The 54,800-nt window shown below is 72.0% G+C and carries 55 protein-coding genes and 2 pseudogenes (2 of these 57 only partly in view); 28 read left to right on the plus strand and 29 right to left on the minus strand.

The annotated features are described in order from the left end of the window. The 3 genes from ACZ4WH_RS19495 to ACZ4WH_RS19505 all read left to right on the plus strand — a co-directional run. On the plus strand, window positions 1-358 hold the final stretch of the coding sequence (locus ACZ4WH_RS19495) for an FUSC family protein (RefSeq protein WP_468181965.1). 893 nt of this gene lie to the left of the window's left edge; the window shows 358 of its 1,251 coding nt (coding positions 894-1,251); its start codon lies off the left edge, out of view; the stop codon is at window positions 356-358. A gap of 357 nt (window positions 359-715) precedes the next feature. Then, a complete protein-coding gene (locus tag ACZ4WH_RS19500) occupies window positions 716-1,795 on the plus strand; it encodes a hypothetical protein (RefSeq protein WP_468181967.1) in 1,080 nt (359 codons plus the stop codon). Window positions 1,796-2,016: 221 nt separating this feature from the next. Further along, window positions 2,017-3,156 carry a lactonase family protein gene (locus tag ACZ4WH_RS19505; protein ID WP_468182071.1) on the plus strand — a complete coding sequence of 380 codons (1,140 nt, stop codon included), beginning with the start codon at window positions 2,017-2,019 and terminating at the stop codon, window positions 3,154-3,156. On the opposite strand, the gene ACZ4WH_RS19510 is transcribed toward ACZ4WH_RS19505, so the two are convergent. Beyond that, window positions 3,124-3,849: a DUF2470 domain-containing protein gene (locus ACZ4WH_RS19510; RefSeq protein ID WP_468181968.1), complete on the minus strand. Its 726-nt coding sequence runs from the start codon at window positions 3,847-3,849 to the stop codon at window positions 3,124-3,126. The two genes, ACZ4WH_RS19505 and ACZ4WH_RS19510, sit on opposite strands and share 33 nt — an antisense overlap. 90 nt (window positions 3,850-3,939) lie before the next feature. Next, on the minus strand, window positions 3,940-4,548 hold the full coding sequence (locus tag ACZ4WH_RS19515; RefSeq protein WP_468181970.1) for a TetR/AcrR family transcriptional regulator: 609 nt from the start codon (window positions 4,546-4,548) through the stop codon (window positions 3,940-3,942). A 121-nt stretch (window positions 4,549-4,669) separates the two neighbouring features. Between ACZ4WH_RS19515 and ACZ4WH_RS19520 the strand changes: the two genes are divergently transcribed. After that, entirely contained in the window at window positions 4,670-6,238 is a 1,569-nt protein-coding gene (locus tag ACZ4WH_RS19520; RefSeq protein ID WP_468181972.1) for a cytochrome P450, read from the plus strand. Window positions 6,239-6,391: 153 nt separating this feature from the next. On the opposite strand, the gene ACZ4WH_RS19525 is transcribed toward ACZ4WH_RS19520, so the two are convergent. The 10 genes from ACZ4WH_RS19525 to ACZ4WH_RS19570 all read right to left on the minus strand — a co-directional run bounded on the left by ACZ4WH_RS19525 (window position 6,392) and on the right by ACZ4WH_RS19570 (window position 17,322). Next, window positions 6,392-7,243 (minus strand): pentapeptide repeat-containing protein, encoded by an 852-nt coding sequence (locus ACZ4WH_RS19525; RefSeq protein WP_468181974.1) that lies wholly within the window; start codon window positions 7,241-7,243, stop codon window positions 6,392-6,394. Window positions 7,244-7,312: 69 nt separating this feature from the next. Continuing rightward, window positions 7,313-8,056 carry a PIG-L deacetylase family protein gene (locus ACZ4WH_RS19530; RefSeq protein ID WP_468181976.1) on the minus strand — a complete coding sequence of 248 codons (744 nt, stop codon included), beginning with the start codon at window positions 8,054-8,056 and terminating at the stop codon, window positions 7,313-7,315. 74 nt (window positions 8,057-8,130) lie between these two features. Next, window positions 8,131-9,432, minus strand: a complete 1,302-nt coding sequence (locus ACZ4WH_RS19535) for an alpha/beta fold hydrolase (protein WP_468181978.1) — start codon at window positions 9,430-9,432, stop codon at window positions 8,131-8,133. Window positions 9,433-9,828: 396 nt separating this feature from the next. Continuing rightward, a complete protein-coding gene (locus tag ACZ4WH_RS19540; protein WP_468181980.1) occupies window positions 9,829-10,866 on the minus strand; it encodes a LacI family DNA-binding transcriptional regulator in 1,038 nt (345 codons plus the stop codon). 55 nt (window positions 10,867-10,921) lie between these two features. Continuing rightward, a complete protein-coding gene (locus tag ACZ4WH_RS19545; RefSeq protein WP_468181982.1) occupies window positions 10,922-12,256 on the minus strand; it encodes a BNR repeat-containing protein in 1,335 nt (444 codons plus the stop codon). Window positions 12,257-12,272: 16 nt separating this feature from the next. Continuing rightward, window positions 12,273-12,593: an L-rhamnose mutarotase gene (locus tag ACZ4WH_RS19550; protein WP_468181983.1), complete on the minus strand. Its 321-nt coding sequence runs from the start codon at window positions 12,591-12,593 to the stop codon at window positions 12,273-12,275. Between the two features lie 17 nt (window positions 12,594-12,610). Continuing rightward, a complete protein-coding gene (gene rhaS, locus ACZ4WH_RS19555; protein WP_468181985.1) occupies window positions 12,611-13,690 on the minus strand; it encodes a rhamnose ABC transporter substrate-binding protein in 1,080 nt (359 codons plus the stop codon). An 89-nt stretch (window positions 13,691-13,779) separates the two neighbouring features. After that, complete coding sequence (locus ACZ4WH_RS19560) at window positions 13,780-14,745, minus strand: ABC transporter permease (protein ID WP_468181987.1); 966 nt, start codon at window positions 14,743-14,745, stop codon at window positions 13,780-13,782. Continuing rightward, a complete protein-coding gene (locus ACZ4WH_RS19565; RefSeq protein ID WP_468181989.1) occupies window positions 14,738-15,808 on the minus strand; it encodes an ABC transporter permease in 1,071 nt (356 codons plus the stop codon). The genes ACZ4WH_RS19560 and ACZ4WH_RS19565 overlap by 8 nt, the downstream gene beginning before the upstream one ends. Next, complete coding sequence (locus ACZ4WH_RS19570; protein WP_468181991.1) at window positions 15,805-17,322, minus strand: sugar ABC transporter ATP-binding protein; 1,518 nt, start codon at window positions 17,320-17,322, stop codon at window positions 15,805-15,807. Before ACZ4WH_RS19570 ends, ACZ4WH_RS19565 begins: the two co-directional genes overlap by 4 nt. Before the next feature lie 307 nt (window positions 17,323-17,629). On the opposite strand from ACZ4WH_RS19570, the gene rhaI reads away from it, so the two are divergent. The 7 genes from rhaI (at window position 17,630) to ACZ4WH_RS19605 (ending at window position 26,555) form a co-directional block, all read left to right on the plus strand. Then, complete coding sequence (gene rhaI / locus ACZ4WH_RS19575; protein WP_468181993.1) at window positions 17,630-18,790, plus strand: L-rhamnose isomerase; 1,161 nt, start codon at window positions 17,630-17,632, stop codon at window positions 18,788-18,790. 110 nt (window positions 18,791-18,900) lie between these two features. Next, window positions 18,901-20,940, plus strand: a complete 2,040-nt coding sequence (locus tag ACZ4WH_RS19580; protein WP_468181995.1) for a bifunctional aldolase/short-chain dehydrogenase — start codon at window positions 18,901-18,903, stop codon at window positions 20,938-20,940. Continuing rightward, a complete protein-coding gene (locus ACZ4WH_RS19585) occupies window positions 20,937-22,385 on the plus strand; it encodes a rhamnulokinase (protein ID WP_468181997.1) in 1,449 nt (482 codons plus the stop codon). Before ACZ4WH_RS19580 ends, ACZ4WH_RS19585 begins: the two co-directional genes overlap by 4 nt. Window positions 22,386-22,457: 72 nt before the next feature. Further along, entirely contained in the window at window positions 22,458-23,213 is a 756-nt protein-coding gene (locus ACZ4WH_RS19590; protein WP_468181999.1) for a (Fe-S)-binding protein, read from the plus strand. Beyond that, complete coding sequence (locus ACZ4WH_RS19595) at window positions 23,210-24,688, plus strand: LutB/LldF family L-lactate oxidation iron-sulfur protein (protein ID WP_468182001.1); 1,479 nt, start codon at window positions 23,210-23,212, stop codon at window positions 24,686-24,688. Before ACZ4WH_RS19590 ends, ACZ4WH_RS19595 begins: the two co-directional genes overlap by 4 nt. After that, window positions 24,685-25,326 (plus strand): LutC/YkgG family protein, encoded by a 642-nt coding sequence (locus tag ACZ4WH_RS19600; RefSeq protein ID WP_468182003.1) that lies wholly within the window; start codon window positions 24,685-24,687, stop codon window positions 25,324-25,326. The genes ACZ4WH_RS19595 and ACZ4WH_RS19600 overlap by 4 nt, the downstream gene beginning before the upstream one ends. Before the next feature lie 74 nt (window positions 25,327-25,400). After that, on the plus strand, window positions 25,401-26,555 hold the full coding sequence (locus ACZ4WH_RS19605) for an ABC transporter ATP-binding protein (protein ID WP_468182005.1): 1,155 nt from the start codon (window positions 25,401-25,403) through the stop codon (window positions 26,553-26,555). Between the two features lie 6 nt (window positions 26,556-26,561). On the opposite strand, the gene ACZ4WH_RS19610 is transcribed toward ACZ4WH_RS19605, so the two are convergent. From ACZ4WH_RS19610 to ACZ4WH_RS19630, 5 genes are all read right to left on the minus strand, one after another. Further along, window positions 26,562-27,593, minus strand: coding sequence for an ABC transporter substrate-binding protein (locus ACZ4WH_RS19610; protein ID WP_468182007.1), 1,032 nt, complete (start codon window positions 27,591-27,593; stop codon window positions 26,562-26,564). Further along, on the minus strand, window positions 27,590-28,261 hold the full coding sequence (locus ACZ4WH_RS19615) for an ABC transporter permease (RefSeq protein ID WP_468182009.1): 672 nt from the start codon (window positions 28,259-28,261) through the stop codon (window positions 27,590-27,592). Before ACZ4WH_RS19615 ends, ACZ4WH_RS19610 begins: the two co-directional genes overlap by 4 nt. After that, entirely contained in the window at window positions 28,258-28,938 is a 681-nt protein-coding gene (locus ACZ4WH_RS19620; RefSeq protein WP_468182011.1) for an ABC transporter permease, read from the minus strand. Before ACZ4WH_RS19620 ends, ACZ4WH_RS19615 begins: the two co-directional genes overlap by 4 nt. A gap of 141 nt (window positions 28,939-29,079) precedes the next feature. Then, window positions 29,080-29,481 (minus strand): MarR family winged helix-turn-helix transcriptional regulator, encoded by a 402-nt coding sequence (locus tag ACZ4WH_RS19625; RefSeq protein WP_468182072.1) that lies wholly within the window; start codon window positions 29,479-29,481, stop codon window positions 29,080-29,082. A 310-nt stretch (window positions 29,482-29,791) separates the two neighbouring features. After that, window positions 29,792-30,364 carry a TetR/AcrR family transcriptional regulator gene (locus ACZ4WH_RS19630; protein WP_468182013.1) on the minus strand — a complete coding sequence of 191 codons (573 nt, stop codon included), beginning with the start codon at window positions 30,362-30,364 and terminating at the stop codon, window positions 29,792-29,794. A gap of 135 nt (window positions 30,365-30,499) precedes the next feature. Here ACZ4WH_RS19630 and ACZ4WH_RS19635 point away from each other — a divergent pair, with 135 nt between their 5' ends. From ACZ4WH_RS19635 to ACZ4WH_RS19645, 3 genes are all read left to right on the plus strand, one after another. Then, a complete protein-coding gene (locus ACZ4WH_RS19635) occupies window positions 30,500-31,357 on the plus strand; it encodes an AAA family ATPase (RefSeq protein WP_468182015.1) in 858 nt (285 codons plus the stop codon). After that, window positions 31,354-32,709, plus strand: a complete 1,356-nt coding sequence (locus tag ACZ4WH_RS19640) for a vWA domain-containing protein (protein ID WP_468182017.1) — start codon at window positions 31,354-31,356, stop codon at window positions 32,707-32,709. Before ACZ4WH_RS19635 ends, ACZ4WH_RS19640 begins: the two co-directional genes overlap by 4 nt. 175 nt (window positions 32,710-32,884) lie before the next feature. Then, entirely contained in the window at window positions 32,885-33,859 is a 975-nt protein-coding gene (locus ACZ4WH_RS19645) for a D-cysteine desulfhydrase family protein (RefSeq protein WP_468182019.1), read from the plus strand. A gap of 70 nt (window positions 33,860-33,929) precedes the next feature. Here ACZ4WH_RS19645 and ACZ4WH_RS19650 read toward each other — a convergent pair whose 3' ends face one another. Then, on the minus strand, window positions 33,930-34,286 hold the full coding sequence (locus ACZ4WH_RS19650) for a cupin domain-containing protein (protein ID WP_468182021.1): 357 nt from the start codon (window positions 34,284-34,286) through the stop codon (window positions 33,930-33,932). 210 nt (window positions 34,287-34,496) lie between these two features. On the opposite strand from ACZ4WH_RS19650, the gene ACZ4WH_RS19655 reads away from it, so the two are divergent. Together ACZ4WH_RS19655 and ACZ4WH_RS19660 are read left to right on the plus strand one after the other, a co-directional pair. Beyond that, complete coding sequence (locus tag ACZ4WH_RS19655) at window positions 34,497-35,096, plus strand: HD domain-containing protein (protein WP_468182023.1); 600 nt, start codon at window positions 34,497-34,499, stop codon at window positions 35,094-35,096. 2 nt (window positions 35,097-35,098) lie between these two features. Beyond that, window positions 35,099-35,665 (plus strand): GNAT family N-acetyltransferase, encoded by a 567-nt coding sequence (locus ACZ4WH_RS19660; RefSeq protein WP_468182025.1) that lies wholly within the window; start codon window positions 35,099-35,101, stop codon window positions 35,663-35,665. A gap of 18 nt (window positions 35,666-35,683) precedes the next feature. On the opposite strand, the pseudogene ACZ4WH_RS19665 reads toward ACZ4WH_RS19660, so the two are convergent. Together ACZ4WH_RS19665 and ACZ4WH_RS19670 are read right to left on the minus strand one after the other, a co-directional pair. Beyond that, window positions 35,684-36,028: pseudogene (locus ACZ4WH_RS19665) on the minus strand (LysR substrate-binding domain-containing protein); the annotation flags it as partial. Window positions 36,029-36,595: 567 nt separating this feature from the next. Beyond that, window positions 36,596-37,198: pseudogene (locus ACZ4WH_RS19670) on the minus strand (LysR family transcriptional regulator); the annotation flags it as partial. 139 nt (window positions 37,199-37,337) lie between these two features. On the opposite strand from ACZ4WH_RS19670, the gene ACZ4WH_RS19675 reads away from it, so the two are divergent. The 5 genes from ACZ4WH_RS19675 (at window position 37,338) to ACZ4WH_RS19695 (ending at window position 40,859) form a co-directional block, all read left to right on the plus strand. Beyond that, window positions 37,338-38,033, plus strand: coding sequence for a type 1 glutamine amidotransferase domain-containing protein (locus ACZ4WH_RS19675; protein WP_468182027.1), 696 nt, complete (start codon window positions 37,338-37,340; stop codon window positions 38,031-38,033). Window positions 38,034-38,239: 206 nt separating this feature from the next. Further along, window positions 38,240-38,752: a hypothetical protein gene (locus ACZ4WH_RS19680; RefSeq protein ID WP_468182029.1), complete on the plus strand. Its 513-nt coding sequence runs from the start codon at window positions 38,240-38,242 to the stop codon at window positions 38,750-38,752. A 63-nt stretch (window positions 38,753-38,815) separates the two neighbouring features. Then, on the plus strand, window positions 38,816-39,502 hold the full coding sequence (locus tag ACZ4WH_RS19685) for an RNA polymerase sigma factor (RefSeq protein ID WP_468182031.1): 687 nt from the start codon (window positions 38,816-38,818) through the stop codon (window positions 39,500-39,502). Continuing rightward, the gene (locus ACZ4WH_RS19690) at window positions 39,499-39,840 is read left to right on the plus strand and encodes a hypothetical protein (protein WP_468182033.1); all 342 of its coding nucleotides are present in this window, start codon (window positions 39,499-39,501) and stop codon (window positions 39,838-39,840) included. Before ACZ4WH_RS19685 ends, ACZ4WH_RS19690 begins: the two co-directional genes overlap by 4 nt. 53 nt (window positions 39,841-39,893) lie before the next feature. Beyond that, the gene (locus tag ACZ4WH_RS19695) at window positions 39,894-40,859 is read left to right on the plus strand and encodes a pirin family protein (RefSeq protein ID WP_468182035.1); all 966 of its coding nucleotides are present in this window, start codon (window positions 39,894-39,896) and stop codon (window positions 40,857-40,859) included. On the opposite strand, the gene ACZ4WH_RS19700 is transcribed toward ACZ4WH_RS19695, so the two are convergent. Genes ACZ4WH_RS19700 through rpmG form a run of 4 tightly spaced genes read right to left on the minus strand, consistent with a single transcriptional unit; the run spans window position 40,834 to window position 42,613 of the window. Further along, window positions 40,834-40,995, minus strand: a complete 162-nt coding sequence (locus ACZ4WH_RS19700; RefSeq protein ID WP_468182074.1) for a hypothetical protein — start codon at window positions 40,993-40,995, stop codon at window positions 40,834-40,836. The two genes, ACZ4WH_RS19695 and ACZ4WH_RS19700, sit on opposite strands and share 26 nt — an antisense overlap. Window positions 40,996-41,013: 18 nt before the next feature. Further along, window positions 41,014-42,189 (minus strand): GTP-binding protein, encoded by a 1,176-nt coding sequence (locus tag ACZ4WH_RS19705; protein WP_468182037.1) that lies wholly within the window; start codon window positions 42,187-42,189, stop codon window positions 41,014-41,016. Beyond that, window positions 42,186-42,443, minus strand: coding sequence for a type B 50S ribosomal protein L31 (locus ACZ4WH_RS19710; RefSeq protein WP_468182039.1), 258 nt, complete (start codon window positions 42,441-42,443; stop codon window positions 42,186-42,188). The genes ACZ4WH_RS19705 and ACZ4WH_RS19710 overlap by 4 nt, the downstream gene beginning before the upstream one ends. 5 nt (window positions 42,444-42,448) lie before the next feature. Further along, the gene (gene rpmG, locus ACZ4WH_RS19715; RefSeq protein ID WP_468182041.1) at window positions 42,449-42,613 is read right to left on the minus strand and encodes a 50S ribosomal protein L33; all 165 of its coding nucleotides are present in this window, start codon (window positions 42,611-42,613) and stop codon (window positions 42,449-42,451) included. Window positions 42,614-42,685: 72 nt separating this feature from the next. On the opposite strand from rpmG, the gene rpmB reads away from it, so the two are divergent. The 3 genes from rpmB (at window position 42,686) to ACZ4WH_RS19730 (ending at window position 44,196) form a co-directional block, all read left to right on the plus strand. Then, on the plus strand, window positions 42,686-42,922 hold the full coding sequence (gene rpmB / locus ACZ4WH_RS19720) for a 50S ribosomal protein L28 (protein WP_468182043.1): 237 nt from the start codon (window positions 42,686-42,688) through the stop codon (window positions 42,920-42,922). Continuing rightward, window positions 42,922-43,227, plus strand: a complete 306-nt coding sequence (rpsN, locus tag ACZ4WH_RS19725; protein ID WP_468182045.1) for a 30S ribosomal protein S14 — start codon at window positions 42,922-42,924, stop codon at window positions 43,225-43,227. Before rpmB ends, rpsN begins: the two co-directional genes overlap by 1 nt. A 558-nt stretch (window positions 43,228-43,785) precedes the next feature. Beyond that, window positions 43,786-44,196, plus strand: coding sequence for a cupin domain-containing protein (locus tag ACZ4WH_RS19730; RefSeq protein ID WP_468182047.1), 411 nt, complete (start codon window positions 43,786-43,788; stop codon window positions 44,194-44,196). A 428-nt stretch (window positions 44,197-44,624) separates the two neighbouring features. On the opposite strand, the gene ACZ4WH_RS19735 is transcribed toward ACZ4WH_RS19730, so the two are convergent. Continuing rightward, window positions 44,625-45,098, minus strand: coding sequence for a carboxymuconolactone decarboxylase family protein (locus tag ACZ4WH_RS19735; protein ID WP_468182049.1), 474 nt, complete (start codon window positions 45,096-45,098; stop codon window positions 44,625-44,627). Between the two features lie 268 nt (window positions 45,099-45,366). Here ACZ4WH_RS19735 and ACZ4WH_RS19740 point away from each other — a divergent pair, with 268 nt between their 5' ends. Beyond that, complete coding sequence (locus ACZ4WH_RS19740) at window positions 45,367-45,972, plus strand: flavin reductase family protein (protein ID WP_468182052.1); 606 nt, start codon at window positions 45,367-45,369, stop codon at window positions 45,970-45,972. 29 nt (window positions 45,973-46,001) lie between these two features. Here the strand turns inward: ACZ4WH_RS19740 and ACZ4WH_RS19745 are convergent, their stop codons facing one another. From ACZ4WH_RS19745 to ACZ4WH_RS19760, 4 genes are all read right to left on the minus strand, one after another. After that, a complete protein-coding gene (locus ACZ4WH_RS19745; RefSeq protein WP_468182054.1) occupies window positions 46,002-46,481 on the minus strand; it encodes a hypothetical protein in 480 nt (159 codons plus the stop codon). Window positions 46,482-46,484: 3 nt separating this feature from the next. Next, window positions 46,485-46,841 carry a hypothetical protein gene (locus ACZ4WH_RS19750; protein ID WP_468182056.1) on the minus strand — a complete coding sequence of 119 codons (357 nt, stop codon included), beginning with the start codon at window positions 46,839-46,841 and terminating at the stop codon, window positions 46,485-46,487. A 76-nt stretch (window positions 46,842-46,917) separates the two neighbouring features. Next, window positions 46,918-47,844: a sigma-70 family RNA polymerase sigma factor gene (locus ACZ4WH_RS19755; protein ID WP_468182076.1), complete on the minus strand. Its 927-nt coding sequence runs from the start codon at window positions 47,842-47,844 to the stop codon at window positions 46,918-46,920. 94 nt (window positions 47,845-47,938) lie between these two features. After that, window positions 47,939-50,452 (minus strand): SpoIIE family protein phosphatase, encoded by a 2,514-nt coding sequence (locus ACZ4WH_RS19760; protein ID WP_468182058.1) that lies wholly within the window; start codon window positions 50,450-50,452, stop codon window positions 47,939-47,941. A gap of 543 nt (window positions 50,453-50,995) precedes the next feature. Between ACZ4WH_RS19760 and ACZ4WH_RS19765 the strand changes: the two genes are divergently transcribed. The 3 genes from ACZ4WH_RS19765 to ACZ4WH_RS19775 form a co-directional block, all read left to right on the plus strand. Continuing rightward, window positions 50,996-51,892 carry an RNA polymerase sigma-70 factor gene (locus ACZ4WH_RS19765; protein ID WP_468182060.1) on the plus strand — a complete coding sequence of 299 codons (897 nt, stop codon included), beginning with the start codon at window positions 50,996-50,998 and terminating at the stop codon, window positions 51,890-51,892. 1,040 nt (window positions 51,893-52,932) lie between these two features. Continuing rightward, window positions 52,933-53,994 carry a maleylacetate reductase gene (locus ACZ4WH_RS19770; protein ID WP_468182063.1) on the plus strand — a complete coding sequence of 354 codons (1,062 nt, stop codon included), beginning with the start codon at window positions 52,933-52,935 and terminating at the stop codon, window positions 53,992-53,994. A 48-nt stretch (window positions 53,995-54,042) separates the two neighbouring features. Continuing rightward, window positions 54,043-54,800 carry the 5' portion of a dioxygenase family protein gene (locus ACZ4WH_RS19775; protein ID WP_468182065.1) on the plus strand. It continues 112 nt past the right edge of the window, so the window shows 758 of its 870 coding nt (coding positions 1-758); its start codon is at window positions 54,043-54,045; the stop codon falls past the right edge of the window.

Below are 54,800 nucleotides of genomic sequence, written 5' to 3' on the forward strand. Positions count from 1 at the left end.
CTTCGCGGTGCTGGTGACCACCCATCTGAGCGAGAACGCCGAGTCGGCGGAGGCACGGCTGACGACCGAGCTGCACACGGCGGCCGGCACCCGGGACCGGCTGGCCGAGCTGCTCCAGGAGGAGGTCCGCAAGGACTGGGCGCACTGGCAACTGCTGGGGGCCGTCCTGACCGAGACGACTCGGATCATCGACGAGCTGAACACCGAGCACCGCACTCGCCGCCTGCTGGAGGAACTGGACCGGGTCTCGCGCGGGCAGCGGACCAAGCTGCCCCGGCTGGCCTGGCTGCGCGACCGCCTCGGGGTCCAGGAGGAACTGTGGCGGAACCGCGCGGGGTTCGGCGAGCGTTATCGGTGAGGGAGCCGCCAGGCCGGTCCGGCGCCGGAGGCGGTGGCGCACACGGCTGACCGGCGCCGGCACCGGGAGGGCGAGGGAGCGTACGCATGACCGCAGACGGCGCGAACGCAAAGCGCGCACACCGCACGACCGCAGACAGCCCCGAACGCGGAAGGCGCACACGCATGACCACACACAGCGCCGAACGCAGAAGGCGCACAGGCATCACCACACACAGCGCCCAACGCAGAAGGCGCACACAGATCACCGCACACAGCGCCCAACACAGAACGCGCACACGCATCACCGCACACAGCGCCCAACACAAAAGGCGCACCCCTATGACCGCACAGGCGCCGAAGGCGAAGGAGCATACGGATGGCCGGTGACGGAGTCCGGATCGACGGGAACACGCTGTGGCTGCCCGGCGGGGCGGCGGTGCGGTTCATCCGCACGCTGCGCCTGCCCGAGAACGGTACGCATCCGCTGCCGCCGGGGCTGGGCGAGTTCCCGGTCCGGCGGGTGGCCGACCACGCCGACCGGGTGCCGGAGCGGATGCGGGCGCGCGGCGGCGTCATGCTGCCGGTGTATCTGCGCGAGGCGATGTGGCTGAGCTTCGCCGCGACGGAGCCGGCCGCGCTCCAGGTCGGTGTGGGCAAGGTGTGCGCGGTGTCCGGCGAGCCCTGGCGCGACCGGCTGTCCCGGCGCCCGCAGAACTATGTGGTGCTGCCCCGCCAGCCCTGGCTGGACGGCATCAACTCCGGCAAGGGGACGGTCCGCCAGTTCGTCGCCGTACCGCTGGGGCTGGGCGCGACCGTGGAGGGGCAGGTCACCGGTGAAGAGGTGTGGGGCGGCATCCAACTCCAGTCGTTCCCGCTGAAGGAGGGCGCCCTGGCCGAGTGGCGGCGCCGGGAGAGGGAGCGGCAGCGGCGCGAGGCCGACGCGCGAGGCGGTTACGGCGCGGCCCTGCCCATGTCCGCCCCGGCCCCCGGCGGACCCCCCGGACCGCCGCCGCCCGCGCCCACCGCGGCCTTCGGCGGTCCGCCCTCCCCGCCCGCCGCTTCCCCGCGTCGCGCCACGGCCATGGGGCTCGGCGTCGGCGGCTCGATGCGGCAGGAGGTGTACCAGGACGACCGGCCGCTGGGCGACTGGTCGGAGGAGCCCGCCGGGCGGGTGTTCGTGCACCTGGTCACGCCCCCGGAGTGGCGCCGGATCACCGGCGAGGCACCGCCGCCGTCACCGGTGGACCGGGCGGCGTACACCCGGGCGGGCCTGCCCTGGTACGACTACTACGACGCGGACGCCGAGGATCTCGCCCCGACGGACGCCCTGGAGGCGGTCGAACCGGTCGGCGAGTGGCTCGGGGACGACCTCGAGCCGTGGCAGGCGCCGTCCGGCGACCAGGTGACACCGCTGAAGGACGCGCCGGGCAAGCCGGTCGACGACGGGGACTGGTAGCACCGCCGGTGTCGCGTGTCGCGCGACGCCTGTTGCCCGGCTTGCCCTTGGCGACGAGCGCAGGCCAAGGTGGCTGTCACGAGTGGGGCGACCGACGACCTGAGGTGCGTATGGACACGGAGGCAGGGACGGCGGGAGAAGGGTCTTCCCTCCCCCGGCGGGACCGGGACCCGGACCGGGAGCGCGGCGGCGGCTGGACCAGACGACGGTTCGTCGGGGCCATGGCCGGTGCGGCGGCGGTCGTCGCGGTGCCGTCCCCGGCTGCCCCGCCGGCGGACGCGCCGGCCACGCACGACAAGCCGGCGGCGGCCGCACCGCCCCGGAAGCCGTCCGGACCGCGCCCGCTGTACGTGGGCACCTACACCTCCGTCGAGGGCGGCGGCACCGGGATCGGTCTGGCGTCGTACGACCCGGAGTCGGGCCGGATCACCGGGGCGGGCACGCTCACCGGGGTCCCCGACCCCTCGTATCTCGCCGTGCACCCGGACGGGCGCACGCTGTACGCGGTGGACGAGCGGGAGGACGGCGGGGTGACGGCCGTACGCCTCGCGAACCGGCGCGTCCTCGGCACCCGGAGCACGGGCGGCGCGGGCCCCTGCCATCTGTCGGTGCATCCCTCCGGGCGCTGGCTGCTGAGCGCCGCCTATGGTTCGGGCAGTGTCGCCGTGCATCCGATCGACGCCTCGGGCGCCCTGGGCGAGCGCACCGATCTGGTGACGCACACCTCTCCGCCGCCCGGTCCCGGTCAACAGGGCCCGCACGCCCACCAGTTCGTCACGAGTCCGGACGGCGGGCACGTCCTCGCCGTGGACCTCGGCACCGACACCGTCTACACCTACCGCCTCGACCGGGCGAAGGGCACGCTCACGGAGGTGGCGCGGGCGCGGACCCGGCCCGGCGCGGGACCACGCCATCTGACCTTCCATCCGGGCGGCCGGTACGCCTATCTGGCCAACGAGGTGGACGACACGGTGGCCGTGTGCGCCTACGAGCCGGAAACCGGACGCCTGAGGATCGGCGAGCCGCAGTCGACGGGATCGGGCGGCGGCACGAACTATCCGGCGCAGATCCTGGTGACGGCGAACGGCCGGTACGCGTTCCTCGCCAACCGGGGCCACAACAGCCTCGCGCGGTACGCCGTCGAGGCGAGCGGTGCCCGGCTGCGGCTGCTCGGCACGGTACCGGTGGGCGGGGACTTCCCCCGGCAGATCTCGTTCTCGCCCGACGGCCGGCTGCTGTTCGCGGCGAACCAGCGCTCGGGCACGGTCACCGTCTTCCACGTCGACGCGGACAGCGGTGAACTCCGCCTGGCCGGTGAGCCGTTCGCGTCACCCGTCGCCGTCTGCGCGCTGCCGCTGTAGCGCCCGGGGGCAGGCGGCGGCACTGGCCTGGGCCAGCAGGGCGTGCATGCGCTCGGTGAGCTGGGTGACGTCGTCGGCGGGCGTGTGGAAGGGCAGTCGTACGTCGCCGTGGGCGCGGGTGCGTTCGATGCGCAGGGTGAGTCCGTGCCGGTCGACGGCGAGCGGCGCCACCCGGGTCGCGGCGTGCAGGCTCTCGGGCCGCACCAGGCGGGTGAGCCGCTCGACGGCGTCCGGGTGGGCGTCGGCGAGGTGGGTGAGCAGCCGGGACTCGGCGCCGGCCAGGGGGTCGGGCCGGGCGGCGGTGAACTCGTCCAGGTCGACCACCACGGCCCCGGCGGACTGGCGCAGCACCACGCGGGTGGGCCGGAAGAGCAGGGCGCCCGCCGAGGGGGCGAACCAGCCGGAGAGGAAGAGCCGGGCGCGGATGCGGTGGCGCACCGGTACGGGGGCCACGTCGGCGAACTCCAGCAGGGCGGAGGGTTCTTGGCGCGGGGCGCACAGCACCGCCCCGAACAGGGCGCTGTCGTCGGGTACCGCCAGCCGCACCGCGCCGTCCTCGGTCACGGTGTGCGCGCCTACGTACTCCTCGCGCACGCCGTCCGCGGTCACCGCGCACGACCACGCGGCGGCCAGCACCGAGCGTGCCCGTTCCGCCGCGCCGGGGGCGGCCGTCCAGTCCTGAGTGTCACCCATCCGAGACCTCCTTAGGTAAGCCTTGCCTAACCTATCGAAGATCCGGGTGCACGCCAACCAGGCCGCACCGGCGGACGGAGTCATTCCGGTCTAGGAGAGGACGCCCAGCAGAGCGCGGGCGCACAGGTCGCGCACCTGCTCGCGACTCAACTCGCCCTCTCCTCGCAGCCATTCGAGGCAGACGGCGGTGGTGAAGGCGAGCCAGCCGCGCACCGCCAGGCGCACCTGCGGGGCCGTCTCGACGGCGGGCCCGAACTCGGGGTCGGCGGCGAGCGCGGCCAGGATCTGCTTCTCCTGGGCGGCCAGCGCCCGCCGATAGACCCGGCGCACGGCCTGGTCGCCGGCCGCGTCGGCACGGTGGAAGGCGCGGAAGCCGTGGGCGTGGGCCTGGACGTAGCCGAGGTAGGTGTCGAGGCCGGCGGCGAGCTGCTCGCGCACCGGCACCCCGGGCTCGGCCGCCGTCATGCGCAGCATGCGCGCGCTCTCCCGCTCCACGACGGCGGCGAAGAAGTCCCGCTTGGTCGGGAAGTAGTGGTACAGCAGCCCGCGCGAGACACCGGCGATCTCGGCGACCTGCTCGATCCACACGTCGTCGTAGGGGCTGTCCGAGAACAGCTTCGCGCCGACCGACAGCAGTTGCTCCCGGCGTTCTTCGGTGCTGAGTCTGCGCCGGGCGCGCTCCCCCTGGTTCGCGGGCATGGCGTCACTTTACTTGACGTCGGTTCAACAAGGGCAGCACACTGAAACGCGTTATTGAACCCACGTACAACATGCGCGCGTCACCGCGTCAACCATCCGCTGGACCAAGGGAGATCGCGTCATGGCGGGGCCGACGGACACCATGGAGACCGGGCTGCCGAAGGGTTTCCGGAGCGCCGAACAGGGCTGGCCCGAGCTGCGCCGCATCCCGCATCCGCCGCGTCGGCTGCCGCTGCTCGGCGATGTGCTCGGCGCGGACCGGCACCGGCCGTTGCAGGACTCGATGCGCTTCGCGCGCGAGCTGGGGCCCATCTTCCGGCGCAGGGCGTTCGGCAAGGAGTTCGTGTTCGTGTGGGGGGCACGGCTCGTGGCCGATCTCGCCGACGAGTCCCGGTTCGCCAAGCACGTCGGACTGGGCGTCGCCAATCTGCGGCCCCTGGCCGGCGACGGCCTGTTCACCGCCTACAACCACGAGCCCAACTGGCAGCTGGCGCACGACGTCCTGGCGCCCGGGTTCAGCCGGGAGGCCATGGAGGGCTACCACGGGATGATGCTGGACGTCGCCGGCCGGCTGACCGACCACTGGGACCGGCAGCTCGCGGCCGGGCGCACGGTGGACGTGCCCGGCGACATGACCCGGCTGACCCTGGAGACGATCGCCCGGACCGGTTTCGGACACGACTTCGGCTCCTTCGAGCGGGACCGGCCGCACCCCTTCGTCACGGCGATGGTCGGCACGCTGACCTACGCGCAGCGGCTGAACAGCGTGCCCGGGCCGCTGGCCCCGCTGCTGCTGCGCGCCGCCGCCCGGCGCGACGCGGCCGACACGGCCTACCTCAACCGCACGGTCGACGGTCTGGTCGCCGCCCGGCGCCGGTCCGGTGGCGGCGAGGGGGACCTGCTGGACCGCATGCTCGCGACGGCGCATCCGGAGACCGGGGAGAAGCTGTCGTCGGAGAACGTCCGCAAGCAGGTGATCACGTTCCTGGTGGCGGGCCACGAGACCACCTCGGGCGCGCTCTCCTTCGCCCTGTACTACCTCGCCCGGCACCCGGAGATCGCCGCCCGGGCCCGGGCCGAGATCGAACAGGTCTGGGGCGACACCCCGCGGCCCGGCTACGACCAGGTCGCCAAGCTGCGCTATGTCCGCCGGGTGCTGGACGAGTCGCTGCGGCTGTGGCCGACCGCGCCCGCCTTCGCCCGTGAGGCCCGGCGGGACACGGTCCTCGCCGGGGACCATCCGATGCGCCGGGGCGCGTGGGCCCTGGTCCTGACGCCGATGCTGCACCGCGAGCCGGAGGTGTGGGGCGAGGACGCCGAGCGGTTCGACCCGGACCGCTTCACCGCGGCGGCCGTCCGCGCCCGGCCCCCGCACACCTTCAAGCCGTTCGGCACCGGCGCACGGGCCTGCATCGGCCGCCAGTTCGCCCTCCACGAGGCGACCCTGGTCCTCGGCCTGCTGCTGCGCCGCTACGACCTGTCGGCGGACCCGGACTACCGGCTGAGCGTGGCCGAACGGCTCACGCTGATGCCGGAAAAGCTGCGGCTGCGACTGGAGCGCGCCCAAGGGGCGCGAGGAACTGCGCGACCAGCCCAGGACGAAGCCGCAGACGACCAACGACCCACCCCGGCCCAACCGGCGAAGCCCCTGTCAGCGAAGCGCTGTCCAGTGCACCGGACGACCGACTGACACCGGCAGACGAGTACCCCCACTGCCCCGCGCGGCGTTCACCTGCGGCTGCGACTGGAACGCCCCGAAGGGGCGCGAGGAACTGCGCGACCAGCCCAGGACGAAGCCGCAGACCACCGACGGCCCACCCCGGCCCAACCGGCGAAGCCCCTGTCAGCGAACCGCTGTCCAGTGCACCGGACGACCGACTGACACCGGCAGACGAGTACCCCCACTGCCCCGCGCGGCGTTCACCTGCGGCTGGGTCAGGAAGAACGCACCGGTGAGGTCCGCGTCGGTCAGGTCGGCGTCGCGCAGATCGGCCCCGATCAGATCCGCCCCGCGCAGGTCGGCACCGGTGAGGTCGGCGGCGATGAGATAGGCACCGCGCAGGCTCACCCCGCGCAGGTCGGCGCCCCTGAGGCGAGCACCCATGAGGTCCGCGCCCCTGCGGTCCTTGCCCCGGCCCTTCCCCCTGCCCTTGCCGCCGCCTACCCCGGCCCGGGCCAGCTCGCTGGTGCGCAGCAGGAGCACGTTGACCTCCTGCCGGTGCGCGGCCACGTCCAGCGCGGCCAGCTCTTCAGGGGTCTGCCGGGTGAGCCGCTCGGTCCGCTCCAGCGCCCGGCGCAGCTCGGGGTGGACGGGCCGGGCGGCCGGCAGGCCCAGCGCCTCGGTCAGGTACCACAGCAACTCGTGCAACTGCCGTACGACCGGGAACACGTCGAACATCCGGCGCGCCTGCTCCTTGGACCCCGTACGCCAGTCCTGCCCGCCGAAGGTGACCTGTGAGACCTTCTGGCCGGCGCCGAAGCAGTCGTAGACCGTGCAGCCGGTGAACCCCTTCTTCCGCAGGTCTGCGTGGATGCCGCAGCGGTGGTCGCCCTGGAGGTTCGGGCAGGGCTTGCCCGCGGGCTTGTCCAGCGCGAAGTCGGCGGAGCGGGCGAAGGGCAGGGCGACACAGCACAGCCCGAAGCACTGGGCGCAGTCGCCGCGCAGGTCGGAGAGGTCGGCTATCTGATCCGGCATGGGGTCCAGCCTACTGACCTGCGCGCTTGCGTCCTCACCGCTCCTTACGGCGGGCGGGCCGCGGCTCCGCTAGCGGGCGAACAGCTCGAAGGCCACCGCCGGTGTGCCGCCGAAGCGCTTGCCGGTGGCGGTGGTGGTCTCGGTCAGGAAGTCACGGACGTACGCATGAGGATCTTGGTCGGTCAACGCCTCGATGTAGGCGCGGTGTTCGAGCAGTGAGCGCACCGCCCGGTCGAGGCCGGGCGTGGCGTCGACGGCGTGGGTGGGGCTGCTGGAACCGGCGACGGCCACCCAGCGGACGCCGTTCCAGGGCTGAAGGCCCTGCTCGGCGAGTTCGGGGAAGATCCAGCGGTTGCCCGCGTCGGCGGCGGCGTCCAGGGTGGCGCGGCCGACGGCCACGTGGTCGGGGGTGTTCCAGGCGACACCGCCCCAGGTGTCGCGGTGGTTGAGCGTGACAACGAGTTCGGGGCGGTGGCGGCGGATCGCGGCGGCGATGTCGCGGCGCAGCGCTATGCCGTACTCGATCACGCCGTCCCGGTGGTCGAGGAACTCCACGGAGCTGACGCCGACGACCGCCGCACTGGCCCGCTGCTCGCGCTCGCGCAGCGGGCCACACGTGGCCGGGTCCAGGGTGTCGATGCCCGCCTCGCCCCGGGTGGCCAGCACATAGGCGACCTCACGTCCGGCGTCGGTCCAGGCGGCGACCGCCGCGGAACACCCGTACTCCAGGTCGTCCGGGTGCGCCACCACGGCGAGGGCACGCTGCCAGTCGTCGGGCAGGGGCTGGAGCTGGGTGATCTTGGGCTCGGTCATGGGCGGCACACTATGCCGCCCTGCCCCGCTCGCACCGTCTTTCGCGGCGCGCCCCGTCCGTCATATCGCGTACGTCACACCTCGTCGCGCACCAGCGCCAGCAGCCGGTCCAGCACCCGGGGCGCGCCCGCGCGCAGGCCGTCGTGTTCGTACTCGTTGGTGACCCAGGGGCGCAGGCCGCGGATCGCCCCGGCCGTCTCCAGGGAGTGGGCGGTGTCGACGTACATGTCGTCGTGGTAGACGGCCGCGGCCACCGGGACCTCGTTGGCGGCGAGCCGCGCCGGGTCGTAGAGGGGGCGCCAGTCGGTGCGGGCGGCGAGCAGTTCGGCCGTCTCGCGCAGGGGGCGCAGGGCCGGGTCGGCGTCGAACATCCAGGGGTGGACCGTCTCGCCGGTGAACAGGACCGGGCCGTCGCCGGCGAGCGCCTTGGCCGCGTCGAACTGCGGGAACTCGGCGCGGACGCGTTCGGCCGACCAGGCGGTGGGGCGGGCGTCCTGGCCGTAGATCGTCTCGTGGACGAGCGCGTACAGGGGGTGGGCGGCGTACGACAGGAGGGACTGGGCCTGCTCCTGGAAGGCGTCGGACAGCTCCAGGCCGGCCGGGGTCACCACGAAGGCGTCCTCCAGGAGGTGGTGCAGCCGGTGGCTGCCGTCACTCGCGCCGAGCATCAGGCCCAGGGACTGGAAGGCCTCCACGGTGAAGCGGTAGCCGTTCGGCAGGACCACGTCGTGGGTGAGGAGGTGGTCGGCGATCCGGCGGGCCCGCTCCACGTCCTGCGGGTAGCGGGCGTAGTGCGCGGCGACCTTGCGTTCGACGCGCGGGTAGGCGGCCCGGTAGACGTCGTCGGCGTGGGCGTGCAGGGAGGGCAGGCCGCCGGTGATGATCGCGGTGGCGATGCCCTCGGGGGCGAGGGAGAGGTACGACACCGCGCAGAAGCCGCCGAAGCTCTGCCCGAGCACGGTCCACGGGGCGCCGCCGGTGACCTCGGGGCGGATGGCCTCGCAGTCGCGGACGATGGAGTCGGCGCGGAAGTGGGTGAGGTAGTCGGCCTGGGCGGCGGGGCCGCCGCGCAGCGGGAGGGTCTGCCGGGTGGCGGGCGTGGAGCGGCCGGTGCCGCGCTGGTCGAGCAGCAGGACGCGGTACTCCTTCAGGGCCCGGTCGAGCCAGGCCTGACGTCCGACGAAACGATTCGCCCCGAAGCCGGGGCCGCCCTGGAGATACACCAGCCAGGGCAGGTCCTGCCCGGCCTTGTCGCTCGCCACCGCCTCGCGGGCGTACAGCTCGATGGTCTCGCCGCCCGGGTCGGCGTGGTCGAGGGGCACGGTGAAGCGGTGGTCGGTGAGGACGACGCCGGGCTGGCGATAGCTGAGGCTCAACGGGTCTCCTGGGACGGACGGGCTGGACGTCTCCCAGTTGAGCACACGAGCGGGCGCGGGCCGAGCCCCGGGATCATGGATTGTTACTGAACTTCCGGTCAGCGCGAGGCTGGCGCCAGGATCAGCCGGGAACGCACCGCGAGGCTCGCGCCAGGCTCAGCCGGGGGCGCACCGCCGGGCTCGGCGCGGATCGCACCGCCAAGCTCAGCACGGACCACACCGCCAGGCCCAGCACGGACCGCACCGCCAGGCTCAGCGCGAATCACACCGTGAGGCTCAGCGCGAATCACACCGCCAGGCCCAGCACGCACCGCACCGCCAGGCTCAGCGCGAATCACACCGTGAGGCTCAGCACGCACCGCACCACCAGGCCCAGCACGCACCGCACCACCCGGCTCAGCGGGCGGCCAGGCTGGAGCGGCGCACCACCAACTCCGGCTGGAGCACCACCCGCCGGTGTTCATGCGTCCGCTTCCCCTTGCCGTCCCCCTCGTCCCGCTCGGTCTCCTCCAGCAGCAGTTCGGCGGCGAGGGCGCCCATCGTGACGGCGGGCTGGCGTACCGAGGTGAGGGGTACGGCGGCCGCGGCGGCGAACTCGATGTCGTCGTAGCCGACGATCGCCAGGTCGTCCGGCACGGTCACGCCCGCCGCGTACATGGCCTGGAGCACGCCGAGGGCGAGCAGGTCGTTGGCACAGAACACGGCGGTGGGCCGGTCGGCGAGACCGAGCAGCCGGGCACCCGCGTCCCGGCCGGCCGCCACGTCGAGCCGCTCGGTGGGCAGTTCGCGCAGCGCCTCGGGGCCGAGCCCGGCCTCGGCGAGGGCGTTCAGCGCGCCGGTGCGCCGGTCGCGGACCTGGTTGAGCCCGGGCGGCCCGCTGACGTAGGCGATCGAACGGTGCCCGGCGTCCACCAGGTGCCGGACCGCGAGCGCGCCGCCGGCGACGTCGTCGACGGAGACCGAGCACTCGGTGGTGCCCTCCGCGACCCGGTCGACCAGCACGAACGGGATGCCGTGCCGGCGGAAGGCCGCGATGTTGCGGCCGGTGGCGTCGGCCGGGGTGAGCAGCACGCCCCGCACCCGCTGTTCGGCGAACAGCGACAGATACTCGGCCTCCTCGGCCGCGTCCTGCGCGCTGTTGCACACCATCACCCCGATCCCCGCCTCCCGGGCCGCCCGCTCGGCGCCGCGCGCCACGTCCACGAAGAAGGGGTTGCCCATGTCGAGCACGAGCAGCCCCATGATCCGGCTGCGGCCCGCCCGCAGCTGACGCGCCGACTCGCTGCGGACATAGCCGAGCCGGTCGATCGCGGAGAGCACCCGGGCACGGGTCTCACCGGCGACGGTGTCCGGGCGGTTGATGACGTTGGACACCGTGCCCACCGACACTCCGGCGGCGCGGGCGACATCCTTGATACCCACCGACTGGGCCATCGGGCTTCGGACCTCCAGGGGACGGGGATGCGGCGGGACGAGTTTCACATTACCGTCACGCCGGCAGGGCGAAGTCGGCCACGTGCAACGCCGAGGGCGTGGTGCCGGCGGACTTCTCCTGGTACAGGAACGACAGGACGCTGTCCGCCCTGACGCGGGTCTCGTCGACCACCACCTCGCCGAACGCGTTCAGCCCGCCGCCGTCGAACAGGAGCGTCCAGTCGGTGTACCCGGAGGCCTGCGAGGCCGCGGCGATCCGGCCGAACGGGAGGACGGCGTAGGCGTTGTCGTACCGGTCGAGGACGAGTCTGGTGCGCTGACTGGAACGCATTGGTAAGGGGATCTCGGTCTTCTGCCAGCCACCGGAGGCGTTCTTGCGCAGATGGAAGGCGCGTCCTTGGGCGGTGCGGTCGGCGACGTGGTCCGCGCACTGCCCGAAACGGGCCGGGACATGGCTGATGACGGCGTGCGGCCGGCCCGCCGAGTCGGTGGACTGACTCTCCTGGTTCATCAGCGAGTGGTCCGGATTCAGCGGGTCGACGACGAGACCGCTGTCGCCGACGGAGACCTGGTCGGACCCCCCGGTGACGCCGACGACCGCGCCCGCGTCGTTGCGCCAGGTACGGCCGCGGTCGTCGGAGTACACATAGCCGGTGTCGTGGTTGGTGAGGCCGCCGCCGTGGCACATGACGGCCGCGTTCTGCTCCCGCCAGGTGAACAGGGTGTGCAGCCGACCCCGCGTGTCGTAGTCGATGCCGTGCAGATACATGTTCCTGGCGGTGCTGGAGCCGTACTCGCTGGTGTACGTGCCGGTCGCGCCGGTCCACTCCCCCAGCGCCGTCCACCGCGAACCGCCGTACTCCGCCAGGGCGTTGCGGCCGTTTCCGGGGACGCCGGCCCGGTAGCTGAGCTGGAGCCGGCCCTCGGGCGTGGCGATGAACTGCGGGTAGGTGAACCGCGAGGTGAGCACGAGCCCGTCGAGGGTCGTCCGTACGGCCCCGAAGACGGACCCGGTCCACGCCGTGGCCGCGGGGTTGTCCAGCAGTCCGGCGACGGACTTGGCGTAGAAGAAGCCGTCGCTGTGGGAGTCCATGTTCAGGTGGAGGCGGCCGTCGACGGCGGAGACGCCCATGGAGATGACGTTGTGCGAGTCGTCGGCCTTGAGCCGGTGCGGCAGGGTGAGCGTCGACCAGGTGGTGGCACCGAGGGCCCGGCGGGCCACGACCGCGTCGCGGCTCGCCGTGTACCAGGCGGCGTACTGGTGGCCCCGGTACGTCAGCAGACCGTTCTTCTGGAATGAGTTGGTGTTGACCAGGCCGTCGTAGGAGACGAAGTGGACGGCGTGGGCGTCGAGTTGTGTGACGCCCTGCGGGGTGACGGAGGGTTTCATCCGCGCGGCTCCCACGTCAGTCGAGGTGGAACACTTCGGTGAGCGGTCGCATGGCCTCGTCGGGACGGGCACCGTCCAGGGACTCGAAGAACGGTGCCATCTCCTTCTGCCAGCGCGCGTTGACGTCGGTGGCCGCCATGCCGGCCTGGGCGGCGGCGAAGTCCTCGGTCTCCAGACAGCCGACGAGCAGGCCGTCCTCGCGCAGGAACAGCGAGTAGTTGTGCCAGCCGGTCGTCTTCAGGGCGTCGAGCATCTCCGGCCAGACGGCCGCGTGCCGCTCACGGTACTCGTCGAGCCGGTCCGCCCTGACCTTCAGCAGGAAACACACGCGCTGCATCAACGGCCCCCGTCGTCTCAGAAGTTGAACTGGTCGATGTTCTTGGCGTCGAACACGGTCGGCTTGCCCAGGTTGATCACGCCGTCCTTGCCGAGGGTGTACGTCGTGGCGCCGGCCTTGAAGGTCTCGCCCTCCTTGCCGGTGATCTGCCCCGAGGCCAGCGCGACCGCGGTCCGGGCGGCCAGGTCGCCGAGCTTGGCCGGGTCCCACAGCTCGAAGGCGTCGACGGTGCCGTTCTTCACGTACTTGCGCATGTCGTTGGGGGTGCCGAGCCCGGTCAGCTTGACCTTGCCCTTGTACTTCGAGCCCGACAGGTACTGGGCGGCCGCCTTGATGCCGACGGTGGTCGGGGAGATGATCCCCTTCAGGTTCGGGTGTTCCTGGAGCAGGCCCTGGGTCTGCTGGAAGGACTGCTGGGCGTCGTCGTTGCCGTACGCGATCTTGACGAGCTTGATGTCCTTGTACTTGGGGTCCTTCAGCTCGTCCTTCATGTAGCCGATCCAGGTGTTCTGGTTGGTCGCGGTCTGCGCGGCCGACAGGATCGCGATCTCGCCCTTGTACCCGATCTGCTCGGCGAGCAGCTGCACCTCGGTTCGGCCCAGGTCCTCCGCACTGGCCTGTGAGACGAAGGCGTTGCGGCAGCCGGGGCTGGTGTCGGAGTCGTAGGTGACGACCTTGATGCCGTTGCTCATCGCCTGCTTGAGCGCGGTGCACAGCGCACCGGGGTCCTGCGCGGACACCGCCATGGCGTTCACCCGCTGCTGGGTGAGCGTGTTGACGTAACTCACCTGGCCGGCGGTGTCGGTGGCGCTGCTCGGCCCCACCTCCTTGTACTTCGATCCGAGTTCGGCGAGCGCCTTCTCCCCGCCCTTGTCGGCGGTGGTGAAGTAGGGGTTGTTGACCTGCTTGGGCAGGAAGCCGACGGTCAGCCCCTTCTTGGTGGCGGCGTTCGGGTCGGCCTTGCCGGCGGAGGCGGCGGCGGCGTTGTCGTCCTTGACGTCCTTCTTGGTGGTGCCGCCGCAGGCGGTGAGCGCGAGGGCGAGGGAGGTACCGACGGCGAGGGCGGCGCAGGTGCGGCGGACAACGGACTTACGCATGGCGGAGGGTTCCTTACCAGGAGGAGTGATGGGACGCCCCCTCAGGGGCGCGGGGAACTGCGCGGCCGGCCACGGCCGGCCCGCAGCGTTCAGACGGACTGTCGCGCCACGGCGATCTGCCGAGCCATCCGAGGTCCGAGCACGGAGACGATCAGCAGCACACCGGTCACCACGATCTGCGACTGGGCCGAGACGTTCAGCAGACTCATGACGTTCTGCAACGCACCGAGCAGGAAGACACCGGCGATGGCACCGCCGATCGTGCCCTTGCCCCCGTCGAAGTCGATCCCGCCCAACAACACGGCGGCGACGACGGACAGTTCGAGCCCAGTGGCGTTGTCGTACCGGGCACTGGCGTAATGCAGCGCCCAGAAGACGCCGGTCAGGGCCGACATGGCCCCCGTGGCGACGAACAGAAGAAGCTTCGTCCGCTTCACCCGTATCCCCGCGAACCGGGCCGCCTCCTCCCCCGCTCCGATCGCGAACAGCGACCGGCCGAACGGCGTGGCATGCAGCAGCACCACGGCGATGGCGAGCAGCACCACGAAGGGCAGGAAGGCCTGCGGCAGGAAGGAGTCACCGAGGCGACCGGCCGCGAAGTCCAGGTACTGCGAGGGGAAATCGGTCACCGCGTCGGAGCCGAGCACGATCTGCGCGATACCCCGGTACGCGGCCAGCGTGCCGATGGTGACCGCCAGCGACGGCAGCCCGAGCCGTGTCACCAGCAGGCCGTTGACCAGTCCGCACGCCACGCCGAGCAGCAGGCAGAGCGGGATGATCGTCTCGATGGCCATGCCCTCGTTCCACAGCTTGCCCATCACCGCGCCGGACAGCCCGGCCGTGGACGCGACGGACAGGTCGATCTCGCCGGCGACGACCAGCAGGGTCATCGGCAGGGCGATCAGCGCGATCGGGAGCGTGTTGCCGATGAGGAACGACAGGTTGAGCGCGTTGCCGAAGCCGTCGACGAAGCCGAACGACAGCAGCAACAGGACGATGAGCAGTGCGCCGACGACCGTGTCCCAGCGGACCGCGCGGGTGAGCGACTCAGGCACCGGCCTTCTCCTTCGCCATGACGGTCCTCTTCGGGGCCGACTTCTTCTTCAGGGCGGCGGCCACGCGCAGTGCGACGACCCGGTCGACGGCGATGGCGAGCAGCAGCAGGACGCCGTTGATGGCGAGCACCCACACGGAGCTGACACCGAGCGCGGGGAGCACACTGTTGATCGAGGTGAGCAGCAGGGCGCCGAGGGCGGCGCCGTAGACGCTGCCGGAGCCGCCGGTGAAGGCGATGCCGCCGACCACGACGGCGCTGACGACGGTGAGTTCGTAGCCGTTTCCGGTGCCGGAGTCGACGTTGCCGAAGCGGGCCAGGTACATCGCTCCGGCGAGTCCGGCGAGCGCGCCGCAGAAGGTGTACGCGGCCAGAATCCGCTTGCGGACCGGGATGCCGGCCAGCCGGGCCGCCTCCGGATTGGAACCGAGGGCGTACAGCTCCCGCCCGCTGCCGTAGTGCTTGAGGTAGTAGCCCGTCGCCACGAGCACCACCAGCGCGATCACGGCGAGCCAGGGGATCGCGGAGATGCCGCCGGAGCCGAAGTCCACGAAGCCGCCGGGCAGATCGGCCGCGGTGATCTGACGGGAGCCGACCCAGATGGAGTCGACGCCCCGGATGACGTACAGGGTGCCCAGGGTGACGACGAGGGCGGGGACCTGGCCGAGGCTGACGAGGAGGCCGTTGAGCAGCCCGAGGCCGATGCCCAGCAGGACGGCGAGGAGGATCGCGACGACCGCGTTCCCGCCGCCCTGGAGATAGGTTCCGGCGGCGAAGGCGCTGATGCCGAGCGTGGAGCCGACGGACAGGTCGACGTTGCGGCTGAGGACGACCAGTGACTGGCCGGTGGCGACCAGCACCAGGATCGTCGCGTTGAGGAGCAGGTCCTTGATGCCCTGCTCGGACAGGAACTCGCTGTTGCCCGCCTGGGTGACGGCGATCATCACCAGGAACACGGCCAGGATGGCGAGTTCGCGCATCTTGAAGACCCGGTCGACCAGGCGGGTGCCGCTCGACCGGGGTGCCCCGGCGACGGGGGTCTCGTCGGTGGTGGTCACCGTCATGCGGCGGCCCTCCCGGTGGCTGCGGCCATCACGGTCTCCTCGGTGGCGTCGGCGCGGGGTATCTCGGCGGTGATCCGGCCCTCGTGCATCACGAGGACCCGGTCGGCCATGCCGAGGATCTCCGGCAGGTCGGAGGAGATCATCAGAACGGCGACCCCGTCGGCGGCCAGCTCGCCGAGCAGCCGGTGCACCTCGGCCTTGGTGCCGACGTCGATGCCCCGGGTCGGCTCGTCCACGATGAGCACCTGGGGACCGGTCGCGAGCCACTTGGCTAGGACGACCTTCTGCTGGTTGCCGCCGGACAGGGTGGAGACGGCGTCCGCGATCCGGGCGTACTTGACCTGGAGCTTCACGGCCCAGTCCAGGGACCGGCTGCGTTCGGCGGTCCGGTTCATCAGCCCGGCCCGGGCGGTCGTACGCAGTCCCGTCAGGCCGATGTTCCGTTCGATGGACATGTCCATCACCAGGCCCTGGGCCCGCCGGTCCTCCGGGACGAGGGCGAGTCCGGCCGCCATCGCGGCGGACGGCGCGCCGTTGGTGAGCCGGCGCCCGGCGACCTCGACCTCGCCCGCGTCCCAGCGGTCGACGCCGAACACGGCCCGGGCGACCTCGGTGCGGCCGGCGCCGACCAGTCCGGCGAGGCCGACGATCTCACCGCGCCGGACGTCGAAGGAGACGTCGGTGAAGACGCCCTCGCGGGTCAGCCGCCGGACGCTGAGCGCGACGTCACCGGTCCGGACCTGCTGCTTCGGGTACAGCTCGGCCAGGTCGCGGCCGACCATGCGGCGGACCAGGTCGTCCTCGGTCATCCCGGCGAGGGGCTCGCTGGCGATCCAGGCGCCGTCCCGCAGCGTGGTGACCTTCTGGCAGATCTCGAAGATCTCCTCCAGCCGGTGGGAGATGAACAGCACCGCCGCGCCCTGCTCGCGCAGGGTGCGGACCACGCCGAAGAGGCGGGCGACCTCGCTGCCGGTGAGCGCGGCGGTCGGCTCGTCCATGATCAGGACCCGGGCGTCGAAGGACAGCGCCTTGGCGATCTCCACGATCTGCTGGTCGGCGATGGACAGGCCACGCGCCGGCCGGTCGGGGTCGAGGTCGACGCCGAGCCGCTGCATCAGGGCCGCCGTGGCCGCGTGGGTGGCCTTGTGGTCGATCCGGCCGAGGGCGCGCTTGGGCCGGCGGCCCATGAAGATGTTCTCGGCGATCGACAGGTCGGGGAAGAGGGTGGGTTCCTGGTAGATCACGGCGATGCCGGCGTCGCGGGCGTCGCCGGGGCCGTGGAAGACGACGGGCTCGCCGTCGAGCAGCACCTGACCGGCGTCCGGCCGGTGCACTCCGGCGAGGGTCTTGATCAGCGTCGACTTGCCCGCGCCGTTCTCACCGGCGAGGGCGTGCACCTCGCCGGGCAGCAGCTCCAGGGAGACGTCCCTCAGGGCGCGTACGGCGCCGAAGGACTTGGAGACGCCCTTCAGTGCCAGCACCGGGGCCGGTCCCGTGTCAGGCGGGTGGGTCATGGGGGCTCCTCGACGACACCGGCGGAGGGGCCGCGAGGCCGCCACGGTGTCGTGAAAGGTTTCAAGTGGATTGCCGGGACCGTAGGCACCACAGTCATGTCACGTCAATGGGTCCGTATCGAAAAAATTTCGATAGCCAAAGGTCACGGCGGGGTCACGGAAGACAGGGTTGGCCGGAGTCCTTGACACCCCTGCGGGAGACACCTAGCTTGCCGTTCTGAATCGTTTCACATTCTGCGTTCACACACTCAGTCGTTCCGCCCGACATCCGCTCAGTCGTTCCGCCCGACACCACAGGAGCCCCGAAGTGACCGACCTCGCCGCGGTGAAGGCCGCGCTCAAGACCCAGGCCGTCGAGACGCCGTCGTGGGCGTACGGGAACTCGGGCACCCGGTTCAAGGTGTTCGCCCAGGCCGGGGTGCCGCGCTCGCCGTGGGAGAAGCTGGAGGACGCGGCGCAGGTGCACGCCTTCACCGGTGCCGCGCCGACGGTCGCCCTGCACATCCCGTGGGACACCGTGGAGGACTACGCGGCGCTCGCGAAGTACGCCGAGGAGCGGGGGGTGCGGCTGGGCGCGATCAACTCCAACACCTTCCAGGACGACGACTACAAGCTGGGCAGCATCTGCCATCCGGACGCGGCGGTGCGGCGCAAGGCCGTCGACCACCTGCTGCGGTGCGTCGACATCATGGACGCCACCGGGTCACGGGACCTGAAGCTGTGGTTCGCCGACGGGACGAACTATCCGGGGCAGGACGACATCCGTGCCCGGCAGGACCGGCTCGCCGAGGGACTGGCCGAGGTGTACGCGCGGCTCGGCGAGGGGCAGCGGATGCTGCTGGAGTACAAGTTCTTCGAGCCGGCGTTCTACACGACGGACGTGCCGGACTGGGGGACCGCCTACGCGCACTGTCTGAAGCTCGGCGACAAGGCCCAGGTGGTCGTCGACACGGGCCATCACGCGCCGGGGACCAACATCGAGTTCATCGTGGCGACGCTGTTGCGGGAGGGGAAGCTCGGCGGGTTCGACTTCAACTCGCGCTTCTACGCCGACGACGACCTGATGGTGGGCGCGGCGGATCCGTTCCAGCTGTTCCGGATCATGTACGAGGTGATCCGTGGCGGAGGGTTCACCTCCGACGTCGCCTTCATGCTCGATCAGTGCCACAACATCGAGGCGAAGATCCCCGCGATCATCCGGTCGGTCATGAATGTGCAGGAGGCCACGGCGAAGGCGCTGCTGGTCGACCGGGCGGCGTTGGCCGAGGCGCAGGCTTCGGGGGACGTGCTCGGGGCCAATGCCGTGTTGATGGACGCGTACAACACGGATGTGCGGGGGCTTCTGGGGGAGGTCCGGGAGGAGCTGGGGCTGGATCCCGATCCGATGGGCGCGTATGCCCGGTCCGGGTGGGCCGAGCGGATCGTCGCCGAGCGGGTCGGTGGGGAGCAGGCCGGTTGGGGGGCGTGACGCGTCTGCCGAGTTCTGTCGTCTGCGGGGTGCGGGCCGTATGTGGCTGATCGCGCAGTTCCCCGCGCCCCTGCTTGTCCTCCCCCTCCCCTGAACAGGAACTGACTGCCATGTCGACCCATCCCGAAGTAGCCGCTCTCCTCGATCGCTCCCACCGGCTCGGCTCCGATCCCCGTAACACCAACTACGCCGGCGGTAACGCGTCCGCCAAAGGCACCGCCCCTGATCCCGTCACCGGGGGTGATGTGGAACTGATGTGGGTGAAGGGGTCCGGGGGCGACCTCGGCACGCTCACCGAAGCAGGGCTGGCCGTGTTGCGGCTGGACCGGTTGCGGGCCCTCGTGGACGTGTACCCCGGTGTCGAGCGCGAGGACGAGATGGTCGGCGCGTTCGACTACTGTCTGCACGGCAAGGGCGGGGCCGCGCCCTCCATCGACACCGCCATGCACGGGCTCGTCGACGCCGCGCACGTGGACCATCTGCATCCGGACTCGGGGATCGCGCTCGCGTGCGCGGCCGACGGGGAGAAGCTGACCGCCGAGTGCTTCGGGGACAGCGTGGTGTGGGTGCCGTGGCGGCGGCCCGGGTTCCAGCTGGGCCTGGACATCGCCGCGATCAAGGAGGCCAACCCGCAGGCCATCGGATGCGTCCTCGGCGGGCACGGGATCACCGCGTGGGGAGCGACGTCCGAGGAGTGTGAGCGCAACTCGCTGCACATCATCCGGACCGCCGAGGCGTTCCTCGCCGAGAAGGGGAAGGCCGAGCCGTTCGGGCCGGTCGTCGAGGGGTACGAGGCCCTGCCCGAGGCCGAGCGGAGGGAGCGGGCCGCCGCTCTCGCGCCGTACGTCCGGGCTCTGGCGTCACAGGACCGGCCGCAGGTCGGGCACTTCACCGACTCCGACGTCGTCCTCGACTTCCTCGCCCGCGCCGAGCACCCCCGGCTGGCCGCCCTCGGCACCTCCTGCCCCGACCACTTCCTGCGCACCAAGGTCCGGCCGCTCGTCCTGGACCAGCCGCCGGCCGCGCCGCTGGAGGACGCCGTCGCGCGGCTGCGCGAGCTGCACGCCGCGTACCGCGAGGAGTACGCCGCCTACTACCAGCGGCACGCCCGGCCCGACTCCCCCGCCATGCGCGGCGCCGATCCGGCCATCGTGCTCGTCCCGGGTGTCGGCATGTTCAGCTTCGGCAAGGACAAGCAGACCGCCCGGGTGGCGGGCGAGTTCTACGTCAACGCCATCAATGTCATGCGCGGGGCCGAGGCGGTGTCGTCGTACGCGCCGATCGAGGAAGCCGAGAAGTTCCGGATCGAGTACTGGGCGCTGGAGGAGGCCAAGCTCCAGCGGATGCCGAAGCCCAAGCCGCTCGCCACGCGGGTCGCGCTCGTGACGGGGGCCGGCAGCGGGATCGGGAAGGCCATCGCGCACCGGCTGGCGGCGGAGGGGGCGTGTGTCGTCGTCGCCGATCTGAACGCCGACGGCGCGGCGCGGGTCGCCGAGGAGCTGGGCGGGCCGGACAGGGCCGTCGCCGTCACCGTGGACGTCACCGACGAGGAGCAGATCGCCGCCGCGTTCAAGACGGCCGTCCTCGCCTTCGGCGGGGTGGACCTCGTCGTGAACAACGCCGGGATCTCCATCTCCAAGCCGCTGCTGGAGACGTCGGTGAGGGACTGGGACCTCCAGCACGACATCATGGCCCGCGGGTCCTTCCTCGTGTCGAGGGAAGCGGCGCGGGTGATGACCGTGCAGGGGCTGGGCGGTGACATCGTCTACATCGCCTCCAAGAACGCCGTGTTCGCCGGGCCGAACAACATCGCCTACTCCGCCACCAAGGCCGACCAGGCTCACCAGGTGCGGTTGCTCGCCGCCGAGTTGGGTGAGCACGGAATCCGGGTGAACGGGGTCAACCCGGACGGTGTGGTGCGCGGCTCCGGGATCTTCGCCGGGGGCTGGGGGGCGCAGCGGGCCGCGGTGTACGGGGTGCCGGAGGAGAAGCTGGGCGAGTTCTACGCGCAGCGGACGATCCTGAAGCGGGAGGTGCTGCCCGAGCACGTGGCGAACGCGGTGTTCGCGCTCACGGGCGGGGATCTCACGCACACCACCGGGCTGCACATCCCGGTCGACGCGGGTGTGGCGGCCGCTTTCCTGCGATGAGCACGGGCGTGAAGTCGTACGCCGCGGTGGATCTCGGCGCCTCCAGCGGGCGGGTGATGGTGGGGCGGGTGAGCGCGGACTCGGTGGAGCTGAGCGAGGCGCACCGGTTCTCCAACCGGCCGGTGCGCGTCCCGGAGGGGCTGCGCTGGGACGTTCTGGCGCTCTACGGCGGTGTCCTCGACGGGCTGCGGGCGGCCGGCCCCGTGGACTCCGTGGGCGTCGACAGCTGGGCCGTCGACTACGGCCTGCTGGACGCCGACGGGGCCCTGCTCGGCAACCCGGTGCACTATCGCGACGCCCGCACCGAGGGCGTCGCGGAGAAGGTGTGGGCGACCGTGCCGGCGGCGGAGCTGTACGCGGCGACGGGCATCCAGTACGCGCCGTTCAACACCCTCTACCAGCTGACGGCCGCCCGGGCGTCGGACCAGTTCGCCCATGCCAGGCGGCTGTTGCTCATCCCGGACCTGCTGACGTACTGGCTCACCGGCGAGCAGGGCACCGAGCTGACCAACGCCTCCACCACCCAGCTCGTCGATCCCCGGACGCGGGACTGGTCGTACGAGGTCGCCGAGCGGCTGGGGATCGACCTCGGCCTGTTCGCGCCGCTGCGGCAGCCGGGCGACCCGGCCGGGACGCTGCGGCCGGAGGTGCTGGCGGAGACGGGCCTCACCGGTCCGGTGCCGGTGACGGCCGTCGGCTCGCACGACACCGCGTCGGCGGTGGCCGCCGTCCCGGCGACCGGGGAGCGCTTCGCCTACATCTGCACCGGCACCTGGTCCCTGGCCGGCCTGGAACTGTCCGCTCCTGTCCTCACCGAGGAGAGCCGGGCCGCGAACTTCACCAATGAGCTGGGACTCGACGGCACCGTCCGCTATCTGCGGAACATCATGGGGCTGTGGCTGCTCCAGGAGTGCGTACGGGCCTGGGGCGAGCCGGACCTGGGGGTGCTGCTGCGGGAGGCGGCGACCGTGCCGGCGCTGCGCGCGGTGGTGGACGCCGGCGACGAGGCGTTCCTGGCGCCGGGGCGGATGCCGGAGCGGATCGCCGAGGCGTGCCGGGCGTCGGGGCAGCCGGTGCCGCAGACCCGGGCCGAGATCACCCGGTGCATCCTCGACTCGCTGGCCCTCGCCCACCGGCGGGCCGTGGTGGACGCGCAGCGGCTGGCCGACCATCCGGTGGACGTGGTGTACCTGGTCGGCGGCGGCACCCGCAACGCGCTGCTGTGCCAGCTGACGGCCGACGCCTGCGGGCTGCCGGTGGTGGCGGGCGCCACCGAGGCGGCGGCCCTCGGCAACGTCCTCGTGCAGGCCCGCGCGCACGGGCTCGTCGGCGATCTCGCCGCCCAGCGCCGGCTGCTCACCCGGACCCAGCCGCTCACCCGGTACACGCCCCGCGGCGACACCGATCGGTGGCGGGCGGCCCAGGCCCGGCTCGCCACGCGGTGAGCCGTGGTCTCCCGTCGGCGCCACCCGCCGACTACCCTGCACTCGTCCGATGACCGACACCGAGGAGCCGCGATGCGTGTCGCCCTGTTCCTGACCTGTGTCAACGACACGCTGTATCCGGACACCGGCCGAGCCGTGGTGAAGCTGCTGACCAGGCTGGGTGTCGACGTCGACTTCCCGATGGCGCAGACCTGCTGCGGGCAGGCCCACTACAACACCGGCTACCGGCACGAGGCCGAACCGCTGGCCCGGCATTTCTCCGATGTCTTCGGGGGGTACGAGGCGATCGTGACCCCGTCCGGGTCGTGCGGGGCGATGGTGCGGGAGCTGTATCCACGCATGGGCGAGCGGGCCCGGGCCGAGGGGCGCGGGGACGCGCTGGCGCGGACGCTGGCGCCGGTGGTGCCGAAGACGTACGAGCTGACGGAGTTCCTGGTCGACGTGCTCGGGGTGACGGACGTCGGCGCGTACTACCCGCACAAGGTGACCTATCACCCGACCTGCCACGGGCTGCGCGGGCTCGGGCTCGGCGACCGGCCGCGCCGGCTGCTCCAGGCCGTCAAGGGGCTGGAGCTGGTCGAACTGCCGGGCGCGGAGGAGTGCTGCGGGTTCGGCGGCACCTTCGCGCTGAAGAACGCGGAGGTGTCGGCGGCGATGGGCGCGGACAAGGTGCGCAACGCGGAGTCGACCGGCGCGGAGGTGCTGTGCGCGGCCGACAACTCGTGTCTGATGCACCTGGGCGGGACGATGAGCCGGCTGCGCACGGACATGCGGCCGGTGCACATCGCGGAGATCCTGGCGAGCACGGAGGAGGAACCGGCGCTATGACCGGAACGTTCGTCGGTATGCCGGCCTTCCCGAAGGCCGCGCACGACGCCGTCCGCAACCCCACCCTGCGGGGCAATCTGCGGCACGCCACCCACACCATCCGGGCCAAACGGGCCAAGGCGGTGGCCGAGTTGTCCGACTGGGCCGCGCTGCGCGAGGCGGGTAAGCGGATCAAGGACCACACCCTGCGCCATCTCGACCGGTATCTCGTCCAGTTGGAGGAGTCGGTCACCGCGGCCGGCGGTACGGTCCACTGGGCGGTGGACGCCGAGGAGGCCAACCGGATCGTCGCCCGGCTGGTCAAGGAGACCGGCGAGTCGGAGGTCGTGAAGGTCAAGTCGATGGCCACGCAGGAGATCGGCCTCAACGAAGCCCTGGAGGCCGAGGGCATCCGGGCCTACGAGACCGATCTCGCCGAGCTGATCGTGCAGTTGGGCAAGGACCGCCCCTCGCACATCCTGGTCCCGGCCATCCACCGCAACCGCGGCGAGATCCGGGACATCTTCCGCGCCGAGATGGGTGAGTGGGGCCGCCCGGCCCCGGAGGGCCTGACGGACACGCCCGCCGAACTCGCCGAGGCGGCCCGGCTGCACCTGCGGGAGAAGTTCCTGCGCGCCAAGGTCGGCGTCTCCGGCGCCAACTTCATGGTCGCCGAGACCGGCACGCTGGTCGTCGTGGAGTCCGAGGGCAACGGCCGGATGTGCCTGACCCTGCCGGAGACGCTGATCTCGGTCGTCGGCATCGAGAAGATCGTGCCCACCTGGCGCGACCTGGAGGTCTTCCTCCAGACCCTCCCCCGCTCCTCCACCGCCGAACGCATGAACCCGTACACGAGCATGTGGACGGGGACGACGGACGGCGACGGCCCGAGCACCTTCCACCTGGTCCTGCTCGACAACGGCCGCACCGACACCCTCGCCGACCAGGTCGGCCGCCAGGCACTGCGCTGCATCCGCTGCTCGGCCTGTCTGAACGTGTGCCCGGTGTACGAGCGGGCGGGCGGGCACGCCTACGGCTCGGTCTACCCGGGCCCCATCGGCGCCATCCTCAGCCCCCAGCTCCGGGGCACGGCCAGCGAGATCGACGCCTCCCTGCCGTACGCGTCGAGCCTGTGCGGGGCCTGCTACGACGTGTGCCCGGTCGCCATCGACATCCCCGAGGTGCTGGTCCATCTGCGGGAGCGGGTGGTCGAGGGCGGTCCGGCGGTACGGCAGGGCAACACGGTGGTGCTCCAGCCGGCGAAGGGGCACGCGGCCGAGCGGGCGGCGATGCGGGCGGCGCGCTGGGCGTTCACGCACCCCGGCGCCCTGCGCACGGGCCAGCGGCTGGCCTCCCGGACCCGCCGGCTGCACCCGCGTACCCTGCCGGGCCCCGGCCGGGCGTGGAGCGGCACCCGGGACCTGCCGGCCGTACCGCCGGAACCCTTCCGGGACTGGTGGCAGCGCACGCGCGGCGGGAAGGACGGTGCGAAGTGAGCAGCAGGGAGCGGATTCTGGGCCGGGTGCGGCGCGCGCTCGCGGACGTGCCCGCGGACGAGGGGCCGTACGAGGAGGCCGTGCCCCGGGACTATCTGCGCGAGCACGGGCAGCGGACCATCGAGGAGACGGTGGAGCTGCTGGCGGAGAACCTGGTGGACTACCGGGCGATCGTGCACCGCTGCGACGCGGAGGAGCTGCCGCTGCTCGTCATGCGGCTGCTCGCCGAGCGCGGCTCCGAGGAGGTGCTGGTTCCGCCGTGGCTGCCGCCGGAGTGGCTGTCCGCCGCCGATCCCGTGCGGATCCACGACCGGACGGCGGACACCGCTCAGCGCCTGGACCGGGTGGGCAGCGTGGTGACGGGATGTGCCGTGGCGATCGCCGAGACCGGCACGATCGTGCTCGACGGCTCCCCGGACCAGGGCCGGCGCCGTATCTCGCTCGTCCCGGACCACCACATCTGTGTCGTCCGCGTCCCGGACCAGGTCGTCTCCTCCGTTCCCCAGGCCCTCGAACGCCTCGACCCGGCCCGCCCGTTGACCTGGATCTCGGGCCCGTCGGCCACCAGCGACATCGAACTGGACCGGGTGGAGGGCGTGCACGGCCCCCGCACCCTGGAGGTGATCCTGCTCGGCTGACCGCGCATCCCGGGCGTCCGCCGGTCGGGGCAGGACGGAATGAAGCGTGCGGCGTCCTGCCGTAGCGTGAGGGAATGATCCGGTTCGAGCAGGTCACCAAGCGGTATCCGGACGGTACGACGGCCGTGGACGACCTCTCCTTCGAGGTGGCCGAGGGGGAACTCGTCACGCTCGTCGGGCCGTCCGGGTGCGGCAAGACGACGACCATGATGATGGTGAACCGGCTCATCGAGCCGACCTCCGGCCGGATCCTCGTCGGCGGCGAGGACATCGCGACCGTCGACCCGGTCCGGCTGCGCCGCCGCATCGGGTACGTCATCCAGCAGGTGGGCCTCTTCCCGCACCGCACCGTCCTGGACAACACCGCGACCGTGCCCGCGCTGCTCGGCTGGAGGCGGGCGAAGGCGCGGGCCCGGGCGGCCGAGCTGCTGGACCTGGTGGGACTCGACCCGAAGACGTACGGGCCGCGCTATCCGGAGCAGCTGTCCGGCGGGCAGCGGCAGCGGGTCGGCGTGGCACGGGCGCTGGCCGCGGATCCGCCGGTGCTGCTGATGGACGAGCCGTTCGGCGCGGTCGACCCGGTGGTGCGCGAGCAGTTGCAGGACGAGTTCCTGCGGATGCAGGCGGCGGTGCGCAAGACGGTGCTGCTGGTCACGCACGACATCGAGGAGGCCGTCCGGCTCGGCGACCGCATCGCCGTGTACGGGCAGGGCCGCATCGAGCAGTTCGACACGCCGGGCGCGGTGCTCGGGTCGCCCGCGACGCCGTACGTCGCCTCCTTCGTGGGCGCCGACCGGGGGCTGAAGCGGCTGTCGGTCACCGCGATCGAGCCGGACGACCTGGAGCAGCCGCCCGTGGCCCGCGCGGACGAGCCCGCAGCGCGGGCGCTGGACCGGCTGCGGTCCGAGGGTGCCCGCTGGGCGGTGGTCCTGGACTCGGGCGGTGACCTGCACGGCTGGGTCGGCATCGAGGAACTGCCGGCGGGCGGCACGGTCGGGGACCTCGCCCACCGCATGACCGCCTGGGTGCCGGTCGGCGCGCCGCTGAAGCAGGCGTTCGGGGTGATGCTCCAGCACGACGCCGGATGGGTCGCCGTGCTGGACGGGGCCCGGTTCCTCGGCGTGCTCACCCCGGCGAAGCTGCACGAGGCGCTGCGCCGCTCGGTGGACGCCGACGCGCGCGGGGTCACGCGGGGTCAGGTGCCGTTCGACTCGGTGGCGGACGCCTGAGCGAGGTCACTTCAGCAGGCCCTTGTCCTTGAGATAGGCGCGGGCCACGTCGGCCGGCAGCCGCCGCCGGCTGTCCACCTGCCGGTTCATGGCGGCCAGGTCGTCGGTGGTGAGGACGTCGCTGAGCCTGTCGAGCGCCTTCGCCACGCCCGCACCGCCCGCGCGGGAGCGGTTGACGACCGGGACCACGTAGTCGGCGTTCTGGAGACGCTTGTCGTCGGCGAGCAGGACCAGACCGAAGGAGTCGAGGGTGGCGTCGGTGGTGGTGGTCAGCACCATCTGGTCCCTGCCTTCCTGCACGGCCCGCTTGGCCTGGGTGGTGCCGACACCCTTGGGATCGATGCCGGTGATGTCGATGCCGTACACCTTCTTCAGCCCGGGCGCGCAGTACGGCCGTCGCACGCACTCGTCGCCCGCCGCGAGCCGCACCTTCAGCCCGGAGGCGCCGAGGTCGCTGAGGGTCCTGAGGTGATGCCGGCGGGCGTAGGCGGCGGTCACCGCGAAGGCGTTCTGGTCGACGGCCCGGCCCGGCGGGAGGACGGTGAGACCGCGGGGTGCGGCGAGGGCGCGCAGGGCCTTCATCGTGGCGCCGAGGTCGGGCGAGCCGGCCGGGGGCGCGTCCGCGCCGTGGGTCTTGGCGCTCAGCCAGTCGGCCAAGGTCGCCGCGTACTCGGGCACGACGTCGATCTGGCCGGACTCCAGGGCGGGTTCGTACAGCTCCCGGTTGGCGACCGTGAGGAGGGACGTCTTGTAGCCGGCCTGGTCGAGCAGCTGCGCGTACATCTGGGCGAGCAGATCGCTCTCGGTGAAGCCGGCCGAGCCGATGGTCAGGTGCCGGCTGTCCCCGGGCGGCGCGGTGATCTGGCCGCGGTCCTCCAGGGACGGTCCGGTGGCACAGGCGCCGAGCGCGAGGAGCGTGGCCGTGGCACATGCGGTACGGCGGCCGAGGAGGGCGGCGACGCCGCGTGCCGTACGGCCGAGGCGTGGCGCGCGGCCGCCGAGGAGGGTGGCGGCGACGCGTGTCGTGCGGCCTCTCATCGGCCGCCCCTGACCCATACCGGTGCCAGTCGCTCGGCGATCTCGAAGACGGCCTCGACGAGCAGGGCGAACACCGCGACGAGCAGCGCGCCCGCGAGCACCTGGGGTGTGCTGGCGAGGTTGAAGCCCGCCGTGATGATCCGGCCGAGGCCACCGCCGCCCGCGAGCGCGGCGATCGTGGCGGTGGCGACGAGCTGGACGGCGGCGATCCGCACGCCGCTCAGCAGCAGGGGGAGCGAAAGGGGCAGTTCCACGTGAAACAGCAGCTGTCGGCCGGTCATCCCCATGCCCCGGGCGGCCTGGACGACGCTGCGGTCGACCTCGCGCACGCCGACGTAGGCGTTGGTGAGCAGCGGTGGTACGGCGAACAGCACCAGGGCGACCACCGTGGGGCCGTCGCCCCACCTCCCGACCGGGGTCAGCAGGAGCAGGACCAGGACGGCGAAGGTGGGCACGGCCCGGCCGACGTTGGAGATGTTCACGGCGAGCGCGCCGCCCTTGCCGAGGTGGCCGAGGACGAGCGCGACGGGCAGCGCGATCAGGCAGCTGAGGAGCAGGCAGACGACGGTGAGCAGGAGGTGCTGGAGCAGCCGGTGCCGGATGCCGTCGTCGCCCGACCAGTGCGCGGGGTCGGTGAGCCAGTCCCAGGCGGCGGTGAGGGTGCTCACGAGCGGGCCGCCCGCGTCCAGGGGGTGATCAGCCGCTGTACGCCCAGCAGGAGCAGGTCGGCGGCGACGGCGATCAGCACGCACAGCACGGACGCGGTGAGCACCTGGGCCTTGAAGTAGGTGTTCATGCCGGCGTAGATGAGGTTGCCGAGACCGCCGAAGCCGACGATCGCGCCGACCGTGAGCAGGGAGACCGCCGAGACGGTGGCGATGCGCAGGCCGGCCATCGCGGCGGGCAGGGCGAGGGGCAGCTCCACGGTGAGGAGCAGCCGGATGGGGCCGTAGCCGAGGCCCCGGGCGGCCTGCCGGGTCTCCTCCGGGACGGCGCGCAGGCCCGCGAGGACGTTCCGGACGAGCAGGGTGAGCGAGTACAGCACCAGTCCGGCGACGACCAGGGTGGCCGAGAGGCCGTAGAGGGGCAGGAGCAGGGAGAACATGGCCAGCGACGGGATGGTGTAGAGGATCGTCGTCACGGCGAGCACCGGCCCGGCCGCCCAGCCCCAGCGGCGGGCCAGCACCGCGAGCGGCAACGCGACGACCAGGCCGATCAGGACCGACAGGAAGGTCAGCTGGAGGTGCTGGACGACCGCGTCGAGCAGGATCTGTCGGCGGGTGCTCAGATAGGCGCCGCAGATCCATTCGTTGCGCGCGAGGCAGTCGTCCGGGGACGCGGTCACGGGTCCATTGGACCGGGCGGACGAGGGGGGTAGCGCGTTGGGGTGGCCCGGACGGGGGACAGGACGCGGGCGAGGGTCGCCGAGGATCGCCGACCGCTTGCTCCCGCAGGACGCGTCCCGTGTCCCCCGGGGCAGGAAAGCTCAGTCCTCCGCGCTGATCTTCTCGATGACGAGATCGGCGATCTCCGCCAGCAGGGTGATCTGACCTGGGGAGAGGTGGTCCATAAAGAGCTGCCGGACGTCCTCCACATGACGCGGGGCGGCGGCGGCGACCGCCGCACGGCCTTCATCGGTGACCGTGACGAAGGTTCCGCGTCTGTCGTCGGCGCATTCCTCCCGACTGATCAGGCCCCGCTTCGCCATGCGTCCCAACTGGTGCGACAGCCGGCTCTTCTCCCACCCCAGGACTCTGGCCAGCTCCAGAATGCGCAGCCGCCCGTCGGCCACGCGGGTCAGCTCCGCCAGCACGGTGTAGTCCGCGCCGGACAGTCCGAACTCGCTCTGGAGGGACCGGCCCGTCCGGTTGACCAGCAGATCGTTCATCCGCATCAGGCCACGCCATGCCCGAAGCTCGGTCTCCGACAGCCAGCGGGGTCCGTCATTCATGGGTCCAGCCTACGGAACGGCTGACTCGCCCTGTGCCGCCGGCGGCGCGGGAGTCCGGTCGGCCGGAGTCCGGCCGCTGGCTGACGGCGATGCCGGCCGCTCGGAAGCGCGTGGAACCGGGCCGCAGTGCGCGGTCCGCGGCGTCGGGGCTCGGTTCGGTCATCAGCCGCTCACCCGGCTGCTGTTCGTGCGGACGAGCGCCGTGTCACGGCGCCTGGCGTCGATGGTCCTGGGCGACCGTGGCGGCTCAGCGGACTCCCGCCGCGTCCAGCAGGGCCGTCACCGTCGCTGTGGCGAGTCCGTCGTCCAGGCGTTCCACCCGGGCGCCGGTGCGGGCGCTGGCGCCGTCGAAGACGAGCAGGAGCTGGCGCGCGAGCAGCTCGGGGTCCCGCGCGCCGCCCCGCTCGGCCTCCGCGCGGAAGGCGCTCAGCAGGGTCTCCTTGGCCTCGCGGGCGACCACGCTCGCCGGATGCTCGGGGTCCTTCACCTCGACCAGCACGGCGAGGTAGGGGCAGCCGTGGTACTCGGGGTCCGTGGAGCCCTGCTCCATCTGTGCGAAGACGTACAGGATGCTCTCGCGCGGGGTCACGGCCGACGCATCGGGGTGCGTCAGCCGGGCCTGGTATCCCGGCATCCGCTGCTCCAGGCTCGCGGCCAGCATCTCGTCCTTGCTGTCGAAGAGCTGGTACATCGACCGCTTGGAGACGCCCGCCTCCCGGCACAGCGCCTCGATGCCGATGGAGACACCCTCGCGGTAGGAGAGCCGCGCGGCGGCGTCGAGCAGCCGGTCGCGGGGGGACGCCTTCTGTGTGCTGGTCATACCGTGAGGTTACCGCGACGTCGCGCGATGGACACCGATCGGTGTATACCATGGCGCGGGAGCTGAACAAGCGCTTAGATAGGAGATCGGATTCTGTTCCGCTCCTTCCCTCTCCCCGACCCGCCGGAGGCCCCGTTGTTCACGTCCGTCGACGACGTCTCCGCCCGCCTCGCCGAGGCCGGCTATCTGGCCTCGCCCGCCGTCGCCACGACCGTGTTCCTCGCCGCCCGGCTGGGCAAGCCGCTGCTGGTGGAGGGCCCTGCCGGGGTCGGCAAGACCGAGCTGGCCAAGGCCGTCGCCCAGGTGGCCGATGCCCGGCTGGTCCGGCTCCAGTGCTACGAGGGCGTGGACGAGTCCCGGGCCCTGTACGAGTGGAACCACGCCAAGCAGCTGCTGCGCATCAGCGCGGGCCGCGGCGAGAGCTGGGACGAGGCCCGTACCGACATCTTCACCGAGGAGTTCCTGCTCCCCCGCCCGCTGCTGACCGCCATCCGCGGCGACGAGCCGACCGTGCTGCTCATCGACGAGACCGACAAGGCCGACGTCGAGATGGAGGGGCTGCTGCTGGAGGTGCTCAGCGACTTCCAGGTCACGGTCCCGGAGCTGGGCACGGTCACCGCGACCCGCCGCCCGTTCGTCGTCCTCACCTCCAACGCCGGCCGCGAGCTGTCCGAGGCGCTGCGCCGCCGCTGCCTGTTCCTGCACATCGGCTTCCCCGAGGAGGAGCTGGAGCGGCGGATCGTACGGCTGAAGGTGCCGGGCCTCGACGCGGCGCTGACCGAGTCCGTGGTCCGGGTGGTCGGGGCGCTGCGCGCGATGGACCTGCGCAAGGTGCCGTCCGTCGCCGAGACCATCGACTGGGCCCGCACCCTGCTCGCCCTGGGCGCCGGCACGCTGGACGAGACCGTCGTACGGGACACCCTCGGGGTGATCCTCAAGCATCAGGACGACATCCAGAAGGCGGCGGCCAAGCTCGACCTGGACGCGCTGTGACCGCCGTCGCCGACCGGGTCACCGGCCTGGCCGCGGCGCTGCGCGCGCACGGCGTGCGGATCGGCACCGGGGAGACCGTCGACGCGGCCCGCGCGGTGGAGGTGCTGGGCCTAGCGGACCGGGAGCTGCTGCGCGAGGGGCTGGCCGCGACGCTGCTGCACGGACCGGGCCAACGGGCCCTGTTCGACTCGGTCTTCGACCTCTACTTCCCGCGTGGAGTCGGCGGTCCCGAGGACGCTCCCCGGGACCGGGAGACCCTGCGTGACCGGCTCGCCGATGCGCTGGCCGCCGACGACCGGGCGCTGATGGCCCAGTTGGCGGCGGAGGCGGTCGACGGCCTGGGGGGATACGGGAGTTCTCCGGGCTCGGACGGCTGGTCGGCGTACCAGACCCTGGACCGGCTGCGTCCGCAGACCCTGCTGGCCCGGGTCCGGGCCGACGTCCGGGGCCGCGCCGGCAACAGCGGCGCCGGGTTCGCGGACCGGCTGCTGGACGACGAGATCCGGCGCCGCATCGAGGAGTTCCGGCGGCTGGTCGGCGCGGAGGCGCGACGCCGGGTGGCCGAGCGGCGGGGGCGGGACGAGATCGCGCGGCGCGGTGTGCGGCCGACCGCCGACCGGGTCGACTTCCTGATCGCGAACCGGGACCAGCTGGCCGAACTGCGCAGGGCGGTCCAGCCGTTGGCGCGCAAGCTGGCCACCCGGCTCGCCGCGCGCCGCCGCCGGGCCGCGCGCGGCACCATCGACCTGCGCCGCACCCTGCGCTCCTCGCTGTCCACGGGGGGCGTGCCGATGCGGCCGGTGCTGCGGCGGCGCCGCCCGGTCCGGCCCGAACTGGTGCTGCTCTGCGATGTGTCCGGCTCGGTGTCCGGCTTCTCGGACTTCACCATGCTCCTCGTGCAGGCCCTGCACGACCAGTTCAGCAAGGTGCGCGTGTTCGCTTTCGTCAACCGGCTCGACGAGGTCACCGGCCTGCTCGACCACGGCCGCGCCGACCCCGACGGGCTCGGCGCCCGCATCCGTGCCGAGGCCACGCTCACCGGCTGGCACGGCAGCAGCGACTACGGCATGGCGCTGGGCGAGTTCACCGAGCGGTACGGCGGTGCGGTGGGGCCGCGTACCACGGTGTTCGTCCTCGGTGACGCCCGTACGAACATGAGCGACCCGAACCTCCCCGCCGTACGCGAGCTGGCCCGGCGGGCCCGGCGCGTCTACTGGCTCAACCCCGAGCCGCACGACCGCTGGGGCACCGGCGACTCGGCCGCGCCGGCGTATGCGGAGCTGGTGGAGATGCACGAGTGCCGTACGGCCGCCCAGCTCAGCGGGCTGATCGCGGGCCTGCTGCCGGTGTGACGCGGGACGAGTGGCCGTGATCGGCCGGCCTGCCCGCGCGGCCGCTCGTGATCGGCCCGCTCCGCACCGCCGTACAGCTCAGGACGCTGATCATGGACCTCACCACCGGTATGACGCCGGGCGCCCGGCCGTGATCGACTGGTACCCACGCCGACACCGACTCGAGGACGTCACCATGACCCACCCGCCCGTGCCGCTGGGCACCTTCCCCACCCCTCTGGAACCGGCGCCCCGACTGGCCGCCGCGCTCGGGCTCGGGCCGGAGGACCTGTGGGTGAAACGGGACGACCTGACCGGCCTGGGCAGCGGTGGGAACAAGATCCGCAAGCTGGAGTGGACGGTGGGCGCGGCCCTCGCCGAGGGCGCGGACACGCTCGTGACCACCGGCGCCCCGCAGAGCAACCACGCCCGGCTGACCGCCGCCGCGGGCGCCCGCCTGGGGCTGGACGTCGTCCTCGTCCTGCGCGGCACCGCGGGCGCCTCCCGCTCCGGGAACCTCGCCCTGGACGGCCTGTTCGGGGCCCGGCTCGCCTGGGCCGGCGAGGTGGACCAGGCCGGGCTGGACTCGGCGGCGGCCGAGGTCTGCGCGCGCCTGCGGTCCGACGGCGCCCGCCCGGCACTGATCCCGTTCGGCGGCTCCAGCACGCTGGGAGCCAGGGGGTACGTACGCTGCGGCACGGAGCTGCGCGAGGAACTGCCGGGCCTGCGCACGGTCGTGGTGGCCCTCGGCTCGGGCGGCACCATGGCCGGGCTGGTCGCGGCCCTGGGCAGCGGGTCGGTACTCGGCGTCGACGTGGGCGCGCTGGCCGATCCGGCCCCGGCGGTGGCGGGGTTCGCCGCACCGCTCACGGCGGAGGAGGTCACGCCGGACGCGCTGCGGATCCGCCGGGACCAGGTGGGCGCCGGCTACCCGACCCTCACCGCGCCGGTACGCGAAGCCCTCCACCTCGCCGCCCGCACCGAGGGCCTGGTCCTCGACCCCATCTACACCGGCCGCGCCCTGGCCGGTCTGCGCGCCGCGGTCCGCGACGGCACCGTCCGCCCGGGCGAGCGGACGGTCTTCCTCCACTCCGGCGGCCTCCCGGGCCTGTTCGGCCACACGGACACGATCGCCTTCGCGGAGGAGGGGGCAAGGGTTTTCGACGCGTAGACCAACCCCGCCGGACCGAACCAGGGCGGCCCCGCGGGCAAGGAAACGGGCGTACGGATGCGGCGCTTCGCTAACCCTTCGCGTACTCGTTCGCCATCGTCCCGGCGAAGTCGTACACCACGACCTGCTCGTCGCCGACCACCCAGGCGTCGTGTCCGGGCGGGCACACGAAGACGTCGCCCGGACCGACCTCGCTCTCGCCGCCGTCGTCCATACGGAGGCGCAGCCGGCCCTGCGCCACGTACCCGTTGTGGTGGACCATGCAGCTCTCGGTGCCCGCGATCGGCCCCACGCACTCCGACCAGCGCCACCCGGGTTCGAACGTGCCCACCGCGAAGTCGAGCCCGGTCAGGTGGAGTGCTTCGATGTGGCCGCGCGGGAAGTCGCGCCGTTCGTCCGGCTTCTCGACCGTCTTCACTTCCAGCATGACGGTGTCTCCCTTCCGGCCGCTGACCGCCGGGGCCGGCCTCCGTCCCCCGGCGGCCTAGGACGGCACCGGCGCTGCGGCGGCGACCGCGCCCCACACGACCATCGTCGGCCCCGCGACCCGGCGCCGCCATCCAGAGCAGGCGGGACAACGATGTCAGCGGAAGCAACGGACGGATCGTGGACATCAGTCGATGATTACTCTGGCCCGGTGACAGTCAGCGACACACCGTCGATCGCGACGGACGAGATCGACGATCCGCCCCTGCGTCCGCTGCCCGAACGGGCCGCGCTGCTACTGGAACAAGTCGACGCGCCGCCCCGGCTGGTGGCCCACCTCAGGGCGGTGCACGAGGTCGCGGCGCAGCTCGTGGCATGGGTGCGACGGCACTGTCCGCAGCTGGAGTTGGACGCGGAAGCGGTCCTGTTCGGTGCCGCCACCCACGACATCGGCAAGGCCCTGCACCCGGCCGAGCTGTCCGGCCCCGGCGCGCAACACGAGGCGGCGGGGCGCGAGTTGCTGCTGGCGCACGGCGTGCCGGCCGGCCTCGCCCGGTTCGCCGGCACCCACGCGTCCTGGACGGCTCCCGGGACCGGCGCGGAGGACCTGCTGGTGAGCCTGGCCGACAAGGTCTGGAAGAACAAACGCGTCCCGGAGCTGGAGGACCTGGTGGTGGCGCGGCTGGCCGAGGCCGACGGACGGCCGGCCTGGCAGTGGTTCATGGAGCTGGACGAAACCCTGACCGCCGTAGGGGAGGGCGCGGACCGTAGGCTGGCGTACCAGATGTCCCACCCTCTCAGCCGAAGGTGACCATGTTCGCGACCTCTCTCGGTGCCGACGGCGCCGAGCTGTGTCCTCTCCAGCCCTGGCAGGCCGAGGAGTTCCTCGCCCATGTGGACCGGGGCCGGGAGTTCATCGGGCGGTTCAACGGTCTGCCGGACGTGGTCACGGATCTCGCCTCCAGCCGGGCGTTCCTGGAGGCGTACGCCGGGAAGGAGGCGGCCGACGCGGGGCTCATCCGGGCGCTCCGCCTCGACGGCACCCTGGTGGGGGCGGTGATCCTGCGCCGGCTGGACGTGCCGCAGGGTACGGCGGAGGCGGGCTGCTGGCTGGAACCGGCAGCGGTGGGCCGCGGTCTGGTGACCCGGGCGGCACGGCTGCTCATCGACTGGGCGATCCGGGAGCGGGGCATCCACCGCGTCGAGTGGTGGGTGTCGGCCGGCAACGCGCCGAGCATCGCGGTCGCCCGCCGGCTCGGCATGCGCAAGGAGGCCGTGCTGCGGGAGAGTTACCCGTACCGGGGCGAGCGGCACGACGAGGAGATCTGGTCGGTCCTGGCCCCGGAGTGGACGGCCGGCCCGGGAGCCACCTCGTCCTGAACGACTCCGCTCACCCGGCTACCAACTCCGCGCCGCCCGCAGCAGGAGCGCGCGGACGCGGGCCACGTCGGGGTTGTCGGAGGCGCCGGGGCGCTGGACGAGGAAGCCGGTGTTGATCGGCGGGTCCTCCGGTTCCAGCAGCGCCACGAGCGCGCCGGACGCCAGGAGATCCTGGCACAGATAGCGGGGCAGCACGCTGAACCCGGCGCCCGCGACCACGGCCGCGAGGACCCCGCGCAGGTCGGGGACTGTCACGGCGGCGGTACGGGACAGCCGCCGGCCGAAGACGTGCCGCCAGTAGCGGCGGGCGATCGGCAGATCCTCGGCGTAGGTGATGAGCGGGACATCGTGCAGGACGGCGGGGTCCAAGAAGTCCGGCGCAACGGACACTTGGCCCTCGGTGCCCCGCCCGGCGAACCCTTGGTCCTCGGTGCCCCGCCCGGCGTATCCCTGACCGTCGGCGTCCCGCCCGACGGACCCTTGAGCCTCGGTGTCCCGCCCGGCGAACCCCTGCCCCTCGGTGCCCCGCCCGACGAACCCCTGCCCCTCGGTGTCCCGCCCGGCGAACCCCTGCCCCTCGGTGCCCCGCCCGACGAACCCCTGCCCCTCGGTGCCCCGCCCGACGAACCCCTGCCCCTCGGTGCCCCGCCCGACGAACCCCTGCCCCTCGGCGTCCCACCCGACGAACCCCTGACCCTCGGCGTCCCGCCCAACGAACCCCTGACCCTCGGCGTCCCGCCCGGCGGACCCTTGGTCCTCGGTGCCCTGCATGGCGGGGCCCTGCCCGTGTACCTCGCCCTCCGTCTCCCGTACGACGTCCCCTTCGACCTCGGTGCCCCGACCGTCGGTCTTCCGCGCGTCGGCCCCCCGCCCCTCGGACTCACGCCCCTCGGTCTCCCGCCCGGCGGCCCCCTCCCCCTTCATGCCCCGTGCCGGTCGGCGTCGCCTCAGCCGCTCGGCCCACGCCGGGGCCGTGACCAGTACGAACTCCTCGTCGGTGAGCGGGACGGCGTGCAGGGTGCGGCCGCGTGGGCGGGTGGTGGCGATCACCAGGTCGTGGCGGCCGGCGCGCAGTTCGTCCAGCAGCGGATCGGTCAGCCCGGTCGCCACCCGCAGCCGTACGCCCTCGGCGACCAGCGGCGCGAGGGCCGGCAGGGCCATGGTGCACAGGAGTTCCGCCGGGCCGGCCAGATGGACGGGCTCGGCCCGGGTCCCGGCCGGCGGGGTGGGGCCGGCGACGGCGGCCAGCTCGTCCAGGGGCGCGGCGATCCGGGCCGCCAGCTCGTCGGCCACCGGAGTCGGCGTGACCCCGCGCGGCAGCCGTTCGAACAGCTCCCGGCCGGTCTGCCGTTCCAGCGCGCGCATCTGCGTCGTCACCGTCGGCTGTGACAGCCCGAGCAGCCGAGCGGCGCCGGTGAAGGAACCGGAGCGGTACACCGCGAGGAAGGTGCGCAGCAGGTTCAGGTCGAGGGAAGCGAGGGAAGCGGTCTCCACGGGTCCGAGTATGGCCGCCGCGTATTCCCCGGTCGCCATAGGAAACCCGATGTCAGCCATTCGGTGCTTCATTGGATGCCTATGGGTCGTCTCGCCTACGTTCTCTCTCGCAGGCCCGAGCCGCCGCATCCGCGGCCCGAGCCGCCTGCGGACGCAAGCCTTCTGGAGAGAGAACCCCATGTCGAAGATCCTGTTCGTGATGACCGGCGCCGATCACTGGACGCTCGCCGACGGCACCGCGCACCCGACCGGCTTCTGGGCCGAGGAGGCCGTGGTCCCCTACCGGGCCGTCAAGGCCGCCGGTCACGAGGTCGTCGTCGCCACGCCGGGCGGTGTGGTGCCGCCGGTCGACCGGGCGAGCCTGGCCGCCGAGGTCAACGGCGGCCAGGAGAAGGCCGACGAGATCGCCCGCGCGCTGGAGGAGATGACCGAACTGCGGACGCCGGTGAAGCTCGCGGAGGTGGACCTCGCCGACTTCGCCGCCGTGTTCTACCCGGGCGGGCACGGCCCCATGGAGGACCTGGCCGTGGACGCCGAGTCGGGCCGGCTGCTGGTGGCGGCCCTGGACTCGGGCAAGCCGCTGGCCGTGGTCTGCCACGGTCCGGCCGCCCTGCTCGCCGCGGTCCGCGCCGACGGCGGCAACGCCTTCGCCGGCTACCGCGCGGCGGCCTTCACCAACGAGGAGGAGACCCAGGGCGGCCTCGCCGGCCAGGCCAGGTGGCTGCTCCAGGACCGGCTGACCGAGGCGGGTGTCGAGGTGCGGGCGGGCGAGCCGTGGGCGCCGCACGTCGTGGTGGACCGCAACCTGATCACCGGCCAGAACCCGGCCTCCTCGGCCCCGGTCGCCGAGGAACTGCTGAAGCATCTGGGCTGAGACACACCGGGCCGGGGCGGTCGCTCGCGGGTGACGGGAGACGGACAGCAAAAACGGTGACGGGAAACGGGTGACGGGAAGCTGGGGAAACGGGTGGCGGAAAATTCGCGGGACGACACCTGCAACCTCGCCGGGGGTCGGACGTCTGTCGGGGTGGAGGCCTCCACTTCTTCCCGTTGTCCGACCCCGAGCGACCGAAGGAACACATGTCCGTACACCGTGCCCCGCGCCCGAACCGCACCCACCGGCTACGCGCCGCCCTGGGAGTCTCCGCCGTAGGCGCGGCCCTGGCCGTCGCCGGCACCCTGACCGCCCAGGCAGCCCAGGGCGACGGCCACACCACGGCCGACAGCCGCGCCGCCCACCCCACGGCCCACTCCAAGAGTGCCGCCGCACCGGCACCGGCCCCGGCGAACGACCACGCGGCCCCGTCCCCGGTGCCGTCACCTGTCCGCACGGGAACCCCGTCCCCCGTCCCCTCCCCCGTACGCACGGCGAGCCCCGCACCGGCACCCGCCACGGCGACGCCTTCCCCGGTGCCCGCCACCCCGGCACCCGCGCCCGCCTCCCCTGGACCGGCCGCCCCCAGCCCGGTACCGTCCGTCGCCACTCCCGCGCCGCAACGGGCGCACTCGGCACCCGCTCCGGAACAGGCGCGTCCGGCGCCCGTACCGCACCACCGTCACGCCACGCCGGCGCCGGTTCCGCAGCAGCACTGAGGCAGGGCCGGTGCGGGGGAGCCGTCGCGCGGCGGCTCCCCCGCTCCCGGCTCCGGGAGATCCATGACGACAGCGACACCACCGGCGGCGGCCGTGCCCTGGGAGCGGCCCGGCACCCGGAAGCCCCCCGCGTCCTGGCGGCGCGTCACGCGAGCGCTGCGGGCCCGCGTCCTCGCCCGCATCCGCACCCGCACGGGTACGGCTCCGGCCGCGCCCGGCACCGAGCCCCGTACCGGCACCCGGACCGCCGTGGACGCCGGGCGGCCGTCGGGCATCGAGGAGCTGTACCACCACCGCCGGCTGTCCCTGGTCCGCCTGGCGGTGCTGCTGGTGGACGACCTGCCCACGGCCGAGGACGTCGTACAGGACGCGTTCACCGCGCTGTTCCGGCGGCACGGCCACCGGCTCGCACAGTTGGACGACCCCGAGGCGTATCTGCGGACCAGTGTCGTCAACGGGGCCCGCTCGGTGCTGCGCCGGCGCAGGACCGTACGAGCGCACATCCCCGCACCCGAGGGGCACGCGCCCGCCCCCGAGGAGGACGTGCTGCTGCACGAGGACCACCGGGAGGTGCTGGCGGCGCTGCGCACGCTGACCCGGCGGCAGCGGGAGGTGCTGGTGCTGCGCTACTGGTCGCATCTGACCGAGGCCGAGATCGCGACGACGCTCGGTCTGTCGCGCGGTGCCGTCAAGTCCACGGCCAGCAGGGCGCTGGACGCCCTGGGCCGGCGTCTGGAGGGGCTGCGATGAACGAGTCAGGTACGGGGACCACGGCGACGCCGGTCGAGGAGCGGCTGCGGGCCGCACTGGCCGCGCGGGCACACTCCGTCGGCCCGGCCGACCTGCGGCCCCTGCGCCCGCCGACCGGGCCGGTGCGGTCCCGGCGGGTGCTGGTGCGCGGGGCGGTGGCGGGCGTGCTGGTCCTGGCCGCCGTGGCCGCGCTGGTGTTGTTCTCCGTGCGCGGTGAACCGGCGCGCCCGGCCGAGCCGGCCCGCTCCCCGCAGCCGCCGATCGGCACGCCGACCCCGGTCCCGAGCCCGGTGAGCCCGTCCGCGGCCCGGCCGTCCCCGAGCGCGCGACAACCGTGAGCCCACCCGCACGGCTGCTCCGCAACCGAACGCGGGGCGCTAGGTTGGGCGGCATGAGCAACCTTGACCGCGCGCCCGTGCCCAGTGTCTGCGGTGGCCGCGGATTCGTCGTCGCCGAGCCCGTCCGCGAACTGCTGAGTCCGCGTCGGGTGACGCTGGGCGAGTCGACCGAGGTGCGCCGGCTGCTGCCCAACCTCGGCCGGCGCATGATCGGCGCGTGGGCCTTCGTCGACCACTACGGCCCGGACGACATCGCCGACGAGCCCGGCATGCAGGTCCCGCCCCACCCGCACACCGGGCTCCAGACGGTCAGCTGGCTGCACGAGGGCGAGGTGCTGCACCGGGACTCGACCGGCAGCCTCCAGACGATCGGGCCCCGGCAGCTGGGCCTGATGACCTCGGGCCGCGCGATCAGCCACTCCGAGGAGAGCCCCCGCCCGCACGCCCGCTTCCTGCACGGCGCCCAGCTGTGGGTCGCCCTGCCCGACGAACACCGGCACACCGACCCGAGGTTCGAGTACCACCCCGAGCTGCCCACGGTGACCGCGCCCGGCCTGACCGCCACGGTGATCCTGGGCGACCTGGACGGCTCCCGCTCCCCCGGTACGACGTACACCCCGATCGTCGGCGCCGACCTCGCCCTGCGCCGGGGCGCCGAGGCCCGGCTCCCGCTGGAGCCCGACTTCGAGTACGGCGTGCTGGCCATGTCCGGCGAGGTCCACGTGGACGGCGTGCCGGTGCTCCCCGGCTCCCTGCTCTACCTCGGCTGCGGCCGCTCCGAACTCCCGCTGCGCGCCGAGTCGGACGCCGCCATCATGCTGCTGGGCGGCGAGCCGTTCGCCGAGGAGCTGGTCATGTGGTGGAACTTCGTCTGCCGGTCCCAGGAGGAGATCACGCAGGCCCGGGACGCCTGGGTGAAGGGAGGCCTCTTCGGCGAGGTGAAGGGCTACGACGGACCCCCACTGCGCGCGCCGGAACTGCCGGCACTGCCGCTCAAGCCCCGAGGAAGGGTGCGCTGACCTGGGAAATCCCGGGTCTTCGGTCCAGGGCTTGAGAGACCGTGGTCGCCCCTTGTAGCTCGCCGGCCCGCGCTGTCCGCCGTTGCTGCTGACGCGTCACGTGGGTCACGCGACGGCTGCGGATCTTTCCGCGGATTGGTGAGTTGGTCCTCTCTCAGATCACTGGGTCGAGCAAGCCGTCGAAGGCGTGCGGGAGTTGTTGCCAGCGTTCCCTTCCGGCCGTGTACTCGTCGTCGGTGAGCAGGCACGAGTCGAGCAGGGTCAGCAGACCGTCGCGGTCCAGGCCGGGTGAGGTGAAGGTCAGGTACTGGCAGCGGTCGCCGTGCTCGGGGTGCCAGTCCAGCGAGGCGGCGAGGCGGCGTTCGGCGGGCACCATCTCCCACGCGGCGTCGGGCAGGGCGGCCAGCCAGGGTCCGGCCGACTCCACGCACAGCGCGCCGCCGGCGGCGTCCCAGGACAGGAGTGTGTCGGGGCGGTCCGCCAGCCAGAACCGCCCGCGGCTGCGAACGGCGGCACAGGTCAGGTCCTCCAGTGCGGCGTGGAGGCGCTGCGGGTGGAAGGGCCGTGCCCGCCGCCAGACGAAGGTGGTCACGCCGTGCTCGTCGCACTCCTGCGGCAGCAGCGCGCACGCCGGATGCAGACGGGCGATGGCCGCCGCGACGTCGAAGCCCTCCAGCAGCGCGACTCCCAGGCGGCCGTCGCCCACGCGCACCGGTCGGGCGCCCGGCGTGAGTTGGGCGAGCAGCGCGTGGTCGGTGTCGTCGGCGGTCTCGCCGCCCTCCCCGCACGGATCGCCCTCGACGAGAGCGATGACCGTGGGGTGTTCCAGTTGCCGGGCGAAGGTGTCGGCGATGGTGCGCTGGTCGGTCGGGGCGGCGGCGAGGCCGACGTCGGCCAGGTCGTCGCCGTTGGACAGGTACGGCAGGACGAGTGCCGGGTCGACCGCGGTGGCGACCCCGGTCAGCGCCAGCGGCGCGCCCGCGTCGGCGATGACCGCGGCCATGGCTTGCGGTTCGACGGAGTCCCACAGTTCCACGACGGCCAGCCGGTGGCTGCCCGCCTCCGCGAGCCGCCGCAGCTCGGGGACGAGATCCTCGCGCAGCGCGCAGCACGCGCAGTCGTTCACCAGGGGTGCCTCGCCGCTGTCCAGCGGGCCGTCGGCGTCGCGTACCGTGCGGCGCACCGCGCGGTCGACGGCGGACGTCAGGTCGTGGTGCAGCGCCACCGAGCCGGGGACCGTGCGCAGGATCTCCTCGACGGCGGCCCTGCGGGCGTCGGCGTGCAACCCGGCGACGATCGCGACCGGCAGCCGCGCCTGGTCCGCGCTCACCGCTTGCTCCCTCCGCGGCCGTAGCGCCGCTCGAAGCGCTCGACCCGCCCCGCGGTGTCCAGGACCCGCTGGGTGCCGGTGTAGAAGGGGTGGCCGGCCGAGGAGATCTCGACGTCGATGACGGGGTAGGTGGTGCCGTCCTCCCACTCGACGGTCTTGTCGCTCGTGGCCGTCGACCGGGTCAGGAAGGCGAAGCCGGCGGCCCTGTCACGGAAGACGACCGGGCGGTACTCGGGGTGGATTCCGGGCTTCACGGCTCTCAGCGCTCCTCACGGAAGTCGACGTGGCGGCCGGCGAGGGGGTCGTACTTGCGCAGCGTCAGCCGGTCGGGGTCGTTACGGCGGTTCTTGCGGGTCACGTAGGTGTAGCCGGTGCCGGCGGTGGACCTCAGCTTGATGATCGGGCGTAGTTCGTTACGGGCCATGGGCAGCACCATACAGGATTGGTTTTCATTTTCATTAGGCTGTACTGTGCCGCCCCAAGACGAGGAGGAACCATGTCCGCGCACTGCCAACTCACCGGTCGACAGCCCGGCTTCGGCCATCGCATCTCCCACTCCCACCGGCGCAGCAAGCGCCGCTTCGACCCCAACATCCAGCGCAAGCGCTACTGGCTGCCGAGCGAAGGCCGCCACGTCCGGCTCACGCTTTCCGCCAAAGGCATCAAGACGGTCGACACGATCGGCATCGAGGCCGCTGTGGCCCGCATCCGCTCCCGGGGAGGGAAGGTCTGATGGCGAAGAAGAGCAAGATCGCGAAAAATGAACAGCGGCGCCTCATCGTGGCCCGCCATGCCGCGCGCCGCGCCGAACTGAAGGCGATCATCGCGTCCCCTGGCACCTCCGCCGAGGAACGCGCCGCCGCCCAGCGGGAACTGCGCCGACAGCCCCGCGACGCCAGCGCCACCCGCCTGCGCAACCGCGACGCCGTGGACGGCCGCCCCCGCGGCCACCTGCGCGCGTTCGGCCTGTCCCGCATCCGCGTACGCGAAATGGCCCACGCCGGCGAACTCCCCGGCGTGACCAAGAGCAGTTGGTAACTCGCGCCCGATCCGCTCACCCCTCCAGTGGAGGCGCGCGCCGCCCTGAAGACCGGCGTCGCGGAAGCGGGTACGGTCACGACTACCCGTGCGGGGATCTTCCCGAGTCGGTACCTCACTCCGCTACGGACCGGATGTCGGCGCGGGCAACAGCCCCGTCTCCGGCCATGACCCACAGGTACACCCCGATGATGGGTAGTCAGCACCCCATAGGCACTGGCGCCGGACATGGCCCCGATCACGGCTCCGGAGCGGGCGCCGACTGGCCCGGCGGCGCCCAACGCAGCGCAGGATCTCTTCTTGCCGGTCGGTCAGGTGCTCCGGACGCCGGTTCAACGCTGCCCGTGCGGGGCGCGGACCTGGTGGCGCAGCACGGTGGGCCTGGCCGGGTGCGGCGCGTGTGGGTGAGCGCTTCAGTTGACCGCGCCGCGCTCGGCAGCCGGTTGGTGCGGTTCTCAGCTGCCGGACCCGGCCCTGGGCCGATTCACAACGTGGGGCTGTCACAGATCGGGAGGCCGCCTTGTCTTCACTGTGTACGTTTCCTGATGGGAGAAACACATGAGTGCTGAGCACGCCCACCTGCCCCCAGGCGTTGAGGTGATCGCTACTCGACCGGAGGCGGCGGCCGGGATACCGGCAGGCGCCGAGGCCAGGACCGTCCGGGTCACCCTGTCGCCCGGTGACCCCGGCGCGCCCCCGCACCGGCACCCCGGGCCGCTCTTCGGTTACGTGACCCAGGGCGAGATCCTCTTCGAGCTGGAGGGGCAGCCGCCCCGGGTGCTCAAGGCCGGTGACGCCGTGTTCGAGCCCGGAGGCGATGTGATCCACTATCAGGGCGCCAACAACCTTCCGGACGCGCAGTCGGAGCTGGTGGTGACCATGTTCGCGCCGCCAGGTAGCCCGGTTCTGACCGTGGTGAGCGCGGAGGAATTGGCCGCACGACGACACCTGCGGTTCACTCGGCCTTGATGACCTCCGGTATTGCGGCGCTCTCCTTCCGCCTTGGTCGAGCAGCAACTGGTGGCCGCCAGGCGCTCTGAGAGTGGCCGACTGAAACGCTCAGTCACAGGTGCCCGGGGGCCGGAACTTGACCGGCCCCCGGGCAGACAGGCATACGGCGTCACAACACCTGATCACACCACCTGATGGCCGGCCACGCTCCCGCTCGGGGCATCGACCGGCTCGATGATGCGCTTGCTGCTCCGGCCGGGCCGTGGGCGATGAACCGCCGCACGGTTCTCGTTCCCGCGCCCCGACGAACTCCGCCCCCGGCACGTCTCGCCACCTCGGGTGGCGTCGTGTGCTGACCTCTTCCTTTCCTGCACGGTGTTGCACCTCCGGAGGTCGGGGCGCCGGGAGACGGAACGGACGCGGCCGGCTGGGCGTAACGCCCTGGCTCAGCCGAACATGCCGACCTTGTAGCTGCCGGCCGGCTGCTGGGTGATGATGTTGATGCGGTTGTAGGCGTTGATGAGGGCGATGAGGGAGGCCAGGGCAGCGAGCTGGTCCTCATCGAAGTGCTTCGCGGCGTTCGCCCAGGCCTCATCGGTGACTCCGCCGGCCGCGTCCGCGACGCGGGTGCCCTGCTCGGTCAGCTCCAGTACGGCGCGCTCGGCCTCTGTGAAGACCGTCGCCTCCCGCCAGGCGGCGATCAGGTTGAGCCGCACCGAGGTCTCCCCGGCGTGGGTGGCCTCCTTGGTGTGCATGTCGGTGCAGAAGCCGCAGCCGTTGATCTGGCTGGCGCGGATCTCCACCAGGTGTTGAACGGTGGTCGGCAGCGTCGAGTCCGACAGCACCTTGCTTGCCGAGACGAGGTGCTTCAGCACCTTGGCGCCGAGGGAATTGCCGTAGTAGTTGAGACGCGGATCCATGGGTCTGGGCCCTCCTGGCAGAGTCGCGGTTACGCACTACTGACCGGACAGCCCGGCAACCTGTGACACCCGGACTCATGTGATGAGGGTCTCCACGAGCGCCAACTACGAGTCCGGAACCGGCGAGACCGTCACAGAAGTCGGGTTCATGCGGACTCCACCTCGGAGCAGCGGTGTGAACCCCGGATCAAAAGCCGCAGCGCCACGACTCGACACGCTGTCTCGGCGTGCACACGTTCCCTGCGTGCCGGGTTCGATACTGGCGCGCATGCGCGTTGAATACGACCCTGAGGCGATGAGCCGGCCGGCGTTCTACAGGTTTCTGACGTCGGTCGTCGTGCCACGGCCGATCGCCTGGGTCTCCACCGTGGCGTCCGATGGAATCGAAAACCTCGCCCCGCACTCCTTCTTCAGCATCGCCAGCACCGACCCCCCGATCGTCCAGTTCACCTCGATCGGCCGCAAGGACTCCCTTCGCAACGTCGAGGACACCGGGGAGTTCGTCGTCAACTTCTCCTCCCACCCGCAGCTGGAGCTGATCAACGCGACCGCCATCGACTTCCCCCGGAGCGTCAGCGAATTCGACACCGCCGGCGTCGAGCGGGAGGCCAGCAGGTGTGTGCGTCCGCCGAGAGTGGCCGCCTCCCATGTGGTCCTGGAGTGCCGTTCGCACACCACCCTGCGCATGGGCAACTCCACCCTCGTGTTCGGACGGGTGGTCCATGCCGCGGCGGACGAGGAGTACATCGTAGGCGACCGTCCCAGCAGCGAGTTGCTTCGTCCGCTCGCCAAGCTAGGCGGCGACGAGTGGGGCACTCTGGGCGAGGTACTGCACCTGAGGCGCATCCCCTACGAAGAGCCCGGGGCCGACTGATCCAGATGCGGGCCGACCGGTCTCGGCCTTCAGGCGCCCGCTCCCGAGGGCTTTCTGCGGTGGGCGACGTGGACGATGGCCGTCGCCGCGGCGATCTGGTCGAGGCTGAAGACGGCCCCGACGCAGAACACCACCCAGACGGAGAGGATCGTCACGCCGTCCCCGACTCCGTCGTTGTGGAAGTAGGCGAGCCCGTTGATGGCCCGCACCCCGACACCGGCGGGCATCACCGAGGCCAGCGGCTGGAGCCAGCCGGGAAGGAAGGACGGCGGCAGGACCCCGCCGCTCGTGGCGTTGCCCATCACCAGCATGAAGATCGAGCCCAGCGGGACGCCGAGCGGCCCGAAGATCCGGATGAGCAGGACGGTTCCGGCCGCCACGGCCCCCGCCATGAGCGCGATGACGCCGGCGAGGACGATGAACGACGCCGGGATCGCGTCGAAGACGGTGCCCGCGATGAGCGCGGTGGCCAGGCCTCCCACGACCGCGAAGATCGTGAGGCTGAGCACGCGTTACGCGAAGGACAGCCGCGGCGCCAGTTGGTACGCCATCTGACCGAACAGGAATCCCGCCAGGACGAGCCCGAACGAGGCGTAGAAGACCGAAAGGCCGCGGCTGTCCCCCTTCGACAGCGGGAGGATGTCCTGCACCCGGATCCCGCTCGCCTCGGGCGTGGCGGCGTGGCCGAGCGGCGCGATCATCGCCTTGACGGCCAGACCGTTGGCACCCGCGTACAGAAGGCGGGGCGGACTGGAGGTGTCCAGGTAGGCCGCGTACGCGGCGCGGTGTTCGACCGCCGACCTGGCGGCGTCCTCGTCCCGGCTCCTGCCCTTGGTGCAGCGCCTGCTGAGCCACTGAGCAGTCTGCATGGTGTCCATGGCGATCCGCCGGAGGGCCTGTCGGTCCCATAGTCATGTCCCCGGGCCCCTCACCGCGCCTCCGCAGTCACAGAACTCCCGTCCGGGGAGCCGTGGCGATACGGAAACGTGATTCCAGGAAGGCTGCGATCTTGCTCGGGTTCCACACCCACATGACTGTGTGGATGCCTTCCTGCGATGCGGCTGTCGTCAGGAACGTGGTGGGCCGGCCGTCTCGGTAGATCATGACTCCTGAACGGCCGTTGGCATCGACGGACCTCAGGTCCGCGGCGTTCCAGAACCGCCGTGTCGCGGTCGCCAGGTTCGCCACACGTGCCCGGCCCAGCACAGGCACACGAGCGGCGCCCCGGACGCCGTTGCCGTCGGACAGGCTCACGGCATCGGCGGTGAGAAGGGCTTCCAGCGCGGCCACATCTCCCCTCCGGGCTGCCGAGAGGAAGGCGTCCAGGAGCCGTCGGTGTTCCACCGCCTCCACGCTCGCCCGTTGCTCGGCCGACACACGCCTGCGAGCGCGGCTCACGATCTTCCGCACGTTGACGAGACTGAGCCCAAGGACCCCAGCGATGTCCGGATAGCCGTAGTCGAACGCCTCACGCAGTACATACGCCGCGCGCTCGGTCGGACTCAGCTTCTCCAGCACCAGCGGCAGGGCCAGCTCCACCGTCTCCGCGCGCTCCGCGCCCACCACCGGATCCGCGCTCGTGTCGACGGGCTCGGGCAACCACGGACCAATGTAGGTTTCCCGGCGCGCACGCGCCGATTGCGCGACGTTGACGGCCAAGCGGGTCGTGGCACTCGAGAGGAAGGCCACCGGACTGACCACCGCGCAGCGGTCGGTCTTCTGCCAACGCAGCCACACCTCCTGGACCACGTCCTCAGCCTCGACGACACTGCCCAGCACGCGATAGGCGATTCCGAAGAGACGCGGCCGGTGCTGCATGAAGACAGAGACAGCCGCTTCAAGGTCACTCGGCCTGGGTGACATGCGGTGCATCGTTTCGGCCACGTGGCCACAGTGGACCGGGGCGGTACTGAAGCGCATCGCATGAACGAGTGATTCGCTGCGACCAGCCGCCCGGGGTGTGCTGTCACGATGGGGAGGCGAGGGTGGTCGGTTGCTCTTCGAGCGCGGGCGGGGTGTCGAAGGCGCGTACGGGTCTGAGGGCGAGATCCTCCTCGGCCCAGACGACCTTGCCACCCGGTACGCAGCGGGCGCCCCATCTGCGGGACAGCTGGGCGACCAGGAAGAGGCCGCGACCGTTCTCGTCGACGGTATGTGCATGACGCGGACGCGGCGAGCCGACGCTCGCGTCGAACACTTCACAGGTCAGCACTTGATGCTGAATCAGACGCAGGACGATCGGCCCGGTGCCGTGACGGAGGGCGTTGGTGACCAGTTCGCTGATGATCAGCCTCGTGGTGTCGACGAGGCCTTCCAGACCCCACTGGGTCAGTTGACTGGCTGCCATGTGCCGGGCGCTGCGGACGGCGGTCTGGTCCTGCGGCAGCGTCCAGGTGGCGACCTGGGCGGGTTCCAGTGAGCGGGTCCGGACGAGGAGCAGGGTGACGTCGTCGGACGGTGCCTGACCCGGGCAGGTCTCCGTCGCACGGGTACAGAGGTCTTCCAGCGAGCGGCCGGGTTGCGCGAGGGCGGCGCCCAGGCGGTCCATCCCCTCGTCGATGTCGTGGCCGCGGGACTCGACCAGTCCGTCGGTGTACAGGGCGAGGAGACTTCCCTCGGGCAGTTCCAGCTCCACGGCCTCGAACGGGACTCCCAGCCCGATGCCCAGTGGGCTTCCTGTGGGAAGGTCGGGGAAGGTGACGTGGCCCTGCGGGTCGACGATCGCGGGCGGGGGATGTCCGGCCCGCGCCATGGTGCACCGGCACGTGACCGGGTCGTAGACGGCATACAGACAGGTGGCGCCCACGACCGCGTTGGGTTGGTCCGGGGCGTCGGCGTCTTCCTCGGCCAGGCGCTGGACGGTGTCGTCGAGGTGGGCCAGCAGTTCGTCGGGGGGCAGCTCCATGTCGGCGAGCGTGTGCACGGCGGTGCGGAGCCTGCCCATGGTCGCGGCGGCGTTGATGCCGTGTCCGACCACATCGCCGACGACGAGGGCGACTCGGGCGCCGGACAGCGGAATCACATCGAACCAGTCGCCCCCCACGCCGCTGTGCATGTCGGCGGGCAGGTACCGCGAGGCCGCCTCGACCGCCGCGCCTCCCCTGAGACGGTGCGGGAGCAGGTTGCGCTGGAGCGCGAGGGCCGCGGTCTGCTCGCGCACGTACTGGCGGGCGTTGTCCAACGACAGCGCGGCGCGACCGACGAGTTCTTCGGCGAGCAGCAGATCGAACTCCTGGAACGGCACGGGATCCTCGGTGCGGACGAACACCGCCACGCCCAGCAGGGCACGCCGCGTACGGATGGGTACGATCATCAGGGAGTGCATGCCGCTCTCATGAATCTTCTGCGCCCGTACCAGGTCATGATCGGTCCATGTGCCAGGGGCGGTGTCCAGGATCGGCTCCAGGTAGGAATTGCCGGTGCGCAGCACTGCGGTGAACGGTGAGGCGGGTGGTACGGGGACCGGCTCACCGCGTACCCACGGGGATTCCGGAACCCCTTGGTGGATCGAGGCCAGACCGGCACGCCGGAACGCGGGCAGGCGCTCGCCCATCGGGCCGACGTGCACCGGTGGCCCTTCCCCGAACGGGACCGACTGCTCCAGGTCGATGGCGGCGTAGTCGGCGAGCAGGGGCACGGCGAGGTCAGCCAGTTCCTGGCTGGTCTGCATCACGTCCAGACTGCGGCCCCGGCGCGTACCGGCCTCGCTGAGGATGGCCAGGCGCTCGCGCGCCCGGCGGCTCTCGGTGACGTCGACGCTGATGGCGCACACGCCCAGCGCTTGCCCGTCGGCGCCTTGGAGGCACGAGAACGAATCCGCGAAGGTGTGCTCCCGGCTCGGCCCCGTCGGCAGCGACCTGCGGAACTCGTGGACCTTGGTGGTACCGCTCTTCACCACCTGCTGCATCATCGCCTCGAGCGCTTCGGCCTTGGCACCGGGCCACACATCGGTGAACCGGCGACCGAGGCGTCGGTCACGGCAGATGCCGTCGTGGCTCTCCATCGTGTCGTTCACCCATGCGCACCGCAGCTGCCGGTCACGGACGACGATGCCGACCGGTGCGCGGCTGAGAAGCGACTCCCGTACCGATCCGTTCAGCGCTTCCCCGGAGAGCGTGCTGATGTCGGGCACGGACATGAGCCATCGGGCCGCCCCGTCCTGCCCCCACAGCATGGAGACGCGCAGGGGGATGTCGAGCATGCGGCCGTCTCGGTGTCGCACCGCCGTCGTGCCCGACCGGCCGTGTCGGGCGCGGCACTGCTCGACGAACGCCGAGATCGTCGGCGCTTCCTCCGTGGCCGGCAGTATGAGCGCGGCAGACCGGCCCACCACGTCGCCGGCGGCGTACCCGACCAGCTGCTCGGCGGCCCGCGTCCACGCGACCACGGTCCCCCACTCGTCGAACATCGCGATCGCCGACTCCGATGGGCCGCGCGTATTCATCTTGTTACTCAGCGTGACTCCTTCAGTGCTGATCATCGAACTGTCCTCATCGAGCGGGTGACGAAGGGGCGGTATCGGGTGCGGGAAGCCGATGCGTGAGCGGCGGCGACCGGGGGCGACCGGGGTCACGGCACGGTGGACCTCCGGAGCGACCGGGGCCTCGTCCCCGTCTCGTTCCAGACGGAGACACGGGCCCGGATCAGGCTTGATTTGCACCTTTTACGCATTTGACCGGACGGAGCCCGGATCTGTGACAGGGACGCCGGACCATCGCCCGACGGGCAACGGCAGGCCGCCGGAACGGCCCGTCGGACACCCTGGCGCCGCTCCGCTCGGTGTCACGGCAGCGACGCACGTCCTGCCGTATGCAGTGCACGCGAGTGGCTTCGCCCACCGGGACTCCGACAGGTCGCGGTGGCCTCGCCGCGCGCTCCTCTACCAGGCGGTCACCGCAGGCACGTTCGCGCCGGCGCCACCACCCGCGCCCCTCCCACGCCCAGCACGCGACCAGGTCCGGGGGGTGACGCGCGTCCCGCCGTGGCGGCTCGTAGCATGGTGATCCAGAGCGGGAGGACATGTATGCGCGCCGGTGACGAGGCAGACTCCCTTGACCAGGCAACGCGGGATTTCATCGCGGCACGTCCCCAACTGTTCGGCATCGCGTACCGCATGCTCGGCAGTGCTGCCGAGGCCGAGGACATCGTCCAGGAGGCTTGGCTGCGCTGGCAGAACACCAACCGCACCGAGATCCATGAGCCGACGGCGTTCCTGACCACGGTCACGGCCCGTCTGGCCATCAACTTCGCCCAGTCCGCCAGGATGCGGCGTGAGTCGTACATCGGGCCGTGGCTGCCGGAGCCCGTCGACACCAGCATGGATCCTGAGCTGGGCGCGGAACGGGCAGAGGCACTCGACCTGGCGGTGCTCTTCCTCCTGGAGAAGCTGAACCCCGTGGAACGGGCTGCTTACGTTCTGAGGGAGGCCTTCGACTACCCGTACAAGCGGATCGCGGACATCCTGGAGACGAGTGAGGCCAATACGCGGCAGTTGGTGAGCCGCGCCCGGAAACATTTGGCGGCGGAACGCCGGGAACCGGTCAGCTCCACCGCTCATCGGCGCCTGCTGAAGGTGTTTCTCGCTGCGGCGCAGACCGGGGATCTGTCGGCGCTCGAGGACGTGCTCACGGCGGACGTGGTCAGTTACGCCGACGGCGGAGGGATGCGTGGGGCAAGCAGGATTCCGGTGGCCGGGCGTCCGCACGTCTCCAGGTACATCGTGGCCTTCGCGCCGCGCTTCTGGCCTGAGACCGACGTTCGCTGGGTCGAGGCCAACGGCAGGACGGCCGCCCTCGTCTCGGTCCATGGGAACCCGAAGGCTCTGATCTTCGCCGACGTGTCGGCGCGAGGCATCGAACGCCTCATGTGGGTGTTGAATCCGGCGAAACTGGCTCCCTATGTAGCCTCACTGAACGATTGAGGGTCTTCGCTCGCTGTGCCTGTGCCGCATGCTTCCACGGGGCTCTGAGCCTGGTGGCACGGCAGGCCGCACTCGAGCCCGCCGCGATCCGTGTGGAGGCGACGGTGGCGTTCGGGCGGGACCCAGCGTGACTTCCTGAGCGGCGGCATCGATCGCCCGCTCAGCCGCACGCCCGTATCGAACCGATGCCACGGCCGTCGTGTGCGGCATGCCGGCTGCCCTGACGGAAGGTGTCACAGATTCTGGGACCGCCCGGTCGTAGTGACTCCTACCGACAATCGGAGGAACCGCGTGGACGAACTCCGCCGGCAACTCGCGCAACTCGACGAGCGGATGAGAGCCGTCTCCACCGCTCTGGCCCAGCTTTCCTCCGATTGAGCGGCCCCCGCAGAACAGACGCGCCAGTCCGACCTGCCCCTGCCATCTCCGCGGCCCATGAGCGCCCGAGCCGGGTGCACTCACCCGCTCACCTCGCCGCGCTCCCCACCGCACTCTGCCACGGTGCCCACGAGTCGCGTTCCTCGCCCGCGGTCGCGCATCCGCCACCGCGGGCGCGTGGCCGCGGCCGTGCCCTCGTGCGCCACCGCGCCGAGGCCGCCGCGAGGACCGATACGCGGCGCCAATCATCAGATCATGCGATGCGCGTCCCTCGCCGTCACGCCGAGACTGGCGGTGCCGGCAGATGGTCGGCACAGGAACGGAGCCCCGGACGTCACGGACGGAGGGGATCGCGGCACGCACACCGCTGCGGTGACGACGCCGACGTGCTCGGACTGCGGGCGGTGCCGCCGTAAACCGCGGATGGTGACGGGGCTGCGTCCACAACACCGTCGTGGACGCCGCGGCGCTCGCGTCCGTCGGTCGGCGCCGCGTGAAGCCCCGCACACCTCCCGGTCGGCCCGTCAGCGGGCCAGGCCGAGGTGCTCCAGGCGACTGAAAGGCGCCGGCGATGTGCGTCGGCGGATGGATCCGCCACCGCCGCGGCTGTGTGCGGGAGATGACAGGCGGGATTGTGGCGGAGCGAGTTGGGGAGCAGCGCAATGGACGGATTCGTGCACCAGGGGCAGATCACCAGGGTGGTCTTCGGCAGCGGCACACGCCTCCGCATCGGGCAGGAGGTCGCCGCCCTGGGATGCGGGCGGGCAGTGGTGCTGTCCACACCCGGTCAGGCCGCCCAGGCGGCCGCGGTGCAGGAGACACTCGGCGACATGGCCGCCGGCGCCTTCGCCGAAGCGTCCATGCACACGCCGTCGCACGTCACCCGAGGAGCCGTCCGTTTCGTGGCGGCGCAGCGGGCCGACTGCCTGGTCAGCGTGGGAGGCGGGTCGGCGATCGGGCTGGGCAAGGCGGTGTCGCTGCGCACCGGGCTTCCGCACATCGCGCTGCCGACCACGTATGCGGGGTCGGAGATGTCTCCCATCCTGGGCGAGACCGACGGCGAACGAAAGACGACACGTCGCCTGCCCGAGGTGCGGCTGAGGACGGTGGTCTACGACGTGGACCTCACCCTCACGCTCCCGCCGGCGATGGCAGCGGCCAGTGGGCTCAACGCGCTCGCCCATGCGGTGGAGGCGCTCTACTCCAGAGACCGTGATCCGCTCGCGTTCCTGATGGCCGGTGAAGCGCTCACCGCGCTGACGACCCACCTCCCCGGTGTCGTGGAGCGACCGGACGACATCGAGGCCCGCTCCGGGGCGTTGTACGGAGCCTGGCTGGCCGGCGCCTGTCTGGGCACGGTCGGCATGGCTCTGCACCACAAGATCTGTCACGTCCTCGGGGGCACGTTCGCACTGCCGCACGCCGAGACCCACGCGGTCGTGCTGCCGCATGTCGTGGCGTTCAACGCGCCGTCCGCGCCGCGGGCCATGGCACGGATCGGCGCCGCACTGTCCGGCGCCGAGCCGGCGACCGGTCTGTACGAGTTCGCCGGGCGGCTCGGGGTCCCCCGGTCGCTGCGCGAACTCGGGATGCCCGAGTCGGGCATCGAGGCGGCGGCCGGCCTCGTGCTGGAGGACGGCTACTGGAATCCCCGTCCGGTGGACCGGCGCGCCGCCACCTGGATCCTCACCCGCGCCTGGCGCGGGGCCCCACCGACTGAATGACCTCGAAGAACGCGTCCGCTGCGGCGACCAAGAACAAGGGAGACATACATGCGAGACCTGGACGGTACGGACATCACCCAGGAAGTGATCTCCGCCATGGCCGGAACGACGGATCCTCGGACGGCGCGGATCCTCGACTCACTCGTCCGTCATGCACATGACTTCGTACGGGAGGTCGGCCTGACCGAGGAGGAATGGGCGAAGGGGGTGGACTTCCTGACCCGGACCGGTCAGCTGTGTTCTCCGCAACGCCAGGAGTTCATCCTCCTGTCCGACGTTCTGGGCATCACGATGCTCGTCGACGCGATCAACCACCGCCGTGACGGCAAGGCCACGGAGAACAGCGTGCAGGGTCCCTTCTTCCGGGAGGACCGGCCCTCGCGGGACGCGGGGGACGACATCTCCGGAGGGATTGCCGGGGCTCTCCTCTTCTTCGACGGTCAGGTGCTGGACGAGCGGGGAGATCCGGTCGCCGGAGCGGCCGTGGACGTCTGGCACAGCGACGGATCGGGCCACTACGACGTCGACGTTCCCGGGCTCACCCAGCCCGCCATGCGCGGCCTGTTCCGGACGGACGCCGAGGGACGCTTCACCTTCCGCTCCGTGCGGCCCGCAAGCTATCCGATCCCCGGAGACGGCACCGTGGGAGAACTGATGAAGGCGACAGGACGCCCGCTGATGCGCCCGGCCCACATCCACCTGGTGATCGATGCGGCCGGATACCAGCGGGTGACGACCATGCTGTTCCCCTCGGACGACCACTACCTCGACCAGGATCCGGTCTTCGGCGTCAAGCAGTCGCTCAT

The sequence above is a fragment of the Streptomyces sp. NPDC029138 genome, assembly GCF_055564375.1.

Bases quoted from the DNA above. Each gene is read 5' to 3' on its own strand.
- ACZ4WH_RS19550 (WP_468181983.1), bottom strand. From the start codon at position 12,593: ATGCAGCGCGTGTGTTTCCTGCTGAAGGTCAGGGCGGACCGGCTCGAC.
- ACZ4WH_RS19530 (WP_468181976.1), bottom strand. From the start codon at position 8,056: ATGACCGAGCCCAAGATCACCCAGCTCCAGCCCCTGCCCGACGACTGG.
- ACZ4WH_RS19685 (WP_468182031.1), top strand. From the start codon at position 38,816: ATGACGACAGCGACACCACCGGCGGCGGCCGTGCCCTGGGAGCGGCCC.
- ACZ4WH_RS19760 (WP_468182058.1), bottom strand. From the start codon at position 50,452: ATGATCAGCACTGAAGGAGTCACGCTGAGTAACAAGATGAATACGCGC.
- ACZ4WH_RS19565 (WP_468181989.1), bottom strand. From the start codon at position 15,808: ATGACGGTGACCACCACCGACGAGACCCCCGTCGCCGGGGCACCCCGG.
- ACZ4WH_RS19610 (WP_468182007.1), bottom strand. From the start codon at position 27,593: ATGAGAGGCCGCACGACACGCGTCGCCGCCACCCTCCTCGGCGGCCGC.
- ACZ4WH_RS19770 (WP_468182063.1), top strand. From the start codon at position 52,933: ATGGACGGATTCGTGCACCAGGGGCAGATCACCAGGGTGGTCTTCGGC.
- ACZ4WH_RS19585 (WP_468181997.1), top strand. From the start codon at position 20,937: ATGAGCACGGGCGTGAAGTCGTACGCCGCGGTGGATCTCGGCGCCTCC.
- ACZ4WH_RS19750 (WP_468182056.1), bottom strand. From the start codon at position 46,841: ATGCAGACTGCTCAGTGGCTCAGCAGGCGCTGCACCAAGGGCAGGAGC.
- ACZ4WH_RS19650 (WP_468182021.1), bottom strand. From the start codon at position 34,286: ATGCTGGAAGTGAAGACGGTCGAGAAGCCGGACGAACGGCGCGACTTC.
- ACZ4WH_RS19675 (WP_468182027.1), top strand. From the start codon at position 37,338: ATGTCGAAGATCCTGTTCGTGATGACCGGCGCCGATCACTGGACGCTC.
- ACZ4WH_RS19680 (WP_468182029.1), top strand. From the start codon at position 38,240: ATGTCCGTACACCGTGCCCCGCGCCCGAACCGCACCCACCGGCTACGC.
- ACZ4WH_RS19765 (WP_468182060.1), top strand. From the start codon at position 50,996: ATGCGCGCCGGTGACGAGGCAGACTCCCTTGACCAGGCAACGCGGGAT.
- ACZ4WH_RS19755 (WP_468182076.1), bottom strand. From the start codon at position 47,844: ATGCACCGCATGTCACCCAGGCCGAGTGACCTTGAAGCGGCTGTCTCT.
- ACZ4WH_RS19545 (WP_468181982.1), bottom strand. From the start codon at position 12,256: ATGAAACCCTCCGTCACCCCGCAGGGCGTCACACAACTCGACGCCCAC.
- ACZ4WH_RS19570 (WP_468181991.1), bottom strand. From the start codon at position 17,322: ATGACCCACCCGCCTGACACGGGACCGGCCCCGGTGCTGGCACTGAAG.
- rpmG (WP_468182041.1), bottom strand. From the start codon at position 42,613: ATGGCCCGTAACGAACTACGCCCGATCATCAAGCTGAGGTCCACCGCC.
- ACZ4WH_RS19605 (WP_468182005.1), top strand. From the start codon at position 25,401: ATGATCCGGTTCGAGCAGGTCACCAAGCGGTATCCGGACGGTACGACG.
- ACZ4WH_RS19660 (WP_468182025.1), top strand. From the start codon at position 35,099: ATGTTCGCGACCTCTCTCGGTGCCGACGGCGCCGAGCTGTGTCCTCTC.
- ACZ4WH_RS19645 (WP_468182019.1), top strand. From the start codon at position 32,885: ATGACCCACCCGCCCGTGCCGCTGGGCACCTTCCCCACCCCTCTGGAA.
- ACZ4WH_RS19690 (WP_468182033.1), top strand. From the start codon at position 39,499: ATGAACGAGTCAGGTACGGGGACCACGGCGACGCCGGTCGAGGAGCGG.
- ACZ4WH_RS19590 (WP_468181999.1), top strand. From the start codon at position 22,458: ATGCGTGTCGCCCTGTTCCTGACCTGTGTCAACGACACGCTGTATCCG.
- ACZ4WH_RS19625 (WP_468182072.1), bottom strand. From the start codon at position 29,481: ATGAACGATCTGCTGGTCAACCGGACGGGCCGGTCCCTCCAGAGCGAG.
- rpsN (WP_468182045.1), top strand. From the start codon at position 42,922: ATGGCGAAGAAGAGCAAGATCGCGAAAAATGAACAGCGGCGCCTCATC.
- ACZ4WH_RS19730 (WP_468182047.1), top strand. From the start codon at position 43,786: ATGAGTGCTGAGCACGCCCACCTGCCCCCAGGCGTTGAGGTGATCGCT.
- ACZ4WH_RS19505 (WP_468182071.1), top strand. From the start codon at position 2,017: ATGGCCGGTGCGGCGGCGGTCGTCGCGGTGCCGTCCCCGGCTGCCCCG.
- rpmB (WP_468182043.1), top strand. From the start codon at position 42,686: ATGTCCGCGCACTGCCAACTCACCGGTCGACAGCCCGGCTTCGGCCAT.
- ACZ4WH_RS19520 (WP_468181972.1), top strand. From the start codon at position 4,670: ATGGCGGGGCCGACGGACACCATGGAGACCGGGCTGCCGAAGGGTTTC.
- rhaS (WP_468181985.1), bottom strand. From the start codon at position 13,690: ATGCGTAAGTCCGTTGTCCGCCGCACCTGCGCCGCCCTCGCCGTCGGT.
- ACZ4WH_RS19695 (WP_468182035.1), top strand. From the start codon at position 39,894: ATGAGCAACCTTGACCGCGCGCCCGTGCCCAGTGTCTGCGGTGGCCGC.
- ACZ4WH_RS19500 (WP_468181967.1), top strand. From the start codon at position 716: ATGGCCGGTGACGGAGTCCGGATCGACGGGAACACGCTGTGGCTGCCC.
- ACZ4WH_RS19515 (WP_468181970.1), bottom strand. From the start codon at position 4,548: ATGCCCGCGAACCAGGGGGAGCGCGCCCGGCGCAGACTCAGCACCGAA.
- ACZ4WH_RS19740 (WP_468182052.1), top strand. From the start codon at position 45,367: ATGCGCGTTGAATACGACCCTGAGGCGATGAGCCGGCCGGCGTTCTAC.
- ACZ4WH_RS19580 (WP_468181995.1), top strand. From the start codon at position 18,901: ATGTCGACCCATCCCGAAGTAGCCGCTCTCCTCGATCGCTCCCACCGG.
- ACZ4WH_RS19735 (WP_468182049.1), bottom strand. From the start codon at position 45,098: ATGGATCCGCGTCTCAACTACTACGGCAATTCCCTCGGCGCCAAGGTG.
- ACZ4WH_RS19525 (WP_468181974.1), bottom strand. From the start codon at position 7,243: ATGCCGGATCAGATAGCCGACCTCTCCGACCTGCGCGGCGACTGCGCC.
- ACZ4WH_RS19595 (WP_468182001.1), top strand. From the start codon at position 23,210: ATGACCGGAACGTTCGTCGGTATGCCGGCCTTCCCGAAGGCCGCGCAC.
- ACZ4WH_RS19630 (WP_468182013.1), bottom strand. From the start codon at position 30,364: ATGACCAGCACACAGAAGGCGTCCCCCCGCGACCGGCTGCTCGACGCC.
- ACZ4WH_RS19510 (WP_468181968.1), bottom strand. From the start codon at position 3,849: ATGGGTGACACTCAGGACTGGACGGCCGCCCCCGGCGCGGCGGAACGG.
- ACZ4WH_RS19540 (WP_468181980.1), bottom strand. From the start codon at position 10,866: ATGGCCCAGTCGGTGGGTATCAAGGATGTCGCCCGCGCCGCCGGAGTG.